Source organism: Escherichia sp. KTE159 (genome assembly GCF_000408805.1).
In the GTDB taxonomy this organism is placed as follows: Bacteria; Pseudomonadota; Gammaproteobacteria; order Enterobacterales; family Enterobacteriaceae; genus Escherichia; species Escherichia marmotae.
In genome coordinates, this window is sequence record NZ_KE137292.1 from 1831713 (window position 1) to 1887578 (window position 55866).

Here is a 55866-nt window from a genome sequence, read left to right on the forward strand (position 1 = left end):
AGCGTGCCGGCTTTTCCCGCTCCGTGCTCCACCCGTCACTAAAATCATCATACGGACTCCTGATTCAATTGTATGATGGTATTCATTGACCAGAACAATGGATACACCACCGTGCTGACCGTAATAACATTCCCTCGATTAATACTGCGCGTAATAAAAATAAAAATCCAGTATTCTCAATTCATTACGAATGAGGACGGCATTGTGAGATAGTCTGATTTCCCTGTGAAAACGCCCGACAAAATGCGTCATTAGCAACAGATTCTCTCCATCGACACGTCTCATTCAGATAATTGATTAATGCTACTGCTCCACCGGTCGGACCGGCCAACAAACGGGCATTGTGCTCTGCAATTAAGATTACCGTCGCACCATCAGGATGAGAAAAGCTTTCTGGTATGGATGCCCCGTTTTCAGCAATCAATAACAGCACTGAATAATCGCTATATGCATCTGACAACGATTGTACTGGCCCTCCGTTAAAAGGCAGAAAACCTTGCTGCCAGTCCTCACCAACAAAACAGGTCATTGGCAACATTTCAGCCAGATGTTTAGCCAATTCAATATCACCAGTGGAGAGGCAAAAAAGTGCTATCGATTCGGGTTTCATCGTTTTCATACCCTCCGTCCTCCGCTTGGTTTCCTGCAATGACGGTCAGGTTGATATACCATAAAAAAAGATTGCTGCGCCTTGAGTGCAGCCCTGATGCCTGTCGGCACTACGATGAATAAACTAAATGATGCCGCCATCCCCTGATCCTTTCAGGGTGGTAGGGGTATAAAGACGCGTCAGTGCTCAAGCAGACGCTTCCGGGCAACCCACTTCCCACCGAAGTTGTTGGTATTGACTGGCAGGCTGGTCTTCTGGCTTAGCGTCATCCTCCCCCACCCTTCCCAATCTCGCGATCAGTGGTATTTTCGGGGTTGTCAGCATTACAGCAGCGGGGGCTGCGAGGGATTTACACCCACTTCCCAGGCACAAATGTGCCAAACCTGTCAGCGTATGTTATGAGCTGATTTCACTTTTCCCATAACACGTAAATAACGTTAATTATTACTGTCGGAATCTATTTAGTCATCCCTCATTTTTTACATTCAATTTATGCTGTTTCCGCTGCTGTATTTTCGCTAATTTGCTGACGATATACCTGCGGTGTTACCTGATACGTCTGACGAAAAACTTTGCAAAAATAACTGGTTTGCGAAAAGCCTAAATTACGCGCAATGCTGGCGATGCTCCAGTCACTATGGCACAGCAACTCGCGGGCGCTGGCCATCCGTTGTTGGTTTACCCACGCATTAAAACCAATCCCATGATATTTCTTGAACAATTTACTGAAGTAATAAGGGCTGAGATAAACATGGGAGGCAACATCTTCCAGGCGCAAATCGTCTGATAAATGCGCATCAATATAGCGTAATGCTTTTTTCATTTTGTTATCGTGGGGATTAGGCGTGCGAGTCTGACGTAGCGGATCCGAATAAGGTTTATTCTCTTTAATAACAACAAAATTGAGTTGTTTTTTGAGGCAGTTTTCCACAATTAACTTCAACAGATCAGCAGAAGCCATAACTCGCGAGTAATCCATCTCCGGGACTTTGCGAAATTCATTAAGTAACTCGGGATCTGCCTGCCAACAATCATCGACATTCAGAATATCGACTAAATCGACATCATCATTACGCAGGCGGACTTGTCCACACAATACAAAGCCGACTAAATGCCCGGCAATCACCAGAGGGATAGAAAAATCGGTTAATCCTGCATGGCAACGATAAATACAAGGTTGATCGGATTTAGAGGCTTCCAGCCCCCCACAACGATCGCTCATGCGGCAGCGTGTGCTAAGCTGAGGATGTCGCCGCATCATCTGACAAAATGAGGTGAAGTTAAACAGCTCGGAAATTTCATCACCGTGGATATTAACCACGACAACCGCAAGGCTGGTCGCCTGCGCAAAATCCTGCGCGATTTTATTAATGAGTTCTGAATTAAGTGTCGCCGCAGAAATCATGATAAAACCTCCCAGTTAATTTATTGTTATAGTAAAACAATTGTTTTACATTTAATCTTCACATCATCCCTAATGATTTACTGACGAGAAGCACAAAGGACAATAACAAAAGCCTCCGTGAGGCGGGAGACTTTTTAATAAGTTCTGAAAGCAGATCACAAACAGTAAAAAAATAAACGTTTATAACCGCTATGTTATTTCACTATTCGATGATGTCTTTAGGTATAACACTATTGACAGGTAGGTTTTTTGCAATGAGAAAGCGATAAATTGCTGCGCCAACACATGCCCCAATGATTGGAGCAATAATGGGGACGATGAAATAAGGAATATTACGCCCACCAGTCATCGCTATTTCCCCCCAACCAGCAAGCCAGGTGAAAATTTTTGGCCCGAAATCACGCGCTGGATTCATGGCAAAACCGGTTAATGGTCCAGTAGATGCACCAATAACAGCAACCAGAATGCCAATAAGTAAAGGAGCAAGAGGTCCTTTTGGTATGCCATTGCCGTCATCGGTTAACGCCATAATCAACCCCATCAACATGGACGTAATGACCACTTCAACCAACGCCGCCTGCCATACATTTAACGCGGCAGCCGGATAAGTGCTAAAGATACTGGCGAGTTGCAAACTTTCAGCGCTACCACGAACTATATTGTGAGTGGACTCAAAATCGGTAAACAAGCTGTTGTATAAAAAATACGCCAGAACGGCTCCACCAAAGGCCCCCGCCAATTGTGCCACACAATATGGCAACACTTTACGGGCAGGAAAAGCAGCAAACAACCACAGAGCAATGGTAACCGCCGGGTTCAGATGGGCGCCAGAAATGCCTGCCGTAAGGTAAACAGCAAGTGAAATACCTAACCCCCAAATGATACAAATTTCCCACAGACCCAGACTTGCCCCGGCAAGTTTTAGGGCGCATAAACAACCAATGCCAAAAAAGAGGAACAGTCCGGTGCCCAAAAACTCGGCAACGCATTGCGCCTTGAGTGAATCATTCATAGTGACACCTTCTTTACGGAGTTTGTTTCTTTATCAGTTAATCGTGCACTGATTGTCGTGTATATCGAGCGCAACTATAAAAATTGCGCCGGGGAAAATATTGCCAACATGCATGACCGGCACGCTGAAAAATCGTGTTGATATAGCAAATTATTGTCATTCAAAAAGTATTCAACTTAGATACAATCGCTATTGAGCTCGCCAACTCTGCCAGATTTCCACAATAAAAAATTGCCATCCTTATATAATAAAACTTAAACAAATATCACAATTCACTTCCGCAAAGCCCAACCCGACAAAGCATTAGTGCAAATTAAATCTACCGACCAATGCAATTAATTCACATTAAAAAAAACCAGAAAACGACCAGTAAATTAATAATATATAGATAATTAAGGCAATTTTATAATATTTACCCTCTATTAATTTTGCTCATCGGATGATTAAGTCAGCCATTCTTTTTTCTCGCTTTTTTTTATAGTCATATCGTCAAAAAATCCAGGCGAGGTCTTTATGCAACAAGAAGCGTTAGGAATGGTTGAAACCAAAGGCTTAACTGCCGCCATAGAGGCCGCAGATGCCATGGTTAAATCGGCAAATGTATTGCTGGTTGGCTACGAAAAAATAGGTTCCGGGCTGGTGACCGTCATCGTTCGTGGTGATGTCGGGGCGGTAAAAGCGGCAACAGACGCAGGTGCCGCCGCCGCACGTAACGTCGGTGAAGTGAAAGCCGTACACGTAATTCCCCGCCCACATACTGATGTCGAAAAAATCTTACCAAAGGGAATTAACCCATGAGCAGCAATGAACTGGTCGAACAGATCATGGCGCAGGTCATCGCTCGCGTAGCGACGCCAGAGCATGAGGTTCTCCCGAAAACCACTCATCAAACACGAGAGACGGCTATGGCAGAAAAAAGCTGCACGTTAACGGAATTTGTTGGCACCGCTATTGGCGACACTGTAGGTCTGGTCATTGCGAATGTTGATAGCGCCCTATTGGACGCGATGAAACTCGAAAAACGCTATCGCTCCATTGGCATTCTGGGCGCGCGTATTGGTGCGGGGCCACACATTATGGCCGCGGATGAAGCAGTAAAAGCCACGAACACTGAAGTTATTAGCATTGAACTTCCTCGCGATACCAAAGGTGGTGCCGGACACGGCTCATTAATCCTCTTAGGTGGCAACGATGTTTCCGACGTGAAACGCGGTATTGAAGTTGCACTGAAAGAACTCGACCGAACCTTTGGCGACGTCTACGCCAATGAAGCCGGACATCTTGAACTGCAATATACCGCTCGCGCCAGCTATGCACTGGAAAAAGCGTTTGGCGCACCACTGGGCCGCGCTTGTGGCGTCATTGTCGGCGCTCCGGCTGCTGTTGGTGTTCTGATGGCCGATACTGCGCTGAAATCCGCCAATGTGGATGTCGTGGCATACAGCTCCCCAGCTCATGGCACCAGCTTCAGTAATGAAGTCATTCTGATTATCTCGGGTGACTCCGGCGCTGTCCGACAGGCGGTCATCTCCGCTCGCGAAATCGGTAAAACCGTGCTTTCGACTCTCGGTGATACACCGAAAAACGATCGCCCTTCCTACATCTGAATTCCATGAGGCAGATTCATGAGATCGAAAAGATTTGAAGCACTGGAAAAACGCCCGGTTAACCAGGATGGTTTCGTTAAAGAGTGGATTGAAGAAGGCTTCATTGCGATGGAAAGCCCGAACGACCCGAAACCATCAATAAAAATTGTTAACGGCATCGTCACCGAGCTGGATGGAAAACCCGCCAGCCAGTTTGACTTGATCGACCACTTTATCGCCCGCTACGGTATCAATCTCGCGCGTGCCGAAGAAGTCATCGCGATGAGCTCGGTCAAACTTGCCAATATGTTGTGCGATCCAAATGTCAAACGTAGCGATATTGTTCCCCTGACCACAGCAATGACGCCCGCCAAAATCGTCGAAGTTGTTTCACAAATGAACGTGGTAGAAATGATGATGGCGATGCAGAAAATGCGCGCCCGTCGCACACCATCGCAACAGGCTCACGTCACCAACGTCAAAGATAACCCGGTGCAAATTGCTGCCGACGCGGCCGAGGGAGCATGGCGCGGGTTTGACGAACAGGAAACCACCGTTGCCGTTGCTCGTTATGCACCTTTCAATGCTATCGCCCTGTTGGTAGGTTCGCAGGTGGGACGCCCTGGCGTCTTAACCCAGTGTTCACTGGAAGAAGCCACTGAACTGAAACTCGGTATGTTAGGCCACACCTGCTACGCCGAAACGATTTCTGTCTACGGTACGGAACCCGTTTTCACCGACGGCGACGATACACCGTGGTCAAAAGGGTTTCTCGCATCATCTTATGCTTCTCGCGGCTTAAAAATGCGTTTTACTTCCGGCTCCGGTTCTGAAGTGCAGATGGGCTATGCGGAAGGAAAATCAATGCTTTATCTTGAGGCACGTTGCATTTACATCACCAAAGCCGCGGGTGTTCAGGGTCTGCAAAACGGTTCCGTAAGCTGCATCGGCGTGCCATCGGCTGTGCCGTCAGGCATCCGTGCAGTACTGGCAGAAAACTTAATTTGCTCATCGTTGGATCTGGAATGCGCCTCCAGTAATGACCAGACCTTTACCCACTCAGATATGCGCCGTACCGCACGTTTCCTGATGCAGTTTCTGCCGGGCACCGACTTTATCTCTTCCGGTTTTTCCGCAGTACCAAACTACGACAACATGTTTGCCGGCTCAAACGAAGATGCCGAAGACTTCGATGATTATAACGTCCTTCAACGTGACCTGAAGGTTGATGGCGGCCTGCGACCGGTGCGCGAAGAAGATGTTATCGCCATCCGCAATAAAGCCGCACGCGCTTTACAGGCTGTCTTTGCAGGTATGGGATTACCGCCCATTACCGATGAAGAAGTCGAAGCAGCGACCTATGCCCACGGTTCGAAAGATATGCCAGAGCGCAACATCGTAGAAGACATAAAGTTTGCCCAAGAAATTATCAATAAAAACCGTAACAGTCTGGAAGTGGTGAAAGCCCTGGCGCAAGGCGGTTTTACCGATGTCGCGCAGGACATGCTCAACATGCAAAAAGCGAAACTGACCGGCGATTATCTCCATACCTCAGCCATTATCGTCGATGACGGACAAGTACTCTCTGCGGTCAATGACGTCAATGATTACGCCGGACCGGCTACGGGTTATCGCCTGCAAGGGGAACGCTGGGAAGAGATCAAAAATATTCCCGGTGCACTTGATCCCAACGAAATTGACTAAGGGTGAGAAATGGAAATTAACGAGAAATTACTTCGTCAGATCATCGAAGACGTGCTGGCAGAAATGCAAACCAGCGACAAGTCCGTTTCATTTCGCGCACCTGTCGCCGCAACTGCCACTTCCGCGCCGGATGGCGGAAAATTTTTGACCGAAATTGGTGAAGCCCAACAAGGTGTTCAGCAAGATGAAGTCATTATTGCTGTAGGCCCGGCTTTTGGCCTGGCGCAGACCGTCAATATTATCGGCATTCCGCATAAAAACATTTTGCGCGAAGTGATTGCCGGTATCGAAGAAGAAGGCATTAAAGCCCGAGTGATTCGCTGCTTTAAATCGTCTGATGTCGCATTCGTAGCGGTCGAAGGCGATCGTCTTAGTGGTTCAGGCATTGCTATTGGTATCCAGTCGAAAGGCACCACAGTTATCCACCAGCAAGGGCTTCCTCCCCTGTCTAACCTGGAGCTGTTCCCACAAGCGCCATTGTTGACGCTGGAAACCTATCGCCAGATTGGCAAAAACGCCGCGCGTTATGCAAAGCGTGAGTCTCCACAACCCGTTCCGACCCTCAACGATCAGATGGCGCGGCCGAAATACCAGGCCAAATCTGCCATTTTGCATATCAAAGAGACCAAGTACGTGGTCACTGGCAAAAAGCCGCAAGAACTGCGCGTGACGTTTTAACAAAGGAAACCTTCATGAATACCGATGCAATTGAGTCGATGGTCAGGGACGTGTTGAACCGTATGAATAGTCTACAGGATGCAACTCCTGTTTCTGCGGCCCCCCACTCATCAACACTGAGCGCTAAAGTGACTGATTACCCGCTGGCAAATAAACACCCAGAATGGGTCAAAACGGCAACCAATAAAACGCTCGACGATTTCACTCTGGAAAATGTACTCAGCGATAAAGTTACCGCCCAGGATATGCGCATAACCCCTGAAACATTGCGTATTCAGGCCGAGATTGCCAGAGATGCTGGTCGTGATCGCCTGGCGGTAAATTTTGAACGTGCTGCCGAACTTACCTCAGTGCCGGATGATCGCATCCTTGAAATCTACAATGCGTTGCGCCCTTATCGTTCGACTAAGCAAGAACTCATTGCCATTGCCGACGATCTTGAACAGCGTTATCAAGCCCAAATTTGCGCTGCATTTGTCCGTGAAGCCGCAGAACTCTATGTCGAGCGTAAAAAACTGAAAGGCGACGATTAAGGACGAACTATGCGCTATATAGCAGGCATTGATATCGGCAATTCATCGACAGAGGTTGCGCTGGCAACGCTCAGTGCGTCTGGAGAATTGTCGTTCGTGAGCAGCGCTCTGGCAGAAACAACCGGAATCAAAGGTACGTTGCGTAACGTACATGGTATTCAGGAGGCGCTCGCACAGGCAACGAAAAAAGTCGGTATCACTGTCAGCGATATTTCGCTTATTCGTATCAACGAAGCAACTCCGGTCATTGGTGATGTAGCGATGGAAACCATTACGGAAACCATCATCACCGAATCAACCATGATCGGCCACAACCCGAAAACGCCAGGCGGAGTAGGTCTGGGAGTGGGACTCACCATCACTCCGCAAGAGTTGTTAACACGCCCGGCGGAAGCACCATACATCCTGGTCGTGTCATCGGCATTTGATTTTGCCGATATCGCGACCATGATAAACGCCTCCGTGCGTGCCGGATATCAACTGACTGGCGTAATTCTGCAACGCGATGATGGCGTGCTGGTCAGTAACCGACTGGAAATCCCTTTACCCATTGTTGATGAAGTCCTCTATATCGAGCGTATTCCACTCGGTATGCTGGCCGCGATTGAAGTTGCCGTTCCCGGGAAAGTTATCGAAACCCTGTCTAACCCGTATGGGATTGCCACTGTTTTTGCCCTCAATGCTGAAGAGACTCAAAACATTGTTCCTGTGGCACGAGCGCTTATCGGCAACCGTTCAGCAGTAGTAGTGAAAACACCGTCTGGTGACGTTAAAGCTCGTTCGATACCCGCCGGAAACATTGAGCTGCTTTCTGCCGGGCGCACAATGCGGGTCGATGTTGCCGCAGGTGCCGACGCCATTATGAAAGCGGTCGGTGAGTGCCCAAAACTGGAGAACGTGACGGGCGAACCGGGCACCAACATCGGCGGAATGCTGGAACATGTTCGCCAGACCATGGCGGTGCTGACCAATAAACCCAGCCACGAAATTTTTATTCAGGATTTGCTGGCGATAGATACGTCTGTTCCGGTCAGCGTAACCGGTGGTCTGGCTGGAGAATTTTCACTGGAACAGGCAGTGGGTATCGCCTCAATGGTGAAATCAGACCGCCTGCAAATGGCGATGATCGCCAGTGAAATTAAGCAAAAACTGCATATTGATGTTCAGGTCGGAGGCGCAGAAGCAGAAGCCGCAATTCAGGGAGCATTAACTACCCCGGGGACAACGCGCCCTCTGGCAATTCTGGACTTAGGCGCCGGTTCTACCGATGCCTCCATCATCAATCAGAAAGGGGAAATGATTGCCACTCACCTTGCAGGAGCAGGCGACATGGTGACGATGATTATCGCCCGGGAACTGGGCTTAAATGATCGTTATCTGGCTGAAGAAATCAAAAAGTACCCGTTGGCAAAAGTAGAAAGCCTGTTCCATTTACGCCATGAAGACGGCAGCGTTCAGTTCTTCCCTACTCCGCTATCCCCTCATGTCTTTGCCCGCGTTTGTGTGGTGAAACCCGACGAGCTGGTGCCGATTCCCGGCGATTTAACACTGGAAAAAGTGCGTGCCGTTCGTCGCAGTGCGAAAGAGCGCGTCTTCGTAACAAACGCTCTGCGTGCGTTACGTCAGGTAAGCCCAGGTGGAAATATTCGCAACATTCCATTCGTCGTGCTGGTGGGCGGCTCTTCGCTGGATTTTGAAGTACCACAGTTAGTCACCGATGCGTTGGCGCATTATCGACTGGTCGCCGGGCGGGGGAATATCCGTGGCAACGAAGGACCGCGCAATGCGGTAGCTACCGGGCTACTCATCGCCTGGCGCAAGGAGTCGGCTTATGGAAAGTAAAGGACGAGCCCCCGCCATTGTCGTCATGGTAATCGGTGCTTACACCAACGCATGGGATGAGGTGCTTTTCGGTATTGAAGAAGAGGGGATCCCCTTTAGCATTCAACAAATCCCGTCAGGTGAGGTGATCGATAGCGCCTGGCAGGCCGCTCGTCAGTCCCCCCTGTTGGTTGGCATAGCCTGCGACCGGGAAAAACTGATTGTACATTACAAAAATTTACCGGCATCAGCACCGTTGTTTACGCTGATGTATCAACAAGATAACTATGCCCGGCGTAGCATCGGCAATAACGCCGCCCGCCTGGTCAAAGGCATTCCCTTCAGGGAATACCACCCATAATCCACAGGAGAAATGCTGTATGAATAACGCACTAGGACTGGTTGAAACAAAAGGGTTAGTTGGCGCAATTGAAGCCGCGGATGCCATGGTTAAATCCGCCAACGTGCAACTGGTTGGCTATGAAAAGATTGGTTCGGGTCTGATTACGGTGATGGTCCGCGGCGATGTCGGCGCAGTAAAAGCCGCCGTTGATGCGGGGAGCGCAGCAGCAAGCGCCGTTGGTGAAGTGAAATCCTGCCATGTCATTCCACGACCGCACAGCGATGTTGAGGCCATTTTACCTAAATCTGCATAACCCCATTCGCTAAGGAGCACAGCGTGAAGCAATCACTGGGATTACTTGAAGTCAGTGGTCTGGCACTCGCCATCAGTTGCGCGGACGCTATGGCTAAGGCCGCGTCCATCACGCTGGTTGGCCTTGAGAAGACCAATGGTTCGGGCTGGACGCTCATCAAAATTATCGGTGACGTCGCCTCGATTAATGCAGCGATCGCAACAGGCGTCAGTTTCGCCAGACAGCGAAATGGTCTTGTCGCGCACAAAGTGATTGCCCGACCTGGAGAAGGAATACTGCCCCGCACAACAGAAGCATTGGATGCGACAGTCGAAGCAAGCGAAACACCTGCAACAACAGTCGCCGCAGAAATTATCAGTTGTAATTTGTGTCTTGACCCGGCGTGCCAACGGCAAAAAGGTGAACCCCGTTCACTTTGCCTGCATTCCGATAAGCGAGGGATGTAGTAATGGATAAACAAACCTTGCAGGAGGCTGTTAGCCTGGTCCTGGATGAGATGCGCGAGCGCCCTATCCCTCTGGGCGTCTCCAGTCGTCACATTCATCTTTCAACGGCGGATTATGTGCGCCTTTTTCCTGAACAACCGATCAGCGAGAAAAAGTCGTTATTACAACCTGGTCAGTTCGCTGCTGAACAGGTTGTTACGCTGGTGGGACCAAAAGGTAAATTACACAACGTTCGCTTGTTGGGGCCATTACGTAACTCAAGTCAGGTGGAGATTTCCCGGACTGACGCCAGAACGTTAGGGATCGCCGCTCCGCTACGCATGTCTGGCGATCTCAGCGACACACCGGGAATTCGTCTGATAAGCCCTTTTGCAGAGCTGGAAATCGCTTCTGGCGTTATTGTCGCGCAACGGCATATTCATATGTCTCCGCTTGATGCCCTGATTTATGGCGTTACACATGGTGATAAGGTGGCGGTCGCCATTGAAGGGGATGAGCGACGACTGATATTCGATAACGTTGCCGTTCGCGTCTCACCGGATATGCGTCTTGAAATGCATATTGATACCGACGAAGCCAACGCCGCAGGCGCTGATAATCCTGACGTTTTTGCTACGCTGGTGTCGGTGCCATGAATAACGTGCTGATGCAACACATTGTTGACGAAGTGATTTTTCGCCTGAAACAGCGTGCGGGAAAAACACTCGCGCTAACTGTTTCGCAACTGCGAGAAGCCAGCGTTCACGAGATAGTTCATCAGTATGCATCGTTACAAATTCAATATGTCGATCTGCCGTTGTTGCGACAACTCGCGGAAAACGAAACGTCAGATCGTGCAGCAAGCCACATTCACGAGGCGTTAGCCTGGGGAATGCACATTCAATTGTCGTTGCAGCATCATTTTCTGAACGCCATCAAATTAAAGTCACTCGCCCGTCTACCGTTAACCTGGTGCGACGAACAAGGGCAACCGGTCTACCTTCATCGTGGTCGACTTTTAAGTTATGTCGACATAGCGCAGTTATGCACGGGAATACTGGTGCTGCAACGGAAATGTTGTGTGACCGCTCTTGCGCGTGAAGCGGCAATTACCCGAAACATTCAGTTAATCAGGCAGGAGTAACCCATGCATCTGGCTCGAGTCACTGGCGCGGTGGTATCCACGCAAAAATCACCTTCTCTGGTCGGGAAAAAACTGCTGTTGGTTCGCCGGGTCAGCGCTGACGGTGAACTGCCTCTCACACCATTAACCGGTGACGAAGTTGCCGTTGATTCAGTCGGTGCTGGCGTCGGTGAGTTGGTACTCCTCAGCAGCGGTTCCAGCGCCAGACATGTGTTTTCCGGACCTAACGAAGCCATCGACCTGGCAGTGGTTGGCATTGTCGATACGCTTTCGCGCTAAGGAGTTGAAAGATGGCGATTTATACCAGAACAGGCGATTCAGGAAATACGTCCCTATTTACCGGGCAACGTGTCAGCAAAACTCATCTACGTGTCGAAGCCTATGGCACGCTGGATGAACTGAACGCGACACTCAGTCTGTGTTATTGCGCCACCACCATCGAAAGTCATCGCATCTTACTGGAAGCCATTCAGCAACAGATATTCTGGTTTAGTGCCGAGCTCGCCAGTGAAAGCGAACAGCCATCAGCGCAGCAACGTTACATCAGTACGGAAGAAATCGCCGCGCTGGAAAAAGCGATCGACAGTGCAATGAACGCGGTTCCTCCAGTTCGCAGCTTCATTCTACCTGGTCGTTGTGAAGCCGCAAGCCGCATGCATTTCGCCCGCACAGTGGCTCGCAGGGCCGAAAGATGTCTGGTTGAACTGACAACGGAAGCCACCGTTCGCCATGTTTTACTGCACTACATCAACCGGCTTTCCGATTGCCTGTATGCCCTCGCCCGCGTGGAAGACAATGTTGCTCATCAGAACCTGATGATTCAGGAAATAACAAAACGTTATCACGAAGCTAACCACCCTCCAGCATTGAAGGAACGCACGATGCCGCTCACTTTTCAGGATCTTCATCAGCTCATTCGTAGCGCGGCAATGCGCGCAGATGAACTGCATATTCCCGTAGTCATTAGCATCGTTGATGCCAACGGTACGGAAAGCGTTACCTGGCGGATGCCTGATGCGCTGCTGGTTAGCAGTGAACTGGCACCGAAAAAAGCCTGGACCGCCGTGGCGATGAAAACGGCAACACACAAGCTTGCTGACGCCGTGCAACCCGGAGCGCCGCTTTATGGACTCGAAAGCCATATGCAAGGCAAAGTTGTCACTTTTGGTGGCGGTTTCCCCCTCTGGCGTGACGGAATATTGCTTGGAGGGCTTGGTATCAGCGGCGGTAGCGTTGAACAAGACATGGATATTGCACAAACCGCAATGGCAGCAATTAACGCAGGAGCAAACCTATGAATACCACTGAATTAGAAACGATTATCCGCAATATCCTGCGCGAACAAATGATGCCCACTGCGTCACAAACGCAAAGAAATGGTATTTTCCAGACTGTCGATGACGCCGTCTGCGCTGCACACCAGGCCTTTTTGCGCTTTCAACAGTGCCCACTTAAAACCCGCAGTGCCATTATCAACGCCATTCGCGAAGAATTATCCCCCCGCCTTACCGAACTGGCAGAAGAGAGCGCTATCGAAACGGGGATGGGAAATAAAGAAGATAAGTATCTAAAAAACAAAGCGGCTCTCGATAACACACCTGGAATTGAAGACTTAACCACCACTGCGCTAACCGGTGATGGTGGCATGGTTTTATTTGAATACTCTCCGTTTGGGGTTATTGGCTCAGTCACGCCAAGTACCAATCCAACGGAAACCATCATTAACAACAGCATCAGCATGTTGGCTGCAGGCAATAGTGTCTATTTCAGTCCTCACCCGGGAGCCAAAAACGTATCGCTGAAACTGATCGCCATAATCGAAGACATCGCGTTTCGCTGTAGTGGCATTCATAACCTTATCGTTACCGTGTCTGAACCAACCTTTGCCGCCACTGAACAGATGATGACGCACCCTAAAATCGTCGTTCTGGCAATTACTGGCGGTCCAGGTATCGTCGCAATGGGGATGAAAAGTGGCAAGAAAGTGATTGGTGCCGGTGCGGGTAACCCACCCTGCATCGTCGATGAAACGGCGGATATTGTGAAAGCCGCCGAAGACATCATCAACGGCGCTTCATTCGATTACAACCTGCCGTGTATCGCTGAAAAAAGCCTGATAGTCGTTGAATCAGTAGCAGATTACCTAATCCAACAGATGCAAAGTTTTGGCGCTTTTCTTCTTAACCGGGAACAAACTGACCAATTGCGTGCTATTTGCCTTCCTGGCAATGTTGCCAACAAAAAGCTGGTGGGTAAAAGTCCTTCAGCCATGCTGGAAGCAGCGGGAATTCCTTTACCGCAGAAAGCCCCTCGATTACTAATTGCTATTGTCGACGCCGATGATAGCTGGGTTACCTGCGAACAACTGATGCCAATGTTGCCCATTGTAAAAGTTAATGATTTTGATAGCGCCCTCACCCTGGCGCTGAAAGTGGAAGACAGCTTGCACCACACGGCAATTATGCACTCGCAGAATGTCTCTCGGCTCAACCTTGCCGCGCGCGTTATGCAAACCTCCATCTTTGTCAAAAACGGCCCCTCCTGGGCAGGCATTGGCGTCGGCGGTGAAGGATTTACGACCTTCACCATTGCTACACCGACCGGAGAGGGGACAACGTCAGCACGGACTTTTGCCCGCTCACGACGCTGCGTGTTGACCACTGGTTTTTCCATTCGCTAGAGAAACGGAAATGAATACTTTTTCACTGCAGACGCGTTTATACAGCGGACCAGGAAGTCTTAAAGTGCTTAGCCGTTTCACCAATAAGCACATCTGGATTATTTGCGACGCCTTTCTGGCACGCTCACCACTGATTGACACGTTGCGCCAGGCGCTGCCTGAAAGCAACCGCCTCAGTATTTTTAGCGAAATAACACCCGACCCAACTATCCAGACCGTGGTAAAAGGCATTGCACAAATGCAGACTTTACGCCCGGATGTGGTTATCGGTTTTGGCGGCGGCTCTGCGCTGGACGCCGCAAAAGCGATTGTCTGGTTTAGTCGCCAGTGTGCTATTGAGATTGACACCTGCGTAGCCATACCCACCACCAGCGGCACCGGCTCAGAAGTGACCAGCGCCTGTGTCATCAGCGATCCAGAGAAAGGGATTAAATATCCCCTTTTCGATAATGCACTTTATCCGGATATTGCAGTCCTCGATCCCTCGCTGGTCGTCAGCGTGCCTCCCGCGATAACTGCCAATACCGGAATGGATGTTTTAACCCATGCGCTAGAAGCCTATGTTTCTCCACGCGCCAGTGATTTCTCGGATGCTCTGGTCGAAAAAGCCGTGCAAATTGTTTTTCACTACCTGCCTACAGCAGTGAATAAAGGCGATTGTCTTGCTACTCGCGGCAAAATGCATAATGCCTCGACGCTTGCCGGAATGGCCTTTAGCCAGGCTGGGCTTGGGTTAAATCATGCAATTGCCCATCAACTCGGCGGGCAGTTTCATCTGCCACACGGCCTGGCGAATGCTCTCCTGCTCACGGCGGTTATCCGCTTTAATGCTGGCGATCCGCGCGCCGCCAAACGCTACGTCCGGCTGGCAAAAACGTGTCATTTATGCCCTGATAACGCCAATGACACCGCCAGCCTCAATGCACTCATTCAACATATTGAACAGCTTAAAAAAGCCTGTGCAATACCGACTCTCGCTAATGCACTGAAAGAAAAAAAAGCAGAATGGTCAGCACGTCTTCCAGATATGGTTCAGGCAGCGCTGGCGGATGCAACATTGCGTACCAACCCACGAGCGGCTGATGCCTCCGCTATTGAGGAACTGCTTGAGGAGTTGTTATGAACGTCGAGTTAACGTCCTGTGACAGTCAGACGATCCGTGAGCGAGTTCAGGCAGCCGGGGTTGTGGGTGCTGGCGGCGCAGGCTTTCCAACACATATCAAGCTGCAGGCGTGTGTTGACACTTTCCTGGTAAATGCCGCGGAATGCGAACCAATGTTGAAAGTGGACCAGCAGTTAATGGCACAACAAGCCAGCCGCCTGCTACGCGGTGTTCACTATGCGATGAAAGCCACCGGGGCTGCTAGCGGAATCATCGCGCTGAAAGAGAAGTATCACCCCGCAATAAAAGCACTTACACCATTACTTCCAACGGATATCCGCCTGCATATTTTGCCCGACGTTTATCCCGCTGGGGATGAGGTGCTGACCATCTGGATGGCAACAGGTCGTCGCGTTTCACCCGCCGCGTTGCCCGTTAGCGTCGGCGTGGTGGTGAATAACGTCCAGACCGTGCTGAATATTGCCAGAGCCGTTGAGCAACAGTATCCGGTAACGCGCCGCACGTTAACCGTTAATGGTGCAGTTGCTAAACCAGTAACAGTGACCGTTCCCATCGGAATGTCTTTACGCGAGGTACTGGCGCTGGCGGGAGGCGCTACGGTAGATAATCCCGGTTTTATCAATGGCGGGCCGATGATGGGGAGTTTGATCCCATCGCTCGATACGCCAGTCAGCAAAACCACCGGCGGCTTGCTGGTCTTACCCAACTCTCATTCACTGATCCAACGTCGAATGCAGGATGATCGCAACGTACTTGCCGTCGCGAAAACCGTTTGTGAACAATGCCGCTTATGTACCGATCTCTGTCCACGTCATTTAATCGGTCACGAACTGTCACCACATTTGTTAGTACGTGCGGTTAACTACCAACAGCTCGCTACACCGCAACTGTTACTGACAGCACTCACCTGTTCGGAGTGCAACGTCTGTGCCAGCGTCGCCTGCCCGGTAGGTATTTCACCAATGCGCATAAATCGCCTGCTTAAGCAGGAATTACGCGCTAAAAATCTCCGCTACGAAGGCACCTTAAACCCTGCGGATGTCATGGCAAATTATCGACTGATTCCCGTAAAACGGCTGGTAACCAGACTGGGCTTAGCACCGTGGTATCAGGATGCGCCATGGTCTGAACACGTGCCACAGCCCGAAAAAGTGACGCTATTGTTACGCCAGCACATCGGAGCCAGCGCAATTGCGTGTGTCCAAAAAGGCGATCGTGTCGTTCGTGGGCAATGTGTAGGCCAAATTCCACACGGCACATTAGGTGCCCCCATTCATGCCAGTATTGATGGCACGATCAGTGATGTGACAGAAAACGCGATTACGGTTGTGAGAGGTTAACCATGTCAAAAGCGGTAGGTATTTTAGAACTTAGCAGTATCGCGAAAGGGATGGAAACCGGCGATGCCATGCTGAAAAGCGCCAACGTTGAGTTACTGGTCAGCAAAACGCTATGCCCCGGTAAATTTCTGCTGATGCTCGGTGGCGATGTCGGTGCGGTGCAACAGGCCATCGATAATGGCTCGACCCTTGCTGGTGAAATGCTGGTCGACAGTCTGGTTCTTCCTAATATTCATCCCACTATCCTGTCTGCAATCAGCGGTCTGAACCATGTTGACCAGCGACGGGCTGTCGGTGTAGTAGAAACCTGGAGTGTAGCAGCCTGCATTGACGCTGCCGATTGTGCAGTGAAAGCGGCAAACGTCACGCTCGTGCGGGTGCATATGGCCTTCGGTATTGGCGGTAAATGCTACATGGTAGTGGCAGGCGATATTTCTGATGTTAATAACGCGGTCTCTGTCGCCAGCGAGCGCGCGGGGGAAAAAGGTTTGTTGGTCTATCGTTCGGTGATTGCCCGTCCGCATGAAGCCATGTGGCGTCAGATGGTGGAGGGATAATGTCAACTCAACACACGACTGAACGGATGATTCAGGAATATGTTCCCGGTAAACAGGTCACACTGGCGCATGTGATTGCGAATCCCGGAAAGGATCTGTTTAAGAAATTAGGTTTACCAGACACCGTTTCTGCCATTGGCATTCTGACGATTACCCCCAGTGAAGCATCTATCATCGCGTGTGATATCGCCACAAAATCAGGCGCTGTAGAGATTGGTTTTCTTGATCGTTTTACCGGCGCGGTAGTTCTGACTGGCGATGTTTCTGCTATCGAATATGCACTTAGCCAGGTTACACGCACGCTGGGCGAAATGATGCACTTTACCGCCTGTTCCATTACACGGACCTGACACTATGCAACGGATGATGCTCATCGGCCCCAGTCAGTGCGGAAAAACGTCACTCACACAATGCCTGCGCGGAGAGAATATTCAGTATCAGAAGACGCAGGCAATCGTCTGGTCACCGGCCACCATTGACACACCCGGGGAATACCTCGAAAACCGCAGCCTTTACAGCGCACTGCTGGTCTGTGCCTGCGAAGCGGACATTATCGCACTGGTACTTAATGCGAACGCACCGTGGTCCCCTTTTTCGCCAGGCTTTACCACATCGATAAATCGCCCGATCATTGGGGTAGTAACCAAAGCGGATTTAGCCAGCGTAGAACAAATATCTTTGGTGAAATGCTGGTTACGGGAAGCTGGGGCACGCAACGTATTAGTAACCAGCGCGATAAATAACATCGGGGTTGCAGAACTTTTTACCTTGTTACATACAGAAGAAGGTTGTCGTTAATTTCGACATTTCAATATGTTATCAGATGGGAATGATGACTTGTGACACAGAGAAAGGAATCATGAACAATGAGGGTTGCCGGGCAACCCTCATTGAATAAAGCAGAAATTACTTCGCTTCGCCGTTTTTCATTTCACCCATAGCTTTCAGCTTTTTGGAGATATCGCGGCGTTCTTTGGAAAGCTCAGCATTTTTGATGATGTAATCATCAACGCGATCTTCATAGTCGCCTTTCATGCTGGCGATGATGCCCTGAATTGCTTCGACGCTCATACCCGGTTTGATGTAATCGCTCAGGTTGTCCAGCAGCAGAACGCGTTTCTGGTTGTCACGGATCTTTTTCTCAACGTCCTGGATTTCACGTTGCAGTTTGTTCTTACGACGGAACAGGCGAACAAATTCCAGTACGTCCTGGAATGAAGGCTTGGTAGTTTCCATTTTTATACCCCTGATAATGTGAGAGTCGGATTCGTTTAAGCAGCCGCTATTCGTTAGAGCCAACATTACTCATAGCTGCCGCAGATGACAATGCTTTTATCCCTTTTCACTATCATACCCTTTATCTTTGCTGAATCGAAGCAGCAAGATGATTCTGAAGATCGGGAATTATTTGCGCAAGGCCCGGCAAATCAGATTTGACAACAACTCCAGTTGATGCGCCGTTTCCATGTTAAGCCACACATAGCCATAAATCGGGGTCTCAACGACCTTGAGATCATGGTGGTTATCGAGCAACTGACGCAGCTCTTCCACAGCATCGTTCAATTTTTCCGTATTAGCAAAAACCGGCTGCGGATTACCTTCGTACAGGGCATGAACAAGGCTCAACACGATTTGCTGCATCATGTGCTGTGTATCGCGCAGTTTTTGCGCGTTCAATAACACGAAATGGCTGGGGCGCGTGGCCCAGTAAGCATTGATTTGCAGTTCCAGCATACAAACCAGATTACGGTTAATTGTCTGGATCCCTTCATATATCGATTTTGGGATACGGGTTTCTTTGCTGGCGGGCGCAATCAGCCCACGCATTTTCACGGCATCGGTCAGGAGTTTTTGCAGATGTTTTTCCAGACGTGGACGTTCGAGTAAGTTCGGTGAGAACGCTGACTGATAGACGCGATTATATTCAGTGAGACTTTTCGCCAGTTGAATGCGCCAGTGGATAAAAGCACGTTGCGGCCAGATGCCGGTAAACAACATTGCCAGTAAAGAGCCGAGGATCACATCGCCGCTTCGCCATAATGCGGTATCAATTTCACCGGTTGGCGAGCCAACAACAATTGCCAGCGTCACACCAATCAATAAACCTTGATATGGCTTCTTACCCAGCGCCAGCCAACCGCAAAGGAACATGGCTGCAGCACACCAGACTAACATCAACGGTAAAGAGATTAACTCCAGTTGCAGAGCGATAAGACCTAATATCGAACCCAACACAGTACCGCCAATACGTTCAAAGGCGCGAGGGACAACGTTGCCCCAGAACGAAATTGGCCCCATGATCACCACCATAGTGACCAGCGGCCAGGTGCTTTCCGGGATGGTAAACAAGCGAATGATGAGAAAGGTGAGCAAGAACGCCAGCGCAACTCGCGTACCATGCACAATGCGGTAATGGCGGTACACTCGAATTTCAAACGGGCTTAAGGACTTATCGGCACGCACGCGGGCACTCCGTGGAATAAGAGAAAAAACGGTCATAATGCAATCTGGCAGTCCGGGAACGATAACGCTATGTAACAAATCTGTCCGGCAAACCGGGAATAGCAGACGTTCCCGGTTTGGTTGTCAGAAAACTGCAGACGAATCTTACTCTTTTACATAACGAAAAACAGCGTAGCAATCGGGTTATCCTCTGATCCAGTGCCACTTATCAGCGCTGTTTAGGCTGCACCGCAACATACATTTCGATATCCCAATACCCCTCTTCCGCACCATTGTTCAGATAAACCTCAAAGCAGGGCTTTGGCAACATTTCGTAAGCGCTGTCCTGCAAGAGAGTATTAAAGAACTGATACCAGGGTTTAGCAAAGTCATCACCCACTACGCGTGCAACCGCCACCGCATACTGACCTCCAGAAATTTCCGTCAGGATAACGCCCTCACTGTTTTCGGGGAGCGTGAAGTCATCTGCCACCGAGACGACGGTGTCACAACGTAACTTTTCGGCGGGTGTTTCGTCTGGATTATCGTAATAGACCGCTATCCACTCCTTTGGCACGATATTTTTGTCGTCTACCCACATCATCAACTGCTCAAAACCTTGCTTTACCGTCTGTTCCCACGGGCCAACGAGATGGAAACCTGCAACGGTACGTTTATCTTCCTGTTTAATCTCGTAGTTCATGATGCCTCCATTAATACTGGTTTTATGTACAGTACATTTGCAATATAAAAACCACAAGGAATGAGTGTTGATTATGCGAGCAGACTCGCACTCCTGCCAGTCTGCTGCAAAAGAAAGGTCAGGCCTTATGGTGGAAATAATCGCTCAACCGGGAAAACATGCCGCCTTCACTGACGGATTCCAGGGTGACCAGCGGCCAGTGCGCCACCTGTTTATCCCGATCGTAAAGTTCAATTTCCCCAACCTGCTGATGGGCATTAATTGGCGCGGTCAGTTCTTTATCATTAAGGGTGTATTTTGCTTTGATATTCGGAATCTCCGCTTTTGGCAGCACCATCCAGAACTCTTGTTCGGTTCCAAGCGCAATCTTTTCTTTATCGCCATACCAGATGCGTTCTGTGCCAATCTTTTTCCCACGATGTAAAATTTGCACCGTAGTAAAGTTCTGTTGTCCCCAACGCAGTAGCTTTCTCGCCTCTTCTTCACGACCTTTTGCGCTTTCAGCCCCCATCACCACCGCAATGAGTCGACGCTGACCATCCACAGCCGAAGCAATGAGATTAAACCCGGCCCCGGAAGTATGTCCGGTTTTCAGGCCATCGACATTCATGGTTTTATCCCATAATAAGCCGTTACGGTTTTGCTGGGTGATGCCGTTCCAGGTGAGGCTTTTCTCACTGTACATATGATAAAACTCAGGTTCACCATGAATGATGGCGCGCGAAAGTACGGCTAAATCGTAGGCCGAACTATGCTGACCCGGCGCATCCAGACCATGTACCGTTTCAAAATGCGTATCCTTTAGATGCAACTTCTCGGCGTAATTGTTCATCATTTCAACAAACTGCCGTTGCCCACCAGCAATATAATCAGCCAGCGCAACACAAGCATCATTGCCGGAGTCGACAATTAATCCACGGCTTAAATCACGTACCGATACGCGATCCCCCTCTTTCAAAAACATCAGTGAAGAACCGACAAATACCGGGTTATCTTTTGCCCACGCATCACGCCCCACAGTGACAATATCGTCTGGTGTAATACGATGACTATCGATAGCACGATCAACGACATAGCCAGTCATCAGCTTAGTCAGGCTGGCAGGATTACGTTGTTGATGCTCATTACCCGCCGTGAGGATCTGTCCGGTTGTGTAATCCATCAATACCCATGACCCCGCATGAATTTCTGGAGGCTGGGGTGAAAAAGGAATATTTTCTGCTGCAAAAGCAGACGATAAATTAAAAACGAACAAAGAAGCAGCAATAACAAGACGGCGTTTCAACAGCAAATCCTCAGGAGTTTCAAATAGCTGTTCTTTTTACGGAAATCCTGATGAACTGGCTGGAATAAAGTGCAAGAAAATGTGACATTTATCTCATTTTAATCTGACATTATCTGTTTCCACACGCTGCCAAATTGTCGCTCTAAAGCTGATTAGCGTTGTGATATTTGGTACTCTGGCATACAGCAGAAATAACGGATTTAACCTAATGATGAATGACGGTAAGCAACAATCTACCTTTTTGTTTCACGATTACGAAACCTTTGGCACGCACCCCGCGTTAGATCGCCCTGCGCAGTTTGCCGCCATTCGCACCGATAGCGAATTCAATATCATTGGCGAACCAGAAGTCTTTTACTGCAAACCTGCTGATGATTATTTACCTCAACCAGGGGCGGTGTTAATCACCGGCATCACACCGCAGGAAGCACGGGCGAAAGGAGAAAACGAAGCCGCCTTTGCCGCCCGCATCCACTCGCTTTTTACCGTACCGAAAACCTGCATTCTTGGTTACAACAATGTGCGTTTCGACGACGAAGTCACGCGCAATGTTTTTTATCGTAATTTCTACGATCCCTATGCCTGGAGCTGGCAGCATGATAACTCTCGCTGGGATCTGCTGGACGTCATGCGTGCCTGTTATGCCCTACGTCCGGAGGGGATCAACTGGCCTGAAAATGATGACGGTCTGCCGAGTTTTCGTCTTGAACATTTAACCAAAGCGAATGGTATAGAGCATAGCAACGCCCACGATGCGATGGCCGATGTATACGCCACTATCGCGATGGCGAAGCTGGTGAAAACGCGTCAGCCACGCCTGTTTGATTATCTCTTTACCCATCGTAATAAGCACAAACTGATGGCATTGATTGATGTGCCACAGATGAAACCACTGGTGCACGTTTCCGGCATGTTTGGTGCGTGGCGCGGCAATACCAGTTGGGTTGCGCCGCTGGCGTGGCATCCTGAAAATCGCAATGCCGTGATTATGGTGGATTTAGCTGGAGATATTTCGCCATTACTGGAACTGGATAGCGACATGCTGCGCGAGCGTCTGTATACCGCAAAAGTCGATCTGGGCAATAACGCCGCAGTCCCGGTTAAGCTGGTGCATATTAATAAATGTCCGGTGCTGGCACAGGCGAATACACTTCGCCCGGAGGATGCCGACCGTCTGGGAATTAATCGTCAGCATTGCCTTGATAACCTGAAAATTTTGCGTGAAAACCCGCAAGTGCGCGAAAAAGTGGTGGCAATATTTGCTGAAGCCGAACCGTTTATGCCTTCAGATAACGTGGATGCCCAGCTTTATAATGGCTTTTTCAGTGACGCCGATCGCGCGGCAATGAAAATTGTGCTGGAAACCGAGCCACGTAACTTACCGGCACTGGATATCACCTTTGTCGATAAACGCATAGAGAAGCTGTTGTTCAATTATCGGGCGCGTAACTTCCCCGGCACGTTAGATTACGCCGAACAGCAACGCTGGCTGGAGCATCGCCGTCAGGTCTTCACTCCAGAGTTTTTGCAAGGCTATGCTGATGAACTGCAGATGCTGGCGCAGCAATATGCCGATGATAAAGAGAAAGTGGCACTGTTAAAGGCGCTTTGGCAGTACGCGGAAGAGATCGTCTGATACAAAAAAGCCGGAGCGTTAAACTCCGGCTTTTTGAGACTTACCGGATGATGACACCATCCGGTTTTATAAAATTATGCAACGTCTTCGTACTGCGGAACCGGGTTGCGGAAGCTCTTAGTTACGCAAGCCAGGTAAATCAGACCGATAGCCGCCCAGATCAGCCCCAGAACCATCGAGCTTTCTTCCAGGTTAACCCACAGCGCACCAACGGTCAGCGCACCACACATCGGCAGGAACAGATACTGGAAGTGATCTTTCAGCGTCTTGTTACGCTTCTCACGGATCCAGAACTGCGAGATAACCGACAGGTTAACGAAGGTGAACGCCACCAGCGCACCAAAGTTAATCAGCGCCGTTGCCATTACCAGGTCAAAGTTGATTGCCAGCAGAGCAATCGCACCAACCAGGATGATGTTCATCGCCGGAGTACGCCATTTCGGGTGTACATAACCGAAGAAGCTTTTCGGGAACACGCCGTCACGCCCCATCACGTACATCAGACGCGCTACGCCTGCGTGCGCCGCCATACCAGACGCCAGTACGGTAATGGTGGAGAAGATCAGCGCGCCAACCTGGAATGCTTTACCCGCAACATACAGCATGATTTCAGGCTGTGACGCATCCGGATCTTTAAAGCGAGAGATATCCGGGAAGTACAGTTGCAGGAAGTAAGTCGCAAAGATGAAGATCATACCGCCGATCAGCGCGGTCAGGAAAATCGCACGCGGGATCACGCGCTCTGCATCTTTGGTTTCTTCCGACAGGTTGCTGATGCCGTCAAAACCGGTAAAGGAGAAGCACAGGATCGTCGCACCGGTAATCATCGGGATGACATGCGCATCGCCAGACCAGAACGGACGGGTGCTCGCCAGCGTACCAGCGCCTTCACCTTCAAATACGCCGTAGACCACCATGCCCAGAATCACCGCGATCAGCACAACCTGCAACACCACAATGACGGTGTTGAAGTTCGCTACGGATTTCAGGCTACGCAGGTTAAAGGCTGTCATAAAGGCCACCAGCGCCACCACAAACATCCACGATGGGATGGAAGGCACCAGAGCTTCAAAATAGATTTTCGCCAACAGGATGTTGATCATCGGCGCGAACAGATAGTCGAGCAGAGAAGACCAACCCACCATAAAGCCAACGGTCGGGCTAATAGATTTCTGGGCGTAAGTGTACGCAGAGCCAGCAGAAGGATAGCGGCGAACCAACTTCCCGTAGCTCAGAGCCGTGAACAGGATCGCAATCAATGCGAACGCATAGGCTGTCGGCACATGACCATCCGTGAGGCCTGAAACGATACCAAAAGTATCAAACAGCGTCATCGGCTGCATATAGGCAAGACCCATCATTACAACCGGAACTAACGTAAGCGTTTTACGCAATTCCACGCGAGAGGTGTTTGGAGTAACGTTATGCGACATGGTTATTCTCCTTTACGGTGATAACCGTCGCGTAAGCAAAAAATTGCCCCATTTTTTTGGATTCCTCAGCGACAACAACTGTCGATTTTTAGTAAATATCTATCCGGTACGAAGCCCGGCCTCTTGGTATGAATGATTGGTTTGAAGCAAAAAATAACCGACGCGGATAAAACGTCGGTTTTTAGTCATTTTTTGACAGCGGCGCATTGTGCCTAAATGGGGGGTAAATGACAAGAGAATGAGGGGCTTGACAGATGATTTTTTATTTAAATGGCTGATTTTCCGTCACCAGATTTTGCATAAACACCGGCGATAGCACTATTTGCTAAAATCTCGTCTCGCCACCACGCACTGGCAAGCCCTGCGGTTTGTTCGTTCCAGCCAATCCAGACAGGTTCAAAGAGGGTTTGCGCGACCACTTTCTTCTCGATTAACGCACCACTATCAAGAAAGCGTTGCGCCAGATAACGGGGTAAATAACCACAACCAAGACCACTGATTTGCAGCTCCAGCTTGGTTTTAAAATCAAATACGGTAATGGCTTCTTGTTCATCAAGTATTTGTGAAGCTGTAGACGCGGCTGCCTGCGCAGTGTCACCGACGACTATCGCCCGATATCGTTTAATGATTCGTCGATTTAACGGTTCTTCTTCCAGCGCTAACGGATGATGGGGTGCCACAACGAACACTTGCTCCAGATCACCCAGACGAGAAAAACCAAATTCGCTGGAAGATGGCGGCTCGTGCATAGCGCCGACAATAATATCTGCCCGGCCCTGGGTCAGCGCCTCCCAGGAACCACCGAGCACGCCATTGATAAATTTCAACCGCGTTACACTGTGATGTTGATAAAAGAGTTCAATAAGCGGCGCAAGCAGAGAAAAAGGAAAGGTGTCATCAACCCCGATAATCAGCTCGTTCTCCCAGCCTTCGTGAAGTTTTATTGCCTGTTTTTCCAGCTCATGAACAGTGTGAAGAATTTCCCGCCCTTTCTCTAATAACATTTTTCCGGTGCGGGTGAATTTAGCGCGGTGACCGCTGCGATCAAGCAATTGAATATTAAGATCACTTTCCAGCTTATGAACGGTGTAACTCAGCGCAGACGGCGTCTTGTACAGTTTGGCTGACGCCGCCGCAAAACTGCCCTCTTTTTCTAAGGCATCGAGGATCATCAACACATCCAGCAGTGGTTTCATACACGCCCCCTTGCGGTGTATGCGGCATTCTGCTGGCGTGATGCTTTACTCCAGCGGCATTACCAGTGGATCGGGATACTGGTATTCAAATCCCAATTCATTACAGATCCGGCTGCCATCAATAATTTTACCTTTGCCGCTGTCCAGGCTGTTTCTGAACTGCGGAGGTTCCAGCCCCAGTAAACGGGCCATCTGCGGATAGAAAACATTACGCGCAGGGTGAGCTGGCGCACATATATTATAGATGTGTCCGCCTTTAGGTGCCTGTAACAACAGAGTGATAGCGCCAATAACATCTTCCAGGTGAACTAAATTGACACCATGTTCACCGTCTGGCGCAGTTTTTCCAGCAAAGAAGCGCCCTGGATGACGCCCCGGCCCCACCAGGCCAGCAAGACGCAAAATATCGACCGAAGTACCAGGTAAATTGTGCAGCCAGTCTTCGAGTTCTTTTAACACTCGTCCACTGTTGGTCACGGGATTGCGTGGTGTGGTTTCTTTTACTATGCCTTGCGCATCGCCATAGACAGAGGTTGAACTGGTGAAAATAATGCGGGGAATATGGTGAGCCAGCGCGCTGTCTACCAGCTCTTGCACTGCCTGCAAATAGAACTCGTCGCCAGGACCGCTGCGTCGCGCCGGAAGCGTAATGACCAACGCATCAGCATCCATCAGGGCATCCAGATCGTCAGAATCGCAAACTAACTCGGGATCCATGCGAAGCGTATAGCTATCAATCCCACTCATTCGGGCCGCTTCGACGCCATCTTGTGTGGTTTTACTCCCGGTGACTTGCCAGCCCCGCGCTGAAAGTGACATCGCCAGCGGCATACCTAACCACCCTAACCCGACAATTGCGACCTTTTTCATCCGTTTTCTCCTGATACACCTTAGATCTATAAGGCTACGCCAGCGTATCAAAACTGACAATTCATTCTATGAATGAATCGAAACTGTTAGCAAATGTACAATTGCCTGATGCGCTCCGCTTATCAGACCTACAAAAACACCAATATATTGAATTTAGGCAACATTTGTAGGCCAGATAAGGCGTTCACGCCGCATCCGGCATGAACAAAGGCCACTTTAGTTACAGAACACAATGTTCTTGAGGGCTTTAAAGACATATTTTCACGATTACTTTTTTTAACGTAGTCACTCTTAGCGCCCTTCTTTCCCTGCTCATTCATTAAACAAATCTATCGCCGCAAAATATATAAAAAAGCCCTTGCTTTCTATCGTGAAAGTGGTTTAGGTTAAAAGGCATCAGTTGAATAAACATTCACAGAGATTTTTATGACACGCGTTCAATTTAAACACCACCATCATCACCATCATCCTGACTAGTCTTTCAGGCGATGTGTGCTGGAAGACATTCAGATCTTCCAGTGGTGCATGAACGCATGAGAAAGCCCCCGGAAGATCACCTTCCGGGGGCTTTTTTATTGCGCGGTTGATAACGATTCAGACAGGTTAAAAGAGGAATAAGAAAATGACAGACAACACTCGTTTACGCATAGCTATGCAAAAATCCGGCCGTTTAAGTGATGATTCACGCGAATTGCTGGCGCGCTGCGGCATTAAAATTAATCTTCACACCCAGCGCCTGATCGCGATGGCAGAAAACATGCCGATTGATATTCTGCGCGTGCGTGACGACGACATTCCCGGTCTGGTAATGGATGGCGTGGTAGACCTCGGGATCATCGGTGAGAACGTACTGGAAGAAGAGTTGCTCAACCGCCGCGCCCAGGGTGAAGATCCGCGCTACTTTACCCTGCGCCGTCTTGATTTTGGTGGCTGTCGCCTTTCACTGGCAACGCCCGTTGATGAAGCCTGGGACGGCCCGCTCTCCTTAAACGGTAAACGTATCGCCACCTCTTATCCTCACTTGCTCAAGCGTTATCTCGACCAGAAAGGTATCTCTTTCAAATCCTGCTTATTGAACGGTTCTGTCGAAGTTGCCCCGCGCGCCGGACTGGCGGATGCGATTTGCGATCTGGTTTCCACCGGTGCCACCCTGGAGGCCAACGGCCTGCGCGAAGTGGAAGTTATCTACCGCTCGAAAGCCTGCCTGATCCAGCGCGATGGTGAAATGGAAGAATCCAAACAGCAACTAATCGACAAGCTACTGACCCGTATTCAGGGCGTAATTCAGGCGCGTGAATCGAAATACATCATGATGCATGCACCAACCGAGCGTCTGGATGATGTCATCGCCCTGCTGCCAGGTGCCGAACGACCAACCATTCTGCCGCTGGCGGGTGATCAACAACGCGTCGCCATGCACATGGTGAGTAGCGAAACCCTGTTCTGGGAAACGATGGAAAAACTGAAGGAACTGGGCGCGAGTTCGATTCTGGTTCTGCCAATTGAGAAGATGATGGAGTAATAGCCATGAGCTTTAACACAATCATTGACTGGAATAACTGTACTGCGGAGCAACAACGCCAACTGTTAATGCGCCCGGCGATCTCCGCCTCTGAAAGCATCACCCGTATCGTCCGTGAAATTTTAGATAACGTGAAAGCACGCGGCGATGACGCCTTACGGGAATACAGCGCGAAGTTTGATAAAACCAAGGTTACCGCGCTGAAAGTGTCTGCTGAAGAAATCGCCGCAGCCTGCGAACGCCTGAGCGACGACCTGAAACAGGCGATGGCGGTAGCAGTAAAGAACATTGAAACCTTCCACAATGCGCAAAAACTGCCGACGGTAGATGTCGAAACCCAGCCAGGCGTACGTTGCCAGCAGGTCACCCGCCCGGTAGCCTCAGTGGGTTTGTATATTCCTGGCGGCTCTGCCCCACTCTTCTCAACCGTATTAATGCTGGCGACTCCAGCACGTATTGCAGGTTGTAATAAAGTGGTGCTGTGCTCACCGCCGCCGATTGCCGATGAGATCCTCTACGCGGCGCAACTGTGCGGCGTGCAGGATGTATTTAACGTCGGCGGCGCACAGGCCATTGCCGCGCTGGCCTTTGGTACTGAATCCGTGCCGAAAGTGGACAAAATTTTCGGACCGGGTAACGCCTTTGTGACTGAAGCGAAACGTCAGGTGAGCCAGCGTCTGGACGGTGCAGCAATCGATATGCCCGCAGGCCCGTCGGAAGTGCTGGTGATTGCCGATAGTGGCGCAACGCCGGACTTCGTGGCTTCAGATTTGCTCTCTCAGGCTGAGCACGGCCCGGATTCACAGGTGATCTTACTGACGCCCGACGCCGATATGGCACGCCGCGTTGCCGAAGCTGTAGAACGTCAACTTGCAGAGTTACCGCGTGCTGAAACTGCACGCCAGGCACTGCTCACCAGCCGCCTGATTGTGACCAACGATTTAGCGCAGTGCGTGACAATCTCCAATCAGTACGGCCCGGAACACCTGATTATTCAAACCCGCAACGCCCGCGAACTGGTCGATAGCATCACCAGCGCCGGTTCGGTATTTCTTGGTGACTGGTCACCGGAATCGGCAGGTGACTACGCCTCCGGCACCAACCACGTTCTACCGACTTACGGTTACACCGCCACCTGTTCCAGCCTCGGACTGGCGGATTTCCAGAAGCGCATGACCGTGCAGGAATTGTCGAAAGAGGGTTTCTCTGCGTTGGCTTCGACCATTGAAACGCTGGCTACCGCCGAACGCCTGACAGCCCACAAAAATGCCGTGACTTTACGTGTCAACGCCCTTAAGGAGCAAGCATGAGCACCGTGACTATTACCGATTTAGCGCGTGAAAACGTCCGCAACCTGACACCATATCAGTCAGCGCGCCGACTGGGCGGTAACGGCGATGTCTGGCTGAACGCCAACGAATATCCTACAGCCGTGGAGTTTCAGCTCACTCAGCAAACGCTCAACCGCTATCCGGAATGTCAGCCAAAAGCGGTTATTGAAAATTACGCGCAATATGCTGGCGTAAAACCGGAACAAGTGCTGGTCAGCCGCGGCGCAGACGAAGGCATTGAACTACTGATTCGCGCCTTTTGTGAATCGGGTAAAGATGCCATCCTCTATTGCCCGCCAACGTACGGCATGTACAGCGTCAGCGCCGAAACCATTGGCGTCGAGTGTCGCACGGTGCCGACGCTGGAAAACTGGCAACTGGACTTGCAGGGGATTTCCGACAAGCTGGACGGCGTGAAAGTGGTTTATGTTTGCAGCCCTAACAACCCGACCGGGCAACTGATCAATCCGCAAGATTTTCGCACTCTGCTGGAGTTAACCCGCGGAAAAGCCATTGTGGTTGCCGATGAAGCCTATATTGAGTTTTGCCCGCAGGCATCGCTGGCGGGCTGGCTGGCGGAATATCCGCACCTGGCTATTTTGCGCACCCTTTCGAAAGCTTTTGCTCTGGCGGGTCTCCGTTGTGGGTTTACGCTGGCAAACGAAGAAGTCATCAACCTGCTGATGAAAGTGATCGCCCCCTACCCACTCTCAACGCCGGTTGCCGACATTGCGGCACAGGCGTTAAGCCCGCAGGGGATCGTCGCCATGCGCGAACGAGTGGCGCAAATTATTGCAGAACGCGAATACCTGATTGCCGCACTGAAAGAGATCCCCTGCGTGGAGCAGGTTTTCGACTCCGAAACCAACTACATTCTGGCACGCTTTAAAGCCTCCAGCGCAGTGTTTAAATCTTTGTGGGATCAGGGCATTATCTTACGTGATCAGAATAAACAACCCTCTTTAAGCGGCTGCCTGCGAATTACCGTCGGAACCCGTGAAGAAAGCCAGCGCGTCATTGACGCCTTACGTGCGGAGCAAGTTTGATGAGTCAGAAGTATCTTTTTATCGATCGCGATGGAACCCTGATTAGCGAGCCGCCGAGTGATTTTCAGGTGGACCGTTTTGACAAACTCGCCTTTGAACCGGGCGTGATCCCGGAACTGCTGAAGCTGCAAAAAGCAGGCTATAAGCTGGTGATGATCACCAACCAGGATGGTCTTGGAACACAACGTTTCCCGCAGGCGGATTTCGATGGCCCGCACAATCTGATGATGCAGATCTTTACCTCGCAAGGCGTGCAGTTTGATGAAGTGCTGATTTGCCCGCACCTGCCCGACGATGAATGTGACTGCCGCAAGCCGAAGGTAAAACTGGTGGAGCGTTATCTCGCTGAGCAGGCGATGGATCGCGCCAGCAGTTACGTGATTGGCGATCGTGCGACCGATATTCAACTTGCTGAAAACATGGGTATTAATGGTTTACGCTACAACCGCGAAACCCTGAACTGGCCGATGATTGGTGAGCAACTCACTAAACGCGATCGTTATGCCCATGTAGTGCGCAACACCAAAGAGACGCAGATTGACGTTCAGGTGTGGCTGGATCGCGAAGGTGGCAGCAAGATTAACACTGGTGTTGGTTTCTTTGATCACATGCTGGATCAGATTGCCACCCACGGTGGTTTCCGTATGGAAATCAATGTCAAAGGCGATCTCTATATTGACGATCACCACACCGTCGAAGATACCGGGCTGGCGCTGGGCGAAGCGTTAAAAATTGCCCTTGGCGACAAACGCGGCATCTGCCGCTTTGGTTTTGTCTTGCCGATGGATGAATGCCTCGCACGCTGCGCGCTGGATATCTCTGGTCGCCCGCACCTGGAATATAAAGCTGAGTTTACCTACCAGCGCGTGGGCGATCTCAGCACCGAAATGATCGAACACTTCTTCCGTTCACTCTCTTACACCATGGGCATGACTCTGCACCTGAAAACCAAAGGTAAAAACGATCACCACCGTGTAGAGAGCCTGTTCAAAGCCTTTGGTCGCACCCTGCGCCAGGCCATCCGCGTGGAAGGTGACACCCTGCCCTCGTCGAAAGGAGTGCTGTAATGAACGTGGTGATCCTTGATACCGGCTGCGCCAACCTGAACTCGGTGAAGTCTGCCATTGCGCGTCACGGCTATGAACCAAAGGTCAGCCGTGACCCGGACGTCGTGTTGCTGGCCGATAAACTGTTTTTACCTGGCGTTGGCACTGCGCAAGCGGCGATGGATCAGGTGCGTGAGCGCGAGCTGTTTGATCTCATCAAAGCCTGTACTCAACCGGTGCTGGGCATCTGTTTAGGAATGCAACTGCTGGGGCGACGCAGCGAAGAGAGCAACGGCGTCGATTTGCTGGGCATCATTGACGAGGATGTACCGAAAATGACCGACTTTGGTCTGCCATTGCCGCATATGGGCTGGAACCGCGTTTACCCACAGGCTGGCAACCGCCTGTTTCAGGGGATTGAAGACGGCGCGTACTTTTACTTTGTTCACAGCTACGCCATGCCGGTCAATCCGTGGACCATCGCCCAGTGTAATTACGGCGAACCGTTCACCGCAGCGGTACAAAAAGATAACTTCTACGGCGTGCAGTTCCACCCGGAACGCTCCGGTGCCGCTGGCGCTAAGTTGCTGAAAAACTTCCTGGAGATGTAATGATTATTCCGGCATTAGATTTAATCGACGGCACCGTGGTGCGTCTCCATCAGGGCGATTACGGCAAGCAGCGTGATTATGGCAACGACCCGCTGCCGCGCTTACAGGATTACGCCGCACAAGGTGCTGAAGTACTGCACCTGGTGGATCTGACCGGGGCAAAAAATCCGGCTAAACGTCAAATCCCGCTGATTAAAACCCTGGTCGCGGGCGTTAACGTTCCGGTGCAGGTTGGCGGCGGCGTGCGTAGCGAAGAAGACGTGGCGGCGTTACTGGAAGCAGGCGTTGCGCGCGTGGTGGTTGGCTCCACCGCGGTGAAATCACCAGAAATGGTGAAAGGCTGGTTTGAACGTTTTGGTGCCGATGCGTTAGTGCTGGCGCTGGATGTCCGTATTGACGAGCAAGGCAACAAACAGGTGGCGGTCAGCGGCTGGCAAGAGAACTCAGGCGTTTCGCTGGAACAACTGGTGGAAACCTATCTGCCCGTCGGCCTGAAACATGTGCTGTGTACCGATATCTCGCGCGACGGCACGCTGGCAGGTTCTAACGTCTCTTTATATGAAGAAGTGTGCGCCAGATATCCGCAGGTGGCGTTTCAGTCCTCCGGCGGTATTGGCAACATTGAAGATGTCGCTGCCCTGCGTGGCACTGGCGTGCGCGGCGTAATAGTTGGCCGGGCATTACTGGAAGGTAAATTCACCGTGAAGGAGGCCATCGCATGCTGGCAAAACGCATAATTCCGTGTCTTGACGTTCGTGATGGTCAGGTGGTGAAAGGCGTACAGTTTCGCAACCATGAAATCATTGGCGATATTGTGCCGCTGGCAAAACGCTACGCCGAAGAAGGTGCAGACGAACTGGTGTTCTACGATATCACCGCTTCCAGCGATGGCCGCGTGGTAGATAAAAGCTGGGTATCTCGCGTGGCGGAAGTGATCGACATTCCGTTCTGCGTGGCGGGTGGGATTAAGTCGCTGGATGACGCCGCGAAAATTCTTTCCTTTGGTGCGGATAAAATCTCCATCAACTCCCCTGCACTGGCCGATCCGACATTGATCACCCGTCTGGCAGATCGTTTTGGCGTGCAGTGTATTGTGGTCGGTATTGATACCTGGTACGACGCCGAAACCGGCAAATATCACGTTAATCAATATACCGGCGATGAAAGCCGTACCCGCGTTACGCAGTGGGAAACGCTCGACTGGGTACAGGAAGTGCAAAAACGCGGAGCCGGAGAAATCGTCCTCAACATGATGAATCAGGACGGCGTGCGTAACGGTTACGACCTCGAACAACTGAAAAAAGTGCGTGAAGTTTGCCACGTCCCGCTGATTGCCTCCGGTGGCGCAGGCACTATGGAACACTTCCTTGAAGCCTTCCGCGATGCCGACGTTGACGGCGCGCTGGCAGCTTCCGTATTCCACAAACAAATAATCAATATTGGTGAATTAAAAGCGTACCTGGCAACACAGGGCGTGGAGATCAGGATATGTTAACAGAACAACAACGCCGCGAACTGGACTGGGAAAAAACCGACGGACTGATGCCAGTGATTGTGCAACACGCGGTATCTGGCGAAGTGTTAATGCTGGGCTACATGAACCCGCAAGCGCTGGATAAAACCATCGAAAGCGGCAAAGTCACTTTTTTCTCACGCACCAAACAGCGACTGTGGACTAAAGGTGAAACGTCGGGGAACTTCCTCAACGTAGTCAGCATTGCACCGGACTGCGACAACGACACCCTGCTGGTGCTGGCGAATCCCATCGGCCCAACCTGCCACAAAGGCACCAGCAGTTGTTTTGGCGATACCGCTCACCAGTGGTTGTTTCTCTACCAGCTTGAACAACTGCTCGCTGAACGCAAATCTGCCGATCCGGAAACCTCCTACACCGCCAAACTGTATGCCAGTGGCACCAAACGCATCGCACAGAAAGTAGGAGAAGAAGGCGTGGAAACCGCACTGGCCGCGACAGTACATGACCGCTTTGAGCTGACTAACGAGGCGTCTGACTTGATGTATCACCTGCTGGTGTTGTTGCAGGATCAGGATCTGGATTTAACGACGGTGATTGAAAACCTGCGCAAACGGCATCAGTGAGTTACGGGGTAAGCGGATGCGATATTGTTGTCGCATCCGGCAAAAAAAACGGGCAAGGTGTCACCACCCTGCCCGTTTTCTTTAAAGCTGCAAAGATTATTTCGCGTTGTAATTACGCAGAGCATTACGCCCCAGCACAATCCCCGCGCCAACCATACCGCCCAGCAGCACAGCCAGAATCAGAGTGATAGCCTTTTTCGGGCTATCGCGACGCACTGGCAGTGTGGGTTTCATAACATAGCGATAAGCATGAATATCAAGATCATCAGCCTTCAGACTTTCAATATCCAGCAGGTTTTGACGAGTCTGATAGTAACCAGGCGAGAAAACCAGCGGACGGGTCGCCTCGTGCTTAATCATCGACTCCAGCGCTTCGCTCCCCAACAGGAACATCGTATCTTGCGTCACGTCCTGCGTCTGTTGAATCTGCGGCTTTGCGACCTGCGCCTGATTCGCATACTGCAACGCTTCCTGAATCTGACGGATACGCAGATCTTTCTGCTCCTGTGCCACCACTTCCTGCGTTTTCAAAGAATCCTGCAAGTTTTTCACACTCAGTGCGATGTTGTCTTTCAGGTCTTTTTCCAGCTCTTCATTCACCTGTTCATCAACTTGCTGAATATATTGAGCTAGCTGTTTCTGCGCACCTTCAGGCGTTTGCCCGACATAAGAAACAATCAGGGGTAATGGCTGGTTTTTAACAGAAGGTTCGATAGTCAGTTTTTCGGGTTGTTCCTGATTATCCAGCGTTTCTGCTAATGCAGAAAATGTCGTACTGAAACGACCAACTAACGTCGCCTGGATATCAGACACTTTCGGCGCAGCCGTACCATAAATCACATTCATGGCATTGTTATAACCCGCGATTTGTCCCACATCAGGTTGAGTAACGATAGCTGTGGAAGTCCATTTTTCTTTGGCAACGGCCAGATACCCTATTGCCAGGGCAATCGCTACAATGACAGAGATGATGATAGTCATCTTGCCACGCCACAACTGCACCAGTAAATCAATCAAATCAATCTGTTCCGGGTCATGGTTTTGACCAGGAATATTATTATTTTCAACTCTCATCATTACCCTAACTGACGGAAAATTTCAGGTTCGCATAGTGTAGCGATAATCTTCATGAATGCTATAGGATAAGTGATAAAAATAATGAATTATTACATGGGTAACAAAAGACAATCATGGCGAAAATCGCCCTGATTACAGAAGGTTAGTCGCTGCCAAACAAATCGCGGGTGTAGACCTTGTCTGCCACATCCTTAAGCTCTTCTGCCATTCGGTTGGAAATAATGACGTCGGCTTGTTGTTTGAAGGTGGCGAGATCACGTTCCAGGCGAGAGTTGAAGAATGAGTCTTCTTTCATCACCGGCTCATAAATGATCACCTCCACACCTTTCGCCTTGATCCGCTTCATAATCCCCTGAATGGAAGACGCGCGGAAGTTATCTGAACCGCTCTTCATAATCAGACGATATATTCCCACTACTTTAGGTTTACGCGACAAGATAGCATCCGCAATAAAGTCCTTACGCGTGCGGTTAGCATCAACAATTGCCGAGATCAGGTTATTCGGCACAGACTGGTAGTTCGCCAGTAACTGTTTAGTATCTTTCGGCAGACAATAACCACCATAACCAAATGACGGATTGTTATAGTGATTACCTATGCGCGGGTCGAGACAAACGCCTTCGATAATCTGACGCGTATTCAGACCTAAACTTTCTGCATAGCTATCCAGCTCGTTAAAGTACGCCACACGCATTGCCAGGTAGGTATTAGCGAAAAGTTTAATCGCTTCTGCCTCAGTGGAGTCGGTAAACAGAGTCGGGATATTTTGCTTAATGGCCCCTTCCTGTAATAACTCAGCAAAACGTTCTGCACGTTCTGAACGCTCACCGATAACAATACGTGACGGATGAAGATTATCGTAAAGGGCTTTACCTTCCCGGAGGAATTCTGGGGAGAAAATGATGTTCTCAGTATTGAATTTTTTTTGCATCGTGACCGTAAAACCTACCGGAACCGTGGACTTGATAACCATTACTGCATAAGGGTTTATTTCTGTAACATCTTTAATTACAGATTCTACGCTAGATGTATTGAAATAATTGGTTTTAGGATCATAATCAGTCGGGGTTGCGATGATTACGTAATCAGCATTCCGGTAGGCTTCTTTTTTATCTAATGTGGCATTAAAACGTATTTTGTCTGATTGCAAAAATTGCTGAATTTCTTTATCAACAATAGGAGATATCTTATCATTCAGCATAGCAACGCGTGGCGGTAAAATATCTAATGCCACAACCTCATGATTTTGTGCGATTAGAAGCCCGTTTGACAAGCCTACATAGCCAGTACCGGAAATGGTGATTTTCATTTCATGCTCTCAGAATTAACTTAACTGTGAATCATGATGTTTTTAGCATCCTGATAAGAGTTAAAAGTTTTAACGCTACGATGATGACTGGTCAACGCAACGAAAAACAATTCAGATTTTCTTTATGAGAGTAGCTGATATTTATTAGGTTAATATTAAGCAGTAAAATTTAGTCTATAAGATAATTGGTAAAAAAAAGCCCGGCGCAATATACGCCGGGCCTCAATTTATTGTTGGTTAGATCAGATTAATCCAGCCATTCGGTATGGAACACACCTTCTTTATCGATGCGCTTATAAGTATGTGCACCGAAATAATCACGCTGTGCCTGGATCAGGTTCGCAGGCAGAACAGCGGCACGGTAGCTGTCATAATAGGCAACCGCAGCGGCGAAGGTTGGAACCGGGATACCGTTCTGTACTGCATAAGCAACGACATCACGCAGCGCCTGCTGGTAGTCATCGGCAATTTGCTTGAAGTACGGAGCCAGCAGCAGGTTAGCGATCTGCGGATTTTCGGCATAAGCATCGGTGATTTTCTGCAGGAACTGCGCACGGATGATGCAGCCAGCACGGAAAATCTTCGCGATTTCGCCGTAGTTCAGATCCCAGTTGTACTCTTCAGACGCAGCACGCAGTTGAGAGAAGCCCTGAGCGTAAGAAACAATTTTGCCCAGATACAGCGCACGGCGAACTTTTTCGATGAATTCAGCTTTGTTACCTGGTGGCTGTGCTTGTGGGCCAGACAGTACTTTAGACGCGGCAACGCGCTGATCTTTCAGAGAAGAGATATAACGTGCAAACACTGATTCAGTGATCAGCGACAGAGGCTCACCGAGATCCAGTGCACTCTGGCTGGTCCACTTACCAGTACCTTTGTTTGCTGCTTCATCCAGGATCACATCAACCAGGTAGTTACCGTCTTCATCTTTTTTAGTGAAAATGTCTTTAGTGATGTCGATCAGGTAGCTGCTCAGTTCACCGTTATTCCACTCGGTAAAGGTCTGTGCCAGTTCTTCGTTGGAGAGGTTCAGGCCACCTTTCAGCAGAGAATAGGCTTCCGCAATCAGTTGCATATCACCGTATTCAATACCGTTGTGAACCATCTTCACATAGTGACCTGCGCCATCGGCACCAATATAGGTAACGCACGGTTCACCATCTTCCGCCACGGCGGCGATTTTGGTCAGGATTGGCGCAACCAGTTCATAAGCTTCCTTCTGCCCACCCGGCATAATGGAAGGACCTTTCAGCGCGCCCTCTTCACCACCGGAAACCCCCGTACCGATGAAGTTAAAGCCTTCTGCGGAAAGCTCACGATTACGACGAATGGTGTCCTGGAAGAAGGTGTTACCACCATCAATAATGATGTCACCTTTATCGAGATATGGCTTGAGGGAATCAATAGCAGCATCCGTGCCTGCACCTGCTTTCACCATTAACAGGATGCGACGAGGCGTTTCAAGAGATTCAACAAACTCTTTCACCGTATAGTAAGGAACCAGTTTCTTGCCTGGATTTTCAGCAATCACTTCTTCCGTCTTTTCACGGGAACGGTTGAAAATAGAGACGGTATAACCACGGCTTTCGATGTTGAGCGCAAGGTTGCGTCCCATCACTGCCATACCGACGACGCCGATCTGTTGCTTTGACATTGTTTACTCCTGTCAGGGGTTACTGCGAACTTGCACGCAGGTTTGTATGAAGCTTATGGTAACTCAGGTTGGAAAAGTATTATATTTTTGCTGGCGCTAATCAATTCAGTTTTTCCTGGATATTTTATAACCATCAGGATTGTTTCGTTGCCAATTCCAAGCATCGCGAACCATCTCATCTAATCCCAAACGGGCTTTCCATCCAAGTTCAAGATATGCTTTAGATGGGTCGGACCAACATTCGGCAATGTCCCCTGCTCGCCGCTCAACCAATACATACGGTATATTAACAGAAGTTACACGTTGAAAAGCAGTCAAAAGTTCAAGAACCGAATAACCTTGTCCTGTACCTAAATTATAAATCTTATAATTGTCACCTTCATCTCGGTGCTTCAAGGCGGCTACATGACCATTTGCGAGATCCATGACATGAATAAAATCCCTTACTCCTGTACCATCTTTAGTTTCATAATCATTACCATAGATGGATAATTGTTTATATTTACCACTTGCAACTGAACATATATAAGGCATCAAATTATTTGGAATACCGTTAGGGTCTTCTCCAATTTTTCCGGAAGGATGTGCGCCAACAGGATTAAAATAACGTAAAATTGTTGTTCTAAAAGCAGGATATGCAAATGAAACGTCGTGTAATATATTCTCAACCATAAGTTTTGACGTCCCATAAGGATTAGTAGTACCACCTACAGGGAATGTCTCTTTTACGGGCATTTTCTCTGGAGTACCGTATACAGTGGCTGAGGAACTAAATATTAGATTTTTAATATTATTACTAATCATCTCCTCAATAAGAACAAGAGTACCGTACACATTATTATCGTAGTAGTCTATTGGTGAATGAATTGAATCGTTTACTGATTTTAAACCAGCAAAGTGAATAATATCTGTTATGCTGTTTTCAGTAAAAATGGATCTTAAAATAGCACGGTCACGAATATCCCCATTAATGATAGATATATCACTACCAGTAATTTCTTTAACGCGACGCAAAGATTCAATTGAAGAATTCTGGAAATTATCAAGCACTATTACTTCATATTGTTCTTTCAGAAGCATTAATACAGTATGTGAGCCAATATATCCAGCACCACCCGTAACTAATATAGTCATAAACATCATCCTCATTTAATTGAAGTAACAAGTCTAAAAATTAGAACATTATTAATGTTTAGGCAACTCAATGATTCTTATGAAATTATGATATTAACTAGAGAATTAGCAGTTTCACTTTCATTAAATTTAGACAATGCAAATCTTCGACTATTTAATCCCATAGTAACAATAAGCTCACGTTCTTGAATAAATGACTCCATAGCTAAAGCAATTTTTTTCGCATCCCATGGAGGTACCAGATATCCATTATATCCATCAATTACTGTTTCTCGACAACCAGGCACATCTGTCGTAATAATCGCACGACCTATTGCCATTGCTTCCTGAGTACTTTTGGGGACACCTTCTCGATAAGAAGGTAATACAAAGACGCTAATACCATCCAAATATCTTTTTATGTAAGAGCACGGTCCTAAAAATTCAACATGCCCTTCTGCTTTCCAATTTTCAATTTGTGAAGCATCAATCCCACCAGGATTATCATCAAAATCACCAGCTATACTAAATCGGACCATTGGAAATTTTTTCTTTATTATTTTAGCCGCTTCAACAAATTCACAGACTCCCTTCTCTCTCAATAACCTCGCCACCATTCCAAAATGGATCTCCCCACTAAGAGGTGGATGATAGCTAAATTCATTGAGATTTACACCTATCCCACCAATAACTCTATAGGCTTTGATTTTAATATTATTTTTTACAACCAAGTCAAGATAGTCATCATTATTAAGAAAAAGAACTTTCGTCGCAAACGGTAATGTTACCTTATATAAAAAACATTGAATTTTTCTCAAGACTATTTTTTTTAAAGAGTCTTTATCTTTATTTTGTGTAAAACAAAAACCCAACCCCTCCAATAAAGCGTAACGTTTTTTTACGCCAGCAATCATAGCAGCAAGAGTACCATATATGACTGGTTTGGGGAAAAAGCAAAGAACAGAGTCAGGATTGATTTCTTTTATTTTCTTTGCTAGCAAAAAAGTATTAAAAAAATCAGATAAGGGATTAATACCAGATCGTGAAAAAGAATAGGATAAGGGTATTGCACCTATTTTTTTAATTTTTTTAAAGTTCCCTTCATCATTATCCATCGTAAGTGTATAAACTTTAATATTTTTTGATATCAAGTTTTCAATAACAGCCTTTCTGAACAAAATAATAGTACTAGATTGATTACCTATTAAAAGTACTTTCATTTTAAGAAACCTTATAATATAACTGCATCTCATTTTTTAAATCATAACTTGATTATGCTTTATTCAGAAACGATGAAACAAACAAAATAACAGCCATATTTTATTTTGATTATAGACGGTGCAACAAATAATACACAGGCGCACTTACGATTAATTTATTAAATGCAATGAATTTAGATTGAGCGGTGTATTATATTGAAGCATACAATCTCATCCATTCATCCTCGACAATATCTATTGAGAACATTGTTAAAACAAATTCTCTATTTCTAAGCATTATTTCCATTTTAATTTCTTTATCATACTCCATAACTTCATTAATTTTCTTTGCCAACGACTGAGAGTCTGAAACTGGTACAATATAATTCATATCACCAACTACTTCAGCGACACCTCCGGCATTAGTTGCAACAACCAAACGCTGACAAGACATAGCCTCAGCTACTACCAAACCAAAACCTTCCCACTTTGACGACGAAACATAAAGATCACATGCAGAATAATAAGCGGCGACGTTAGCGATACTGCCTAGCAATTTCACTCTTTTTTCAAGACCATAATTTAGAATCGTACGTTCTACTTCACTTCTGGCCTCACCATCACCTATTATGACTAATTTATATCTTTCAGGTAGCTCTAATAACGCTTTTAATAAGTTTGGATAATCTTTTGCATCAGTAAGTCGGCCTACTGACAGTATAAGGCTATCATCATTATTGATATTTAAAATGTGTCTTATTTTATCTCTTTGTAAAGGATCATATTTAAATAGCTCAGTGTCAATTCCATTATAAACGGGAATTGACTTCGATTTTCTAAAGGCTTTTTTCTTGATAAAAACATCAAGTGCTTCTTTACTAACATTAGTTGTAACATCACATAAAAAATCAGTTAATCTATAAACGAGCATCCTAATATGCCCACCTTCATTTTTACTATGTGCTGTACATACTAATTTGTATTTATTACAGGTAAATATCTTTGCAAGTCTAGCAACGATATTTGCATGGAACATATGTCCATGAACAATATCTGGCTTGAAAAAATCAATTATTTTTGCAAGACTGAGAACTGCATTTAGTAATCCAAGCGGATTTTTTTTCATATGCAAATTATGAATTCTAATATTTTTATTCAATGGAGTAACATTGACATTTCCATTCAGCACAACAATATTAACTTCATTATTTTGCACGGAAAATTTATCAGCTAACAAACATATTTGTTTTTCAGCTCCACCTAATCCCAGTCCTGTAATAACAAAAATAATTCTTTTACTCATAAATAATCCACGCTGCCCTGTATTCCTTTAAAGTATTTATCGTATGCATTTGTTCTAAGGTAATCATCATCAAATGTGTTAAACAATTGTAAATTCATATTGTTAAACCCAACAGGAGCTTGCTCATTTCTAAAGTAGGATGCAAGATTCAATAGCAGCATTACATTAACGAAGACAGCCAATGCTAATGTGTTGAAATTTTTAATTGCAAATACCCTAGGTGCCTTATTATTTAATGAGTGGCAGTATATATAAATACCAACAAAATAAAAATAAAAACATACCCGAGCTAGAAAAGTAATCGTTCCACTGAACAGATGAATAACAGAGCCAACGAAAATAATTCGCATCAATATATTTATATTCATCTGTTTATTAATTACATTTCTATAATGTATATAAAATATAACAAATAAAGCATCAAGAATATTTAACCACCCAAAATTTAAGCCAACTGGATTTTGTCGCAAATAATAATCAATTTTAGCAAAAACAAAACTTATAGCAGCAAGAGATGATATGGCTGAATAAATTGCCATCATAAATAGCACAATACTTGAAATTGAGAATACTGTAATTATGATAAAAGTAGTTACATTTCTAAAAGAGATTAACAAAATTGTCGGTAAAATTATTATTGCCGACACATGAAAAGTTGACGCTATTATAACCAACGTACATAATGCTGTTATATTTTTATCCTGATTGTATTTAAGTATTGCGTAGAATATTATTATACATGCTAATAATTGACGTAACTGCTCTAAAAAAAGGTTGTAGCCAAATAACAACAAAAGACATCCCCAAAATAATGGTTCATTAGCTTTATACTTTTTTAATATTAAGGATAGTAATGCAAAACAGATCAGATAGTAGAACAGGATGGCCAATCCAAAATTATCGTCTGAAATAATAAGCAATAGTTTTAAAGTAATAACAAACCCAAACTCAAACGAGGTAAATACCCCCCCCCCTTCCATGAATCTTAGATAATAAACACTCCAATCCACACCATTTGTATAATATGATACAAAACATACACTGAAAAATATTATGAATAATACACGGAATACAACCTGGGCTTGGTGACTAAATCGTTGCCAACACAGCGATATGAAAAATAATGGCATAGCGATTGATAATATAAACATTATTTTATTACTCTTTCATATAGTAAAATTAATAGATTCAAGGGGTTTATTATTTTAAAATACCTATAAAACCGTATTCTTTTTACTACGCAGTAGAGGTTGAATTTATGATGAAGGTAAGCCAGATAACGACCATTTTTTTTTCGATAATAATTTAAACGACAGAGATCATTAAGAAGAACATCATTGACTTTAATGTTAGTAAGCGAGGTGATTTGAGACTCATGGAGTCGATATAATACCGTTGTATAATCAAAAAATAGCGTGTTTATATCATTATTAATCATTTTTAACCATAGAGGAAGATCTTCTAAAAGTTTATATGAAGTATCAAACCCATTAAAATGATTTTTATTTATAAAAGCACAAGGAGCCACATTATTAAAGTGAATCATAGCCATTGCCTTCTTTAATCGTGATGGTGGCATTTGGCATATAGTTCTCGTCCATGAAGATGGATATCGAATACTTACATTTACAGAGCGTCCAAAGGTTTGAAAATAAGTAAACACTGCACCTATATTATCCCAATCCGAATATTTTTCCAATCTCTTTACGAATTCAGATATTGCTTCAGGAAGAAGAATATCATCTGAACCAATACATTTAACCCATGCACCATTAATATATGGAAGAGCATTATTAAGGTTTGCAGGAATTCCTTTATTTCTTTCGTTTTCGATCAATATACATCTAATTTTAGGGAATGTACTTTTCTTTTCTTTACACCATTGTTTTATAATTTCTACGCTATTATCACTAGAATAATCATCTACTATAATAATCTCTATATTTTGATATTGTTGGTTAATACATGACTCTAATGTCTCTCGTATGTAATCTTTTGAGTTATATGATGCCACAATAATTGTAATTAATGGATTTTTCATATTTAGCTAACAAGTTTAGATATTATATATAATTGAACTTTCGATTTAAAATGTAGGTTGATATTTTTCTTACTGTTTATTTTTTTTATATTTTGCATTCCTTTTATTATTGCTTCGCGCCACTTTTCTTTTGTTTCATCACTGAATTTTTTCTTCCATTTTTGATAACGAACAAATACTCCCCATATAGTACTAACAAGGAGTTTATCGGCTTCATTTAAACAGTCAAAACCACTACACTTTATTTCTGCGTCTATATATTCTCTTAAATAAAATGCATTATTTATAACTTTATAATAGCTTTCATTTATTCTTCTTGTTGTTGAATCCATATTATGTACAAAATAATATCTCCCGGATGATAAATAGATGTTTTTAGATAAACCAAAACAAATCCTTGAAATCACCTCATCATTATTTATATAATTTTCTTTATTTTGATTATATTTATAATATATACCATAGGCTTTTTGAATCAATTCCCTTTTATAGATACCAAACCCATGTAATCCCCAACATGAAATACAATTAGCAAGAGCTTCTTCTCCAAATATTAATTTGGATGTCGAATAAGGGACGAATATTTCATTACTATCGTGATTTAAGTCTTTAGCATATACTAGTTCAAATAGCGAGATGTCGATGCCTTCATTATCCAACATTGGAGCCAATGCTTTTTCAAGAGCATCTGGACTTAGAGTATCATCACTATCTATAAATGCAATATAGTTACTTTGGATAGAGTTGATGGCATTCTCCCTTGCTCGAGCAGCCCCCATATTATTTTGCTGTATTAAGCTTAAACTATATGATAATGGTTTATGTTCTTTCACAAGAGAAGCAGTCCTGTCTTTTGAACCATCATCAATAACAATAACATTAAACCCAGTTAAAGACTGACATTCAAGAGATTGCAGGATATTTATAATATTCTTTTCTTCATTATAAACAGGGATAATAATACTTAGACTATCTGAAGATATTATCATTCGTTAAAGGACCTTTTTAGTTAAATGCCAATAATAAATAATACACACCACTACAAAATACAATGCATAAGTAATGCTGTAGGCAATGCTAACACTATTTAGTCCAAATTTTGTTATCAACAACTTAACCATAACAGGAAAAATTATTGAAAATATAACTTCCAGCATAGCATTTATTTTAAAATATCCCTTCGCTAACAATATAGTGGCAAATAGCCAACTACAAATCCTCAAGAAATCCCCAATGTTTTGAAACAAAAAAAGCTCTCGAGCACGTATAAAGTCAGCCGTAAACAGGATGCTAATTATAAAATCTTTCAAGACGTAGATGGTTAAAGCCATAATTAACGCGAGCGGTACGACAATACAAGCCCCCGTCTTTAAAAGTGTTATATATTCGCTATATTTTTTTGCTGCTGCAGTTTTTGGAAAATAGTAGACTGTTAATGCCGTAGTGAGAACAGCCAGATAAGCCTCTGAAATTTTATTTACAGCTTGCCAATATCCTGCATCTGCTAAAGAAAAATTATTAGTGAGAATAGTTCGAACAACTATCATCGAAACCGGGCCTGTTAATGCTCCAATCACCCCCATGTAAAAGTAATTTTTCATCTGGGTGATATTATCCCGAGGAGTATGCCCCACCCAATATTTAAATTTAAACCATGGCCTTTTAATTATGATTGTAATAAGCCAGATACCTGCAACTGCATTATTCAATGAAGCAGATATCAATGCACCTTTGAGGCCAAAGAAATAAACTAACCCAACCATAGATAACAAGGATGAGGATATTGCTAAAATATTTGCGAGGAAAAACCTATTATATTCATTCAGCCCATTTAGAACCCCTAAAAATATATTGTTTACTATGTTAAGTGGAAGAGCGCATAGTGCAATTATAATTAGCCAATACAAATCCGTTTGATGAAATAAATATTCTGATATCTTACTAGAAAAAAGCACACCTATGCTTATAATAAAGCAGCAGGCTATAAAGGATAACTTAATTGATGCACGCCAATAAAAACATGCTTTTTCATAATTACTTTGATTCTCTGCAGAATATCGATTAACCCCCTGTGAAACTTGTGACGAAATGAATCCATTTATAAACGCCACGAAATTTTGCAATTGTCCTAAATTTGCTATCCCAATAGGACCAGTATAGATTGCTACAACTTTTGAAATAAGAAGACCACAAATCAGCCTAAAGCATGTTACCACACCACTGAGTATTGTAACTTTTGCGAAATTTAGTTTTTCCATCTATTAATCGCTTCGATTACCATGTTGATATCTTCGATACTCATTGTTGGATCCATTGGCAACGATAATACTTCTTTATGTATTTTCTCTGTTATCGGGAGAGATAACCAATTGTATTCTTTATATGCTTCTTGATTATGAGGAGCTACAGGATAATGCACTAATGTAGTAATGCCTGCAGATTTCAAATGCTTTTGCAAAGAGTCTCGCTCTAAAGTTCGGATAACAAAAAGATGCCATACATGAGATACTTCGTCACCAGCAATTACAGGCAGTGAAATAAATGGATTATTTATTTCATCAATATATTTTTTAGCTATTGCACGTCTTAATTCATTTTCCCTATCAAGATATTTTAGCTTGACGTTTAAAAATGCCGCTTGCATTTCATCCAGTCGACTATTTAATCCTTGATATTTATTTTTATATTTCTCATGAGAACCATAGTTTCTAATGGCTCTCAAAACATCTGCAAGTTGATCATCACTTGTTGTTATCGCACCAGCATCACCTAAAGCGCCAAGATTTTTTCCCGGATAGAAACTGAATCCTGCTGCATGCCCCCAACTGCCAGCTTTGCGTCCATTGATTGAGGAGCCATGGGCTTGAGCGCAATCCTCTAATACTAATAAATCAAACTCTGATGCAATCTCCATAATTTCTGCCATTGGAGATATTTGTCCATACAAGTGTACTGGCAAAATTGCTTTTGTTTTACCTGTGATTACTTTACGAATTCCGCTTGCACTTAAATTAAATGTTAAAGGATCTGGTTCAGTCAATACAGGCACTAGATTATTTTCAGTTATTGCCAATACTGACGCAATATATGTATTGGCAGGTACAATAACTTCATCCCCATCATTTAATTTCCCCATTTCTTTCCAAGCACGAAGAACAAGGATAAGTGCATCTAAACCGTTAGCAACGCCAATAACGTGCTTTACCCCACACCAATTTGCAAATTCGTTCTCAAATTCCTTTAATTCTGCCCCCATTATATACCATCCAGAATCAATAACTCTGGAACAGGCATCTTTTAATTCCATTTCATATTGCGCATTTATTCTTTTTAAATTTAAAAAGTCAACCATTATCTGTTCCCCTCAAATATATTTACTATATTTTTCTTTTAAGTTAATAAAGTTTTCCATATAAAATTCAAAGTGATAATTCACTTCATCCTCTTTTATTATCGTAGCTCCTATTTTTTGATGAAATGCTATTACTTCTTTATTTTTCCTATCAACTTGAAAATATGAAAATTTATATTTTTTATGTATAAAACCAAATTTGTATATTAGATATGCGCTTTCTATTGCAGAGCTTTTCATTTTATCTTCATTTAGAATCCAACTCCCCCAACAAAAACCATCATCTTTTGTAATATCATAAAGTCTTATTGTTCCAATTTTTTTATCATTATCAGTCCTTTTTATAATAAAATAAAACTCTTCATTATTTTCTTCTCTTTTCTTATAATCTTCAATCCATCTAGCCTGATCAATAACCGTCCCATTAATTGTAGAAATATGCTTACTGAGACGAGAATCAATGCGAAGTGAATAAATAAACTCTGCGTCACTTATTTCAACTGGAATTAATTCTGTATTTTTTGTGCAAAGCAACAAATTACGCATTAGTTATCTCCCGGATAAAATCAGCATAATTACGAATATAATCATTTTCATCGTAAAAGTCATCAGCCAACACCATTAAAACACAATCTGATGAATAATCGTACATTTCATGCCAAACCATTGGCTCTATAATTAATCCTACGGTAGGTGAATCTAATGTAACATGCTCTACCGTCTTACCGTCATCAAGCAAAAACTTGCAAGATCCTTTAACAGGGATTGCTATTTGTGTAAGTGTTTTATGTGCGTGATATCCCCGCCTTACATCAAATCCCGTATCAAACATGTAGTAAACTCGTTTAATTTCAATTGGGATATTTTTATTTTGCTCAACAACAATAAGAGCGCCTCTGTGATCGCCTTTCTTATCTAACTGTATAAGCTTCACTTTATTATTCATGCGATTTTATCAACCTTAGTAAATATTGTCCGTAGTGATTTTTTTTCAAAAATTCACCTTTAGCATTTAATTCATCATGGTTTAACCAGCCATTTCGCCATGCAATCTCCTCCGGACAGGCAACCATCATCCCTTGCCTTTTTTGGACTGTTTCTACAAAACCTCCAGCTTCAATCAAACTGTCATGTGTACCGGTATCCAGCCATGCAAAACCACGGCCTAGCAATTCAACAGTTAAATTATTATTTTTGAGATAAACTTCATTAACTGCTGTAATTTCTAATTCACCACGTTTAGAGGGTTTAATACTCTTTGCAATATCGATAACGTTATTGTCATAAAAATACAATCCCGTGACAGCCCAATTTGATTTTGGATTAGCAGGTTTTTCTTCAATACTTAAAGCTTTAAAATTTCTATCAAACTCCACCACTCCAAATCTCTCAGGATCCATTACTTGATATCCAAAGACCGTGGCACCTGATGTTCTTTCTGCTGCATCCCGGAGCTTTGGTGTAAAACCTTGTCCAAAAAAGATGTTATCTCCAAGCACAAGGCATACTGTGTCATCTCCAATAAAGTTTTCACCAATAATAAATGCTTGGGCTAAACCATCAGGGCTTGGCTGAACTGCATATGTCAGATTAATGCCAAATTGACTTCCATTCCCAAGTAATCTTATGAACCCCTGCTGATCTTCCGGCGTTGTAATAATAAGGATATCTTGTATACCTGCTAGCATCAAAACCGATAATGGATAATAAATCATCGGCTTATCATAAATGGGTAATAGCTGCTTTGAAACCCCCATTGTAATTGGATAAAGCCTTGTTCCAGAGCCACCGGCTAAAATAATTCCTTTCATTTAACTAACCCCAAACGCTCACGTTGATAAGAACCATCTTGAACTCGTCGGCACCAATCATTATTATTCAAATACCAGTTAATTGTTTTACGAATCCCACTCTCAAACGTTTCTTGCGGTTTCCAGCCCAATTCGCGGCTAATTTTATCGGCATCAATGGCATAACGGCGATCATGTCCCGGGCGGTCAGCGACATAAGTAATTTGCTCACGATAAGATTTTTCTTTCGGTACAATTTCATCCAACAAATCACAAATCGTGAGCACTACATCGATATTTTTCTTTTCGTTGTGTCCACCAATGTTATAAGTTTCACCCGCTTTACCTTCGGTTACGACGGTATATAACGCACGAGCATGATCCTCTACATACAACCAGTCGCGAATTTGATCCCCTTTACCATAAATAGGTAATGCCTTACCTTCCAGCGCATTAAGAATGACCAACGGAATCAATTTTTCTGGAAAGTGATAAGGACCGTAGTTATTCGAGCAGTTAGTCACAATGGTCGGCAAACCATAGGTGCGTTTCCACGCGCGGACTAAATGATCGCTGGATGCTTTGGATGCGGAATAAGGACTGCTTGGCGCGTAAGCTGTCGTCTCAGTAAATAAGGGTAATTCTTCTGTATTATTTACTTCATCAGGATGAGGTAAATCACCATAGACTTCATCAGTAGAAATATGATGGAAGCGGAAATTGTTTTTCTTTTCATCATCCAATGCAGACCAGTAATTACGAGCTGCTTCTAAAAGGACGTAAGTCCCCACAATATTGGTTTCAATAAAGGCTGCCGGGCCAGTTATTGAACGGTCAACGTGGCTCTCTGCCGCCAGGTGCATCACCGCGTCTGGCTGATGCTGTGAAAAAATACGAGCCATTGCTACGGCATCGCAGATGTCTGCATGCTCAAATGAATAACGTTCAGAATCAGAAACTTCAGCGAGTGATTCCAGGTTTCCGGCGTAAGTTAATTTATCGACATTAACAACACTGTCCTGCGTATTATTTATAATGTGACGAACTACAGCAGAACCAATAAATCCTGCGCCACCAGTAACGAGTATCTTCACTTTTTTATTCCATATTACTTCAGAGCATACTGTGAAATAAGCGGCTCTCAGTTTGATTAATAGAGGTATTAATGCACGCTACCGCCCCTGGCTTTACAGCTACCAGAGCACTGCATACATGCCTACGATGTGACGAGCGTTACCCACTCGCGCTAAACCCGAAAAATTCAAACGCTAATTGTCTTACCAATCAGCCCAGGAAACAAGGAAAATCCTGGAAAAGTTTGACTAAAATCCTATTGCTAACTCATTGTTATTCTGAAAGTTTATAAAGCAATAACGGCAGGAAGATTCGCAACAAATTACTTTCGCCACGAATCTTCACTGCCGTTATGATTTTCTTATTAACCGTTACATCCGGTCAGATTTTCATTATTCGCTTAACAGCTTCTCAATACCTTTGCGGAACTTCGCCCCTTCTTTCAGGTTACGCAGCCCATACTTCACAAACGCCTGCATATAGCCCATTTTTTTACCGCAGTCGTAGCTGTCACCGGTCATTAACATGGCATCAACGGCTTGTTTTTTAGCCAGTTCAGCAATGGCATCTGTCAACTGTATACGTCCCCATGCACCTGGCTGAGTGCGTTCCAGTTCAGGCCAAATGTCGGCAGAAAGCACATAACGACCAACAGCCATTATGTCTGAGTCCAGCGTCTGCGGCTGATCCGGTTTTTCAATAAATTCAACAATACGGCTAACTTTGCCTTCACGGTCCAGCGGCTCTTTGGTCTGGATGACGGAGTATTCAGAGAGGTCGCCCGGCATACGTTTTGCCAGTACCTGGCTGCGGCCCGTTTCGTTAAAGCGCGCAATCATGGCAGCAAGGTTGTAACGCAGCGGATCGGCGCTGGCGTCGTCAATAACAACGTCTGGCAACACTACGACAAACGGATTGTCGCCAATGGCAGGTCGCGCGCACAAAATGGAGTGGCCTAAACCTAAAGGTTCACCCTGACGCACGTTCATAATGGTCACGCCCGGCGGGCAGATAGACTGTACTTCCGCCAGTAGTTGACGCTTCACGCGCAGTTCAAGGAGAGATTCTAATTCATATGAGGTGTCGAAGTGGTTTTCGACCGCGTTCTTGGACGCATGAGTTACCAGGAGGATTTCTTTGATCCCTGCAGCCACAATCTCGTCAACAATGTACTGAATCATTGGCTTGTCGACGATCGGTAGCATCTCTTTGGGAATCGCCTTAGTGGCAGGCAACATATGCATCCCAAGACCCGCTACAGGAATAACTGCTTTTAAATTCGTCATTATTTCATCCACCTGTAAAATGGTTGCTGAATTATAGCTTGTTCGATTTTTTTCGCCAGCATCAATTACCCTGAACTGATGACTGATTTACTTCCGATGTTACGCCGCTTCGCTCAGGATTGCAGTAGCGTTATTCTTAAGTATGGCTCCATTTTTCCAGGAATGGTCGCAATTCTACTTCCCCCGTTCCGGCAATCGAAAGTTAATCTTTTCCACATTAACAATGTGGTAATTAATCCTGTCGATATCGACTGAACTTTGTCCTTTTTCATTCACCGAATGAACATTTGCCAGTGACAGTAAGGTCTCGTTCTTTGCCATAAATGTGCCACGAACGTCTTTACGCAAGTCGAAGTTCATGGTCAATGCTGGCCCCACAGAGGATTCCTGCATCACTTTGATATTTCGCATAAAAAGATGTTGCGGTTTGTTGTGCAGTTCCAGCGACGCACACTTCATTTCAATGTTGGTCAGCGCCACAAAAGAAGTTGCATTGCCTGCCGAAATTTGTATTCCGCGCAATTTCCAGGCAAGGTGAGTATTATCAAGGTGAATATTATTCAGTTTGAAATTTTGCGGTATGGAGAGATACCTGCCTTTAATGACACCGTAGCCGATTAACATTCCGGCACTATTAACCATTTCTATCTGGTCAATAACAAAGTTATCACATCCATATATCGCAACTGTGGCATTATCAATACCCGCTTTCTTACTGAAATCCGGCGTAATATTACGCGCTTTGATATTACGGATAATGAAATGCTTGCCATTTTCAACATGAATTAGTTGCCGACAATCAGAGCCAGTGATATTCGCTACGACAAAGTTTTTCACTGCCTGGTCTTCCGGATAGTTGTTATCGTAAGTACTTCCCGCAAGGCCTATGCCAATACCCCAGTTGATTTTGCCATTAGTACAGTTGATGCGTTCTATTACGTGGTCGGAAATTAAAATATCGCGGTCGTTAATCGCCACATTCCATTCGATGGCGTCGCCCTGTAAATCGCTGAACTTACAATGGGTGATGTTGGCACCGATAATCTGGTTATGAAATCCCTGGCGTAAGATGGCGTAGTTGGCGTGGCTGACCGTGAGGTTGTCAATGACCAGATTGCGCATGACCCGCTTGTTTTTGCCGCCAATATAGATCTGCATCACCGGGCCAAAACCGCTCATCGCCAGGTCTTTAATGACGCAATCAGAACCGCGCACATCCAGGGTGATGTTATGCATACTGCCGCCCTTCCCCCCTGTCACCTGGCTGCCGTCCTGTAAGACAAATCGCCCTCTGCCGTTGCCGCGCAGGCTTCCAAGGATGCGTAACGTTTTACCGGGAGGGATGAAGATGCCGGTGTTGATGTTGTCGCAAACAAATCCGCCAGGCACAACGACCGTTTGCCCTTCGCTGAAAGCCTGTTTAAACGAGGCTATCCAGTCTTTGGAATTGTAGTCATTGATGTTAACGCTTTGTCGGGCAGGAATTGCACGGGCAAAAGGAGTATGGAGGAAAGCAAGCGCGGAGCCTGCCGTCAGGAAGGTACGTCGGGAGAGTTTTTTAAATGGCATACGTTCTCCTCTATAAAGCCTGCAACAAGCTGGCGAGTTCTCGGTTAATCACCTGCTGGTTAAAATCATGTTCGACTTTTTCGCGCGCACGTTTGATAACCGGAGCCAGTTTGTCGGCGTCCAGTTGGCTAAACGCCGCCAGTCGTTGCGCCAGTGCGCGAGCATCGTTCTCAGGCACCAGCCAGCCGGATTTATCGGCCTCTACCAGTTCCGGTATTCCGCTATGCAGAGTAGAAACCACCGGAATGCCAACCGCCATCGCTTCCATTAGCGCCACCGGAATACCTTCCATATCGCCGTCCGCGCCCGTAACCGATGGCAGCAGGAAGACATCCGCGTCGTCGAGCATCGCCTTCACTTCGTGGCTCGGTTTAAACCCCGGCATCTCCACCATATCTTCCAGTTGATACTGTTCGATGAGCGTGCGTAAACGCCGCTCCCACGGGCCGATGCCGAGGATGCGATAGCGAAACGCCACGCCCTGCTCTTTCAACTGACGGCAGGCTTCAATCGCCACATGCAACCCTTTCTTCTCAGTTAATCTTGCGACGGAAATGATTTCCAGCGGCGTTGCGGGTGCTTTCACCGGACGCGGGCTAAAGCGCGTCATGTCCACGCCCATACGCGATACGGCGATTTTTTCTCTGGGGCAGCCCATTTTTTGCAGCCTTCCGGCCCACAGATCGCTTATCGGTAACATCAGGTCGCCACGGCGAAACAGTTGTTGATATTCGGGGGTGTAATGGTTGAGCACTTCCCGGCTGGAAATATCAATGCCGTGGAAGATAGTGGCGATTTTGCCGCGAATCACCCCCAGTTCACGCAATTTGGCTGCGGTTACCCCCGCAGGGCCAAAATGAGCGATGAACACATCGGCGTGAAACGGTGTTGCAACCCGGCCGCAAATGGCAGACAAAATCAGGTTCCGCGACTCGGCACCATAGCGTTTGAGGTTGAGCGCCTGCCAGGTGTTTTTACGATGAATGCCGCGTAAGGTCTGGCTGGCGCGGTGGCGCAGTTTCGCCACTTTGCCCTGAGGTTCGTCCTGTAACCAGCGAGTTTTAGCGGCAAGGTTGTATTGCGTCCATGCCGCATGGGTGTTTTGCGTATCGCCTTTTTGCAGCGCGACAATCTCCACCTCAAAGCCCATATCAATAAACGCAGTAATTTGGTTGAGGACGAAGGTTTCCGACGACAGCGGGAATTTCAGTAAAAAGAAGCCGACCTTCATTTCGCCTCCCCGATGCGTTCCAGTACGGACTGCACCATCTGCATTCCTGCCTGGCGTTCGCGACTGACGGCTTCGCTAAGTCGCGCGTTCAGCGCCGGAAGCTGGCCTAAGGTATCCGCAACCATCGCTTGCAGGCTGCCGTCTAATAAATGACGAATATCCATCGCCATCTCCGGCAGCCCCAGTTGTTGCATAATCCCGGCGGATTTATGTTCGTAGTTGATAGCAATTGCCGGAGTGGCAAAGTTCATAGAGATAATGGCGGAGTGCAGGCGCGTACCGACAGTGAGTTCACAGGCAGCGAGAATTTTGCCCATTTCCAGATCGTTAAGTTCATCCATCACCACGTGGTAACGGGAAGGATCGCTGATGTGCTGGCGCAGGTTGAGCGCCACCATGCGGTCATCTTTGTTGTAGCTGTCGATGCCCGTACAGGTGGAAAGCGCAATGACCTGATACCCTTCGTCGAGAATGCGATTGACCACCCCGGCAAAGGCTTGTTCATACGCTTGTTGAGTAGTGCCGAGGCGTTTATCAAACGGTGCCAGTTCGCGCAGAGTAATTGCCACGGTTTTCTGTTGGGATGCGACGCCCAGCCAGTGTTGGACGGCGTAGCTGGCGGTGTAATCTTCAGTGTGATGATCGACCAGCCAGGCGGTATCGACGCCGTGTTCGACTTTTGCGGTAGTGATATTGCTGCGTTTCATCAGCTCAAGGCTGACCGATTCGCGCAGGATCAATGCATCGCAGTGACCAAAAACGTAGTTAGCCAGTTGGTTAAATTGCTCATCCTGGAACGGGCCGACGCTGTGACCAATCATAAACAGCGGCTTTTTCGCCATAAAGGTGCACAGAGCGTGTTCAAATTGCGGTACGCCGTAGAGATCGACAAAAAACGAACCACCGACCTGAATAATGGCGTCGTAACCTGAAAGCAAGCGCACGAAGTCGGTAAATCCCTGGGCGATGGCAATATTACGCAGCTTGCCGGTGTCGGTGACGCGAGAGAGCAATACCTGGTGTTGGTAGCGGCGACGGAGGACTTTTTTTACGCGCCCGACAACGCCCGCCGCGCTGTTGTGTTGTTTCATTTGCAGGAACAGCGGATCGCCCATTACCGGGCGGTTAAGCAGCCAGGAAGAACTGACCGGATAGCGGCTCATCACGTCCACTTCGGCGTGTGGATTGAGGATGTTGATGGCATCAAGTAAGCCACGCAAAATGGCGCTGTCGCCGCGGTTGCCGCAAGTGTGGTTGCCCAGAATAAGTAATTTCATTTTTTCCTCATAAATTTGATGCCAGGTGAGGTTGTGTTCGTTGCCGCTTTTTGCCTGATGCGACGCTGGCGCGTCTTATCAGGCCTACAAGATCCG

At 46.6% G+C, this 55866-nt stretch carries 60 protein-coding genes, 1 riboswitch and 1 other annotated feature (1 of these 62 cut by a window edge); of the genes, 29 read left to right on the top strand and 31 right to left on the bottom strand.

Features of this window, described 5'->3' with window-relative positions:
- From cobU to pduF, 4 genes are all read right to left on the bottom strand, one after another.
- Positions 1-51: the start of a bifunctional adenosylcobinamide kinase/adenosylcobinamide-phosphate guanylyltransferase gene (gene cobU / locus A31E_RS12770; protein ID WP_000973182.1), read on the bottom strand. 495 nt of this gene lie to the left of the window's left edge; the window shows 51 of its 546 coding nt (coding positions 1-51); its start codon is at positions 49-51; its stop codon lies beyond the left edge, outside the window.
- 133 nt (positions 52-184) lie between these two features.
- Positions 185-619, bottom strand: coding sequence for a hypothetical protein (locus tag A31E_RS12765; RefSeq protein ID WP_001516590.1), 435 nt, complete (start codon positions 617-619; stop codon positions 185-187).
- Between the two features lie 217 nt (positions 620-836).
- A riboswitch (cobalamin riboswitch) is annotated at positions 837-1012 on the bottom strand.
- Positions 1013-1100: 88 nt separating this feature from the next.
- Positions 1101-2015, bottom strand: coding sequence for a transcriptional regulator PocR (gene pocR / locus A31E_RS12760; protein WP_000622053.1), 915 nt, complete (start codon positions 2013-2015; stop codon positions 1101-1103).
- A 202-nt stretch (positions 2016-2217) separates the two neighbouring features.
- A complete protein-coding gene (gene pduF, locus A31E_RS12755) occupies positions 2218-3027 on the bottom strand; it encodes a propanediol diffusion facilitator PduF (protein WP_016248856.1) in 810 nt (269 codons plus the stop codon).
- 513 nt (positions 3028-3540) lie between these two features.
- Here pduF and pduA point away from each other — a divergent pair.
- Genes pduA through A31E_RS12660 form a run of 19 tightly spaced genes read left to right on the top strand, consistent with a single transcriptional unit; the run spans position 3541 to position 18072 of the window.
- Positions 3541-3825 (top strand): propanediol utilization microcompartment protein PduA, encoded by a 285-nt coding sequence (pduA, locus tag A31E_RS12750; protein ID WP_001183614.1) that lies wholly within the window; start codon positions 3541-3543, stop codon positions 3823-3825.
- Positions 3822-4634, top strand: coding sequence for a propanediol utilization microcompartment protein PduB (pduB, locus tag A31E_RS12745; RefSeq protein ID WP_000097486.1), 813 nt, complete (start codon positions 3822-3824; stop codon positions 4632-4634). The genes pduA and pduB overlap by 4 nt, the downstream gene beginning before the upstream one ends.
- A gap of 18 nt (positions 4635-4652) precedes the next feature.
- Positions 4653-6317, top strand: coding sequence for a propanediol dehydratase large subunit PduC (pduC, locus tag A31E_RS12740; protein ID WP_001256922.1), 1665 nt, complete (start codon positions 4653-4655; stop codon positions 6315-6317).
- 9 nt (positions 6318-6326) lie between these two features.
- Positions 6327-6995, top strand: coding sequence for a propanediol/glycerol family dehydratase medium subunit (locus A31E_RS12735; protein WP_016248857.1), 669 nt, complete (start codon positions 6327-6329; stop codon positions 6993-6995).
- A gap of 14 nt (positions 6996-7009) precedes the next feature.
- Positions 7010-7528 carry a propanediol dehydratase small subunit PduE gene (pduE, locus tag A31E_RS12730; protein ID WP_016248858.1) on the top strand — a complete coding sequence of 173 codons (519 nt, stop codon included), beginning with the start codon at positions 7010-7012 and terminating at the stop codon, positions 7526-7528.
- A gap of 9 nt (positions 7529-7537) precedes the next feature.
- A complete protein-coding gene (locus A31E_RS12725) occupies positions 7538-9370 on the top strand; it encodes a diol dehydratase reactivase subunit alpha (RefSeq protein WP_001268904.1) in 1833 nt (610 codons plus the stop codon).
- A complete protein-coding gene (locus A31E_RS12720; protein WP_000444065.1) occupies positions 9360-9710 on the top strand; it encodes a glycerol dehydratase reactivase beta/small subunit family protein in 351 nt (116 codons plus the stop codon). The genes A31E_RS12725 and A31E_RS12720 overlap by 11 nt, the downstream gene beginning before the upstream one ends.
- A 19-nt stretch (positions 9711-9729) precedes the next feature.
- Positions 9730-10005: a propanediol utilization microcompartment protein PduJ gene (pduJ, locus tag A31E_RS12715; RefSeq protein ID WP_001057752.1), complete on the top strand. Its 276-nt coding sequence runs from the start codon at positions 9730-9732 to the stop codon at positions 10003-10005.
- Between the two features lie 23 nt (positions 10006-10028).
- On the top strand, positions 10029-10451 hold the full coding sequence (locus A31E_RS12710; protein ID WP_016248859.1) for a BMC domain-containing protein: 423 nt from the start codon (positions 10029-10031) through the stop codon (positions 10449-10451).
- 2 nt (positions 10452-10453) lie between these two features.
- A complete protein-coding gene (locus A31E_RS12705; RefSeq protein ID WP_000361033.1) occupies positions 10454-11086 on the top strand; it encodes a phosphate propanoyltransferase in 633 nt (210 codons plus the stop codon).
- A complete protein-coding gene (gene pduM / locus A31E_RS12700; RefSeq protein WP_016248860.1) occupies positions 11083-11574 on the top strand; it encodes a microcompartment protein PduM in 492 nt (163 codons plus the stop codon). Before A31E_RS12705 ends, pduM begins: the two co-directional genes overlap by 4 nt.
- Before the next feature lie 3 nt (positions 11575-11577).
- A complete protein-coding gene (locus A31E_RS12695) occupies positions 11578-11853 on the top strand; it encodes a EutN/CcmL family microcompartment protein (RefSeq protein ID WP_000549830.1) in 276 nt (91 codons plus the stop codon).
- 11 nt (positions 11854-11864) lie between these two features.
- Complete coding sequence (pduO, locus tag A31E_RS12690) at positions 11865-12872, top strand: two-domain cob(I)yrinic acid a,c-diamide adenosyltransferase PduO (RefSeq protein ID WP_016248861.1); 1008 nt, start codon at positions 11865-11867, stop codon at positions 12870-12872.
- Positions 12869-14254 (top strand): CoA-acylating propionaldehyde dehydrogenase PduP, encoded by a 1386-nt coding sequence (gene pduP / locus A31E_RS12685; RefSeq protein WP_016248862.1) that lies wholly within the window; start codon positions 12869-12871, stop codon positions 14252-14254. The genes pduO and pduP overlap by 4 nt, the downstream gene beginning before the upstream one ends.
- Positions 14255-14264: 10 nt before the next feature.
- Complete coding sequence (locus tag A31E_RS12680; protein ID WP_016248863.1) at positions 14265-15377, top strand: 1-propanol dehydrogenase PduQ; 1113 nt, start codon at positions 14265-14267, stop codon at positions 15375-15377.
- Positions 15374-16717 (top strand): 4Fe-4S dicluster domain-containing protein, encoded by a 1344-nt coding sequence (locus A31E_RS12675; protein WP_016248864.1) that lies wholly within the window; start codon positions 15374-15376, stop codon positions 16715-16717. Before A31E_RS12680 ends, A31E_RS12675 begins: the two co-directional genes overlap by 4 nt.
- Before the next feature lie 2 nt (positions 16718-16719).
- Positions 16720-17274, top strand: coding sequence for a propanediol utilization microcompartment protein PduT (pduT, locus tag A31E_RS12670; protein WP_016248865.1), 555 nt, complete (start codon positions 16720-16722; stop codon positions 17272-17274).
- Positions 17274-17624 (top strand): propanediol utilization microcompartment protein PduU, encoded by a 351-nt coding sequence (pduU, locus tag A31E_RS12665; RefSeq protein ID WP_000107121.1) that lies wholly within the window; start codon positions 17274-17276, stop codon positions 17622-17624. The genes pduT and pduU overlap by 1 nt, the downstream gene beginning before the upstream one ends.
- Positions 17625-17628: 4 nt before the next feature.
- A complete protein-coding gene (locus A31E_RS12660; protein ID WP_016248866.1) occupies positions 17629-18072 on the top strand; it encodes a EutP/PduV family microcompartment system protein in 444 nt (147 codons plus the stop codon).
- A 108-nt stretch (positions 18073-18180) separates the two neighbouring features.
- Here the strand turns inward: A31E_RS12660 and A31E_RS12655 are convergent, their stop codons facing one another.
- The 4 genes from A31E_RS12655 to dacD all read right to left on the bottom strand — a co-directional run bounded on the left by A31E_RS12655 (position 18181) and on the right by dacD (position 21704).
- Complete coding sequence (locus A31E_RS12655; protein ID WP_000450409.1) at positions 18181-18510, bottom strand: DUF496 family protein; 330 nt, start codon at positions 18508-18510, stop codon at positions 18181-18183.
- A 168-nt stretch (positions 18511-18678) separates the two neighbouring features.
- Positions 18679-19737, bottom strand: coding sequence for an FUSC family protein (locus A31E_RS12650; protein ID WP_001516604.1), 1059 nt, complete (start codon positions 19735-19737; stop codon positions 18679-18681).
- 208 nt (positions 19738-19945) lie between these two features.
- The gene (gene sbmC, locus A31E_RS12645; protein ID WP_016248867.1) at positions 19946-20419 is read right to left on the bottom strand and encodes a DNA gyrase inhibitor SbmC; all 474 of its coding nucleotides are present in this window, start codon (positions 20417-20419) and stop codon (positions 19946-19948) included.
- A 118-nt stretch (positions 20420-20537) separates the two neighbouring features.
- The gene (dacD, locus tag A31E_RS12640; RefSeq protein WP_001516605.1) at positions 20538-21704 is read right to left on the bottom strand and encodes a serine-type D-Ala-D-Ala carboxypeptidase DacD; all 1167 of its coding nucleotides are present in this window, start codon (positions 21702-21704) and stop codon (positions 20538-20540) included.
- Between the two features lie 208 nt (positions 21705-21912).
- On the opposite strand from dacD, the gene sbcB reads away from it, so the two are divergent.
- On the top strand, positions 21913-23340 hold the full coding sequence (sbcB, locus tag A31E_RS12635; protein ID WP_016248868.1) for an exodeoxyribonuclease I: 1428 nt from the start codon (positions 21913-21915) through the stop codon (positions 23338-23340).
- Between the two features lie 74 nt (positions 23341-23414).
- Here sbcB and plaP read toward each other — a convergent pair whose 3' ends face one another.
- The 4 genes from plaP to A31E_RS12620 form a co-directional block, all read right to left on the bottom strand.
- Positions 23415-24773, bottom strand: a complete 1359-nt coding sequence (gene plaP / locus A31E_RS12630; RefSeq protein ID WP_000019197.1) for a putrescine/proton symporter PlaP — start codon at positions 24771-24773, stop codon at positions 23415-23417.
- Entirely contained in the window at positions 24763-24825 is a 63-nt protein-coding gene (yoeI, locus tag A31E_RS25770; RefSeq protein WP_097433929.1) for a membrane protein YoeI, read from the bottom strand. The genes plaP and yoeI overlap by 11 nt, the downstream gene beginning before the upstream one ends.
- A gap of 214 nt (positions 24826-25039) precedes the next feature.
- The gene (locus A31E_RS12625) at positions 25040-25969 is read right to left on the bottom strand and encodes a LysR substrate-binding domain-containing protein (RefSeq protein WP_000803328.1); all 930 of its coding nucleotides are present in this window, start codon (positions 25967-25969) and stop codon (positions 25040-25042) included.
- A gap of 45 nt (positions 25970-26014) precedes the next feature.
- Positions 26015-26839 (bottom strand): SDR family oxidoreductase, encoded by an 825-nt coding sequence (locus tag A31E_RS12620; RefSeq protein ID WP_016248869.1) that lies wholly within the window; start codon positions 26837-26839, stop codon positions 26015-26017.
- 426 nt (positions 26840-27265) lie between these two features.
- On the opposite strand from A31E_RS12620, the gene hisL reads away from it, so the two are divergent.
- The 9 genes from hisL to hisIE all read left to right on the top strand — a co-directional run bounded on the left by hisL (position 27266) and on the right by hisIE (position 34495).
- A complete protein-coding gene (hisL, locus tag A31E_RS24265) occupies positions 27266-27316 on the top strand; it encodes a his operon leader peptide (protein WP_001364200.1) in 51 nt (16 codons plus the stop codon).
- Positions 27292-27415 (top strand) — a sequence feature (His leader region). Its footprint overlaps the gene before it by 25 nt.
- A 46-nt stretch (positions 27416-27461) precedes the next feature.
- Positions 27462-28361: an ATP phosphoribosyltransferase gene (gene hisG / locus A31E_RS12615; protein ID WP_000131781.1), complete on the top strand. Its 900-nt coding sequence runs from the start codon at positions 27462-27464 to the stop codon at positions 28359-28361.
- A gap of 5 nt (positions 28362-28366) precedes the next feature.
- Positions 28367-29671: a histidinol dehydrogenase gene (hisD, locus tag A31E_RS12610; protein ID WP_000009579.1), complete on the top strand. Its 1305-nt coding sequence runs from the start codon at positions 28367-28369 to the stop codon at positions 29669-29671.
- Positions 29668-30738, top strand: a complete 1071-nt coding sequence (gene hisC / locus A31E_RS12605) for a histidinol-phosphate transaminase (protein WP_016248870.1) — start codon at positions 29668-29670, stop codon at positions 30736-30738. The genes hisD and hisC overlap by 4 nt, the downstream gene beginning before the upstream one ends.
- Positions 30738-31805, top strand: coding sequence for a bifunctional histidinol-phosphatase/imidazoleglycerol-phosphate dehydratase HisB (gene hisB / locus A31E_RS12600; RefSeq protein ID WP_016248871.1), 1068 nt, complete (start codon positions 30738-30740; stop codon positions 31803-31805). Before hisC ends, hisB begins: the two co-directional genes overlap by 1 nt.
- Positions 31805-32395, top strand: a complete 591-nt coding sequence (gene hisH, locus A31E_RS12595; protein WP_001103560.1) for an imidazole glycerol phosphate synthase subunit HisH — start codon at positions 31805-31807, stop codon at positions 32393-32395. The genes hisB and hisH overlap by 1 nt, the downstream gene beginning before the upstream one ends.
- Positions 32395-33132: a 1-(5-phosphoribosyl)-5-[(5-phosphoribosylamino)methylideneamino]imidazole-4-carboxamide isomerase gene (gene hisA, locus A31E_RS12590; protein ID WP_016248872.1), complete on the top strand. Its 738-nt coding sequence runs from the start codon at positions 32395-32397 to the stop codon at positions 33130-33132. Before hisH ends, hisA begins: the two co-directional genes overlap by 1 nt.
- Positions 33114-33890 carry an imidazole glycerol phosphate synthase subunit HisF gene (hisF, locus tag A31E_RS12585; RefSeq protein ID WP_000880156.1) on the top strand — a complete coding sequence of 259 codons (777 nt, stop codon included), beginning with the start codon at positions 33114-33116 and terminating at the stop codon, positions 33888-33890. Before hisA ends, hisF begins: the two co-directional genes overlap by 19 nt.
- The gene (gene hisIE / locus A31E_RS12580; RefSeq protein ID WP_000954922.1) at positions 33884-34495 is read left to right on the top strand and encodes a bifunctional phosphoribosyl-AMP cyclohydrolase/phosphoribosyl-ATP diphosphatase HisIE; all 612 of its coding nucleotides are present in this window, start codon (positions 33884-33886) and stop codon (positions 34493-34495) included. The genes hisF and hisIE overlap by 7 nt, the downstream gene beginning before the upstream one ends.
- 96 nt (positions 34496-34591) lie before the next feature.
- Here hisIE and wzzB read toward each other — a convergent pair whose 3' ends face one another.
- The 19 genes from wzzB to wcaK form a co-directional block, all read right to left on the bottom strand.
- A complete protein-coding gene (wzzB, locus tag A31E_RS12575; protein ID WP_016248873.1) occupies positions 34592-35569 on the bottom strand; it encodes an LPS O-antigen chain length determinant protein WzzB in 978 nt (325 codons plus the stop codon).
- Between the two features lie 145 nt (positions 35570-35714).
- Positions 35715-36881, bottom strand: a complete 1167-nt coding sequence (gene ugd / locus A31E_RS12570) for a UDP-glucose 6-dehydrogenase (protein WP_016248874.1) — start codon at positions 36879-36881, stop codon at positions 35715-35717.
- A gap of 247 nt (positions 36882-37128) precedes the next feature.
- Positions 37129-38535, bottom strand: coding sequence for an NADP-dependent phosphogluconate dehydrogenase (gndA, locus tag A31E_RS12565; protein WP_016248875.1), 1407 nt, complete (start codon positions 38533-38535; stop codon positions 37129-37131).
- Positions 38536-38640: 105 nt separating this feature from the next.
- Positions 38641-39669 carry a UDP-glucose 4-epimerase GalE gene (galE, locus tag A31E_RS12560; protein ID WP_016248876.1) on the bottom strand — a complete coding sequence of 343 codons (1029 nt, stop codon included), beginning with the start codon at positions 39667-39669 and terminating at the stop codon, positions 38641-38643.
- A gap of 77 nt (positions 39670-39746) precedes the next feature.
- The gene (locus A31E_RS12555) at positions 39747-40868 is read right to left on the bottom strand and encodes a glycosyltransferase family 4 protein (RefSeq protein ID WP_016248877.1); all 1122 of its coding nucleotides are present in this window, start codon (positions 40866-40868) and stop codon (positions 39747-39749) included.
- 190 nt (positions 40869-41058) lie between these two features.
- Positions 41059-42150, bottom strand: coding sequence for a glycosyltransferase (locus A31E_RS12550; protein WP_016248878.1), 1092 nt, complete (start codon positions 42148-42150; stop codon positions 41059-41061).
- Entirely contained in the window at positions 42147-43301 is a 1155-nt protein-coding gene (locus A31E_RS12545) for an EpsG family protein (protein WP_016248879.1), read from the bottom strand. Before A31E_RS12545 ends, A31E_RS12550 begins: the two co-directional genes overlap by 4 nt.
- Positions 43301-44191, bottom strand: coding sequence for a glycosyltransferase family 2 protein (locus tag A31E_RS12540; RefSeq protein WP_016248880.1), 891 nt, complete (start codon positions 44189-44191; stop codon positions 43301-43303). The genes A31E_RS12545 and A31E_RS12540 overlap by 1 nt, the downstream gene beginning before the upstream one ends.
- Positions 44192-44193: 2 nt before the next feature.
- Complete coding sequence (locus A31E_RS12535) at positions 44194-45180, bottom strand: glycosyltransferase family 2 protein (RefSeq protein ID WP_016248881.1); 987 nt, start codon at positions 45178-45180, stop codon at positions 44194-44196.
- A gap of 3 nt (positions 45181-45183) precedes the next feature.
- The gene (locus A31E_RS12530) at positions 45184-46449 is read right to left on the bottom strand and encodes an O-antigen translocase (protein WP_016248882.1); all 1266 of its coding nucleotides are present in this window, start codon (positions 46447-46449) and stop codon (positions 45184-45186) included.
- On the bottom strand, positions 46437-47543 hold the full coding sequence (locus A31E_RS12525) for a DegT/DnrJ/EryC1/StrS family aminotransferase (RefSeq protein WP_016248883.1): 1107 nt from the start codon (positions 47541-47543) through the stop codon (positions 46437-46439). The genes A31E_RS12530 and A31E_RS12525 overlap by 13 nt, the downstream gene beginning before the upstream one ends.
- Positions 47544-47555: 12 nt before the next feature.
- Entirely contained in the window at positions 47556-48089 is a 534-nt protein-coding gene (locus A31E_RS12520) for a GNAT family N-acetyltransferase (RefSeq protein WP_016248884.1), read from the bottom strand.
- A complete protein-coding gene (locus A31E_RS12515; protein ID WP_016248885.1) occupies positions 48082-48489 on the bottom strand; it encodes a sugar 3,4-ketoisomerase in 408 nt (135 codons plus the stop codon). Before A31E_RS12515 ends, A31E_RS12520 begins: the two co-directional genes overlap by 8 nt.
- Positions 48482-49354: a glucose-1-phosphate thymidylyltransferase RfbA gene (gene rfbA / locus A31E_RS12510; protein ID WP_016248886.1), complete on the bottom strand. Its 873-nt coding sequence runs from the start codon at positions 49352-49354 to the stop codon at positions 48482-48484. The genes A31E_RS12515 and rfbA overlap by 8 nt, the downstream gene beginning before the upstream one ends.
- The gene (gene rfbB, locus A31E_RS12505; protein ID WP_016248887.1) at positions 49351-50427 is read right to left on the bottom strand and encodes a dTDP-glucose 4,6-dehydratase; all 1077 of its coding nucleotides are present in this window, start codon (positions 50425-50427) and stop codon (positions 49351-49353) included. The genes rfbA and rfbB overlap by 4 nt, the downstream gene beginning before the upstream one ends.
- Before the next feature lie 372 nt (positions 50428-50799).
- Positions 50800-51693, bottom strand: a complete 894-nt coding sequence (galF, locus tag A31E_RS12500; protein ID WP_016248888.1) for a UTP--glucose-1-phosphate uridylyltransferase GalF — start codon at positions 51691-51693, stop codon at positions 50800-50802.
- Between the two features lie 174 nt (positions 51694-51867).
- Complete coding sequence (gene wcaM, locus A31E_RS12495; protein ID WP_016248889.1) at positions 51868-53262, bottom strand: colanic acid biosynthesis protein WcaM; 1395 nt, start codon at positions 53260-53262, stop codon at positions 51868-51870.
- Positions 53263-53272: 10 nt separating this feature from the next.
- Positions 53273-54493, bottom strand: coding sequence for a colanic acid biosynthesis glycosyltransferase WcaL (gene wcaL / locus A31E_RS12490; RefSeq protein WP_016248890.1), 1221 nt, complete (start codon positions 54491-54493; stop codon positions 53273-53275).
- Complete coding sequence (gene wcaK / locus A31E_RS12485) at positions 54490-55770, bottom strand: colanic acid biosynthesis pyruvyl transferase WcaK (RefSeq protein ID WP_016248891.1); 1281 nt, start codon at positions 55768-55770, stop codon at positions 54490-54492. Before wcaK ends, wcaL begins: the two co-directional genes overlap by 4 nt.
- Positions 55771-55866: the final 96 nt, after the last annotated feature.

Bases quoted from the DNA above. Each gene is read 5' to 3' on its own strand.
- A31E_RS12660 (WP_016248866.1), top strand. From the start codon at position 17,629: ATGCAACGGATGATGCTCATCGGCCCCAGTCAGTGCGGAAAAACGTCA.
- hisD (WP_000009579.1), top strand. From the start codon at position 28,367: ATGAGCTTTAACACAATCATTGACTGGAATAACTGTACTGCGGAGCAA.
- A31E_RS12520 (WP_016248884.1), bottom strand. From the start codon at position 48,089: ATGCGTAATTTGTTGCTTTGCACAAAAAATACAGAATTAATTCCAGTT.
- pduB (WP_000097486.1), top strand. From the start codon at position 3,822: ATGAGCAGCAATGAACTGGTCGAACAGATCATGGCGCAGGTCATCGCT.
- A31E_RS12620 (WP_016248869.1), bottom strand. From the start codon at position 26,839: ATGAAAAAGGTCGCAATTGTCGGGTTAGGGTGGTTAGGTATGCCGCTG.
- gndA (WP_016248875.1), bottom strand. From the start codon at position 38,535: ATGTCAAAGCAACAGATCGGCGTCGTCGGTATGGCAGTGATGGGACGC.
- pocR (WP_000622053.1), bottom strand. From the start codon at position 2,015: ATGATTTCTGCGGCGACACTTAATTCAGAACTCATTAATAAAATCGCG.
- A31E_RS12550 (WP_016248878.1), bottom strand. From the start codon at position 42,150: ATGAGTAAAAGAATTATTTTTGTTATTACAGGACTGGGATTAGGTGGA.
- A31E_RS12720 (WP_000444065.1), top strand. From the start codon at position 9,360: ATGGAAAGTAAAGGACGAGCCCCCGCCATTGTCGTCATGGTAATCGGT.
- pduA (WP_001183614.1), top strand. From the start codon at position 3,541: ATGCAACAAGAAGCGTTAGGAATGGTTGAAACCAAAGGCTTAACTGCC.
- A31E_RS12695 (WP_000549830.1), top strand. From the start codon at position 11,578: ATGCATCTGGCTCGAGTCACTGGCGCGGTGGTATCCACGCAAAAATCA.
- pduU (WP_000107121.1), top strand. From the start codon at position 17,274: ATGTCAACTCAACACACGACTGAACGGATGATTCAGGAATATGTTCCC.
- A31E_RS12525 (WP_016248883.1), bottom strand. From the start codon at position 47,543: ATGGTTGACTTTTTAAATTTAAAAAGAATAAATGCGCAATATGAAATG.
- pduP (WP_016248862.1), top strand. From the start codon at position 12,869: ATGAATACCACTGAATTAGAAACGATTATCCGCAATATCCTGCGCGAA.
- pduT (WP_016248865.1), top strand. From the start codon at position 16,720: ATGTCAAAAGCGGTAGGTATTTTAGAACTTAGCAGTATCGCGAAAGGG.
- hisA (WP_016248872.1), top strand. From the start codon at position 32,395: ATGATTATTCCGGCATTAGATTTAATCGACGGCACCGTGGTGCGTCTC.
- A31E_RS12725 (WP_001268904.1), top strand. From the start codon at position 7,538: ATGCGCTATATAGCAGGCATTGATATCGGCAATTCATCGACAGAGGTT.
- wzzB (WP_016248873.1), bottom strand. From the start codon at position 35,569: ATGAGAGTTGAAAATAATAATATTCCTGGTCAAAACCATGACCCGGAA.
- hisIE (WP_000954922.1), top strand. From the start codon at position 33,884: ATGTTAACAGAACAACAACGCCGCGAACTGGACTGGGAAAAAACCGAC.
- galF (WP_016248888.1), bottom strand. From the start codon at position 51,693: ATGACGAATTTAAAAGCAGTTATTCCTGTAGCGGGTCTTGGGATGCAT.
- pduM (WP_016248860.1), top strand. From the start codon at position 11,083: ATGAATAACGTGCTGATGCAACACATTGTTGACGAAGTGATTTTTCGC.
- pduO (WP_016248861.1), top strand. From the start codon at position 11,865: ATGGCGATTTATACCAGAACAGGCGATTCAGGAAATACGTCCCTATTT.
- wcaL (WP_016248890.1), bottom strand. From the start codon at position 54,493: ATGAAGGTCGGCTTCTTTTTACTGAAATTCCCGCTGTCGTCGGAAACC.
- galE (WP_016248876.1), bottom strand. From the start codon at position 39,669: ATGACTATATTAGTTACGGGTGGTGCTGGATATATTGGCTCACATACT.
- wcaK (WP_016248891.1), bottom strand. From the start codon at position 55,770: ATGAAATTACTTATTCTGGGCAACCACACTTGCGGCAACCGCGGCGAC.
- A31E_RS12735 (WP_016248857.1), top strand. From the start codon at position 6,327: ATGGAAATTAACGAGAAATTACTTCGTCAGATCATCGAAGACGTGCTG.
- A31E_RS12675 (WP_016248864.1), top strand. From the start codon at position 15,374: ATGAACGTCGAGTTAACGTCCTGTGACAGTCAGACGATCCGTGAGCGA.
- A31E_RS12655 (WP_000450409.1), bottom strand. From the start codon at position 18,510: ATGGAAACTACCAAGCCTTCATTCCAGGACGTACTGGAATTTGTTCGC.
- ugd (WP_016248874.1), bottom strand. From the start codon at position 36,881: ATGAAAATCACCATTTCCGGTACTGGCTATGTAGGCTTGTCAAACGGG.
- hisH (WP_001103560.1), top strand. From the start codon at position 31,805: ATGAACGTGGTGATCCTTGATACCGGCTGCGCCAACCTGAACTCGGTG.
- A31E_RS12625 (WP_000803328.1), bottom strand. From the start codon at position 25,969: ATGAAACCACTGCTGGATGTGTTGATGATCCTCGATGCCTTAGAAAAA.
- A31E_RS12545 (WP_016248879.1), bottom strand. From the start codon at position 43,301: ATGTTTATATTATCAATCGCTATGCCATTATTTTTCATATCGCTGTGT.
- A31E_RS12540 (WP_016248880.1), bottom strand. From the start codon at position 44,191: ATGAAAAATCCATTAATTACAATTATTGTGGCATCATATAACTCAAAA.
- hisB (WP_016248871.1), top strand. From the start codon at position 30,738: ATGAGTCAGAAGTATCTTTTTATCGATCGCGATGGAACCCTGATTAGC.
- A31E_RS12680 (WP_016248863.1), top strand. From the start codon at position 14,265: ATGAATACTTTTTCACTGCAGACGCGTTTATACAGCGGACCAGGAAGT.
- rfbA (WP_016248886.1), bottom strand. From the start codon at position 49,354: ATGAAAGGAATTATTTTAGCCGGTGGCTCTGGAACAAGGCTTTATCCA.
- A31E_RS12535 (WP_016248881.1), bottom strand. From the start codon at position 45,180: ATGATAATATCTTCAGATAGTCTAAGTATTATTATCCCTGTTTATAAT.
- sbmC (WP_016248867.1), bottom strand. From the start codon at position 20,419: ATGAACTACGAGATTAAACAGGAAGATAAACGTACCGTTGCAGGTTTC.
- wcaM (WP_016248889.1), bottom strand. From the start codon at position 53,262: ATGCCATTTAAAAAACTCTCCCGACGTACCTTCCTGACGGCAGGCTCC.
- A31E_RS12555 (WP_016248877.1), bottom strand. From the start codon at position 40,868: ATGAAAGTACTTTTAATAGGTAATCAATCTAGTACTATTATTTTGTTC.
- pduC (WP_001256922.1), top strand. From the start codon at position 4,653: ATGAGATCGAAAAGATTTGAAGCACTGGAAAAACGCCCGGTTAACCAG.
- pduE (WP_016248858.1), top strand. From the start codon at position 7,010: ATGAATACCGATGCAATTGAGTCGATGGTCAGGGACGTGTTGAACCGT.
- pduF (WP_016248856.1), bottom strand. From the start codon at position 3,027: ATGAATGATTCACTCAAGGCGCAATGCGTTGCCGAGTTTTTGGGCACC.
- plaP (WP_000019197.1), bottom strand. From the start codon at position 24,773: ATGTCGCATAACGTTACTCCAAACACCTCTCGCGTGGAATTGCGTAAA.
- A31E_RS12765 (WP_001516590.1), bottom strand. From the start codon at position 619: ATGAAAACGATGAAACCCGAATCGATAGCACTTTTTTGCCTCTCCACT.
- A31E_RS12530 (WP_016248882.1), bottom strand. From the start codon at position 46,449: ATGGAAAAACTAAATTTCGCAAAAGTTACAATACTCAGTGGTGTGGTA.
- sbcB (WP_016248868.1), top strand. From the start codon at position 21,913: ATGATGAATGACGGTAAGCAACAATCTACCTTTTTGTTTCACGATTAC.
- hisC (WP_016248870.1), top strand. From the start codon at position 29,668: ATGAGCACCGTGACTATTACCGATTTAGCGCGTGAAAACGTCCGCAAC.
- hisG (WP_000131781.1), top strand. From the start codon at position 27,462: ATGACAGACAACACTCGTTTACGCATAGCTATGCAAAAATCCGGCCGT.
- A31E_RS12705 (WP_000361033.1), top strand. From the start codon at position 10,454: ATGGATAAACAAACCTTGCAGGAGGCTGTTAGCCTGGTCCTGGATGAG.
- pduJ (WP_001057752.1), top strand. From the start codon at position 9,730: ATGAATAACGCACTAGGACTGGTTGAAACAAAAGGGTTAGTTGGCGCA.
- hisF (WP_000880156.1), top strand. From the start codon at position 33,114: ATGCTGGCAAAACGCATAATTCCGTGTCTTGACGTTCGTGATGGTCAG.
- A31E_RS12515 (WP_016248885.1), bottom strand. From the start codon at position 48,489: ATGAATAATAAAGTGAAGCTTATACAGTTAGATAAGAAAGGCGATCAC.